Origin of the sequence: Microbacterium sp. zg-B96 (genome assembly GCF_030246865.1) — a bacterium.
In the GTDB taxonomy this organism is placed as follows: Bacteria; Actinomycetota; Actinomycetes; order Actinomycetales; family Microbacteriaceae; genus Microbacterium.
In genome coordinates, this window is record NZ_CP126738.1 from 170,813 (window position 1) to 228,483 (window position 57,671).

At 71.2% G+C, this 57,671-nt stretch carries 44 protein-coding genes and 1 pseudogene (2 of these 45 running past the window's edge); 21 read left to right on the top strand and 24 right to left on the bottom strand.

Annotated elements, in window-relative coordinates; translation table 11 throughout:
* The 7 genes from QNO11_RS00815 to QNO11_RS00845 all read left to right on the top strand — a co-directional run.
* Window positions 1-900: the final stretch of a carbon starvation CstA family protein gene (locus QNO11_RS00815; protein ID WP_257508832.1), read on the top strand. The gene continues 1,368 nt to the left of window position 1, outside the view; the window shows 900 of its 2,268 coding nt (coding positions 1,369-2,268); its start codon lies beyond the left edge, outside the window; it ends in the stop codon at window positions 898-900.
* A gap of 13 nt (window positions 901-913) precedes the next feature.
* Entirely contained in the window at window positions 914-1,150 is a 237-nt protein-coding gene (locus QNO11_RS00820; RefSeq protein WP_257508833.1) for a YbdD/YjiX family protein, read from the top strand.
* A gap of 93 nt (window positions 1,151-1,243) precedes the next feature.
* Window positions 1,244-3,775 (top strand): DEAD/DEAH box helicase, encoded by a 2,532-nt coding sequence (locus tag QNO11_RS00825; RefSeq protein ID WP_257508834.1) that lies wholly within the window; start codon window positions 1,244-1,246, stop codon window positions 3,773-3,775.
* Between the two features lie 133 nt (window positions 3,776-3,908).
* The gene (locus QNO11_RS00830; RefSeq protein WP_257508835.1) at window positions 3,909-4,445 is read left to right on the top strand and encodes a DUF1697 domain-containing protein; all 537 of its coding nucleotides are present in this window, start codon (window positions 3,909-3,911) and stop codon (window positions 4,443-4,445) included.
* 85 nt (window positions 4,446-4,530) lie between these two features.
* Window positions 4,531-5,163: a hypothetical protein gene (locus QNO11_RS00835; RefSeq protein ID WP_257508836.1), complete on the top strand. Its 633-nt coding sequence runs from the start codon at window positions 4,531-4,533 to the stop codon at window positions 5,161-5,163.
* Window positions 5,164-5,316: 153 nt separating this feature from the next.
* Window positions 5,317-7,236, top strand: coding sequence for a DNA helicase RecQ (gene recQ, locus QNO11_RS00840; RefSeq protein WP_257508893.1), 1,920 nt, complete (start codon window positions 5,317-5,319; stop codon window positions 7,234-7,236).
* A 113-nt stretch (window positions 7,237-7,349) separates the two neighbouring features.
* Window positions 7,350-8,375: an FHA domain-containing protein gene (locus tag QNO11_RS00845; RefSeq protein ID WP_257508837.1), complete on the top strand. Its 1,026-nt coding sequence runs from the start codon at window positions 7,350-7,352 to the stop codon at window positions 8,373-8,375.
* 9 nt (window positions 8,376-8,384) lie between these two features.
* On the opposite strand, the gene QNO11_RS00850 is transcribed toward QNO11_RS00845, so the two are convergent.
* From QNO11_RS00850 to QNO11_RS00920, 15 genes are all read right to left on the bottom strand, one after another.
* Window positions 8,385-9,692, bottom strand: a complete 1,308-nt coding sequence (locus QNO11_RS00850) for a S8 family serine peptidase (protein WP_257508838.1) — start codon at window positions 9,690-9,692, stop codon at window positions 8,385-8,387.
* On the bottom strand, window positions 9,689-11,041 hold the full coding sequence (eccB, locus tag QNO11_RS00855) for a type VII secretion protein EccB (RefSeq protein WP_257508839.1): 1,353 nt from the start codon (window positions 11,039-11,041) through the stop codon (window positions 9,689-9,691). The genes QNO11_RS00850 and eccB overlap by 4 nt, the downstream gene beginning before the upstream one ends.
* A 4-nt stretch (window positions 11,042-11,045) precedes the next feature.
* Window positions 11,046-12,380 carry a type VII secretion integral membrane protein EccD gene (gene eccD, locus QNO11_RS00860; RefSeq protein WP_257508840.1) on the bottom strand — a complete coding sequence of 445 codons (1,335 nt, stop codon included), beginning with the start codon at window positions 12,378-12,380 and terminating at the stop codon, window positions 11,046-11,048.
* Window positions 12,377-13,048 (bottom strand): hypothetical protein, encoded by a 672-nt coding sequence (locus tag QNO11_RS00865; protein ID WP_257508841.1) that lies wholly within the window; start codon window positions 13,046-13,048, stop codon window positions 12,377-12,379. Before QNO11_RS00865 ends, eccD begins: the two co-directional genes overlap by 4 nt.
* Window positions 13,038-13,820 carry a hypothetical protein gene (locus tag QNO11_RS00870; protein ID WP_257508842.1) on the bottom strand — a complete coding sequence of 261 codons (783 nt, stop codon included), beginning with the start codon at window positions 13,818-13,820 and terminating at the stop codon, window positions 13,038-13,040. Before QNO11_RS00870 ends, QNO11_RS00865 begins: the two co-directional genes overlap by 11 nt.
* The gene (locus QNO11_RS00875) at window positions 13,817-14,140 is read right to left on the bottom strand and encodes a hypothetical protein (RefSeq protein WP_257508843.1); all 324 of its coding nucleotides are present in this window, start codon (window positions 14,138-14,140) and stop codon (window positions 13,817-13,819) included. The genes QNO11_RS00870 and QNO11_RS00875 overlap by 4 nt, the downstream gene beginning before the upstream one ends.
* Window positions 14,133-14,711, bottom strand: a complete 579-nt coding sequence (locus QNO11_RS00880; RefSeq protein WP_257508844.1) for a hypothetical protein — start codon at window positions 14,709-14,711, stop codon at window positions 14,133-14,135. The genes QNO11_RS00875 and QNO11_RS00880 overlap by 8 nt, the downstream gene beginning before the upstream one ends.
* Window positions 14,708-14,998 carry a WXG100 family type VII secretion target gene (locus QNO11_RS00885; protein ID WP_257508845.1) on the bottom strand — a complete coding sequence of 97 codons (291 nt, stop codon included), beginning with the start codon at window positions 14,996-14,998 and terminating at the stop codon, window positions 14,708-14,710. The genes QNO11_RS00880 and QNO11_RS00885 overlap by 4 nt, the downstream gene beginning before the upstream one ends.
* 8 nt (window positions 14,999-15,006) lie before the next feature.
* On the bottom strand, window positions 15,007-15,294 hold the full coding sequence (locus tag QNO11_RS00890) for a WXG100 family type VII secretion target (RefSeq protein ID WP_257508846.1): 288 nt from the start codon (window positions 15,292-15,294) through the stop codon (window positions 15,007-15,009).
* A gap of 2 nt (window positions 15,295-15,296) precedes the next feature.
* Window positions 15,297-15,614, bottom strand: coding sequence for a WXG100 family type VII secretion target (locus QNO11_RS00895; RefSeq protein WP_257508847.1), 318 nt, complete (start codon window positions 15,612-15,614; stop codon window positions 15,297-15,299).
* A gap of 46 nt (window positions 15,615-15,660) precedes the next feature.
* The gene (locus tag QNO11_RS00900) at window positions 15,661-17,019 is read right to left on the bottom strand and encodes a hypothetical protein (protein ID WP_285169558.1); all 1,359 of its coding nucleotides are present in this window, start codon (window positions 17,017-17,019) and stop codon (window positions 15,661-15,663) included.
* Entirely contained in the window at window positions 17,016-18,308 is a 1,293-nt protein-coding gene (locus QNO11_RS00905; protein ID WP_257508848.1) for a S8 family peptidase, read from the bottom strand. The genes QNO11_RS00900 and QNO11_RS00905 overlap by 4 nt, the downstream gene beginning before the upstream one ends.
* A 50-nt stretch (window positions 18,309-18,358) precedes the next feature.
* Complete coding sequence (locus QNO11_RS00910) at window positions 18,359-18,790, bottom strand: hypothetical protein (RefSeq protein WP_257508849.1); 432 nt, start codon at window positions 18,788-18,790, stop codon at window positions 18,359-18,361.
* A gap of 114 nt (window positions 18,791-18,904) precedes the next feature.
* A complete protein-coding gene (locus tag QNO11_RS00915; protein WP_257508850.1) occupies window positions 18,905-19,192 on the bottom strand; it encodes a WXG100 family type VII secretion target in 288 nt (95 codons plus the stop codon).
* A gap of 28 nt (window positions 19,193-19,220) precedes the next feature.
* Window positions 19,221-19,532, bottom strand: a complete 312-nt coding sequence (locus tag QNO11_RS00920) for a WXG100 family type VII secretion target (protein WP_257508851.1) — start codon at window positions 19,530-19,532, stop codon at window positions 19,221-19,223.
* 354 nt (window positions 19,533-19,886) lie between these two features.
* Between QNO11_RS00920 and QNO11_RS00925 the strand changes: the two genes are divergently transcribed.
* From QNO11_RS00925 to eccCa, 3 genes are read left to right on the top strand one after another with little or no spacing between them, the layout of a single operon-like run.
* Window positions 19,887-21,263 (top strand): hypothetical protein, encoded by a 1,377-nt coding sequence (locus tag QNO11_RS00925; protein WP_257508852.1) that lies wholly within the window; start codon window positions 19,887-19,889, stop codon window positions 21,261-21,263.
* Complete coding sequence (locus tag QNO11_RS00930; protein WP_257508853.1) at window positions 21,260-22,255, top strand: RDD family protein; 996 nt, start codon at window positions 21,260-21,262, stop codon at window positions 22,253-22,255. The genes QNO11_RS00925 and QNO11_RS00930 overlap by 4 nt, the downstream gene beginning before the upstream one ends.
* The gene (eccCa, locus tag QNO11_RS00935) at window positions 22,252-26,265 is read left to right on the top strand and encodes a type VII secretion protein EccCa (RefSeq protein ID WP_257508854.1); all 4,014 of its coding nucleotides are present in this window, start codon (window positions 22,252-22,254) and stop codon (window positions 26,263-26,265) included. Before QNO11_RS00930 ends, eccCa begins: the two co-directional genes overlap by 4 nt.
* Before the next feature lie 116 nt (window positions 26,266-26,381).
* Here the strand turns inward: eccCa and QNO11_RS00940 are convergent.
* A pseudogene (locus QNO11_RS00940) lies at window positions 26,382-26,828 on the bottom strand (GNAT family N-acetyltransferase); the annotation flags it as partial.
* A gap of 315 nt (window positions 26,829-27,143) precedes the next feature.
* Between QNO11_RS00940 and QNO11_RS00945 the strand changes: the two are divergent.
* The 8 genes from QNO11_RS00945 to QNO11_RS00980 all read left to right on the top strand — a co-directional run bounded on the left by QNO11_RS00945 (window position 27,144) and on the right by QNO11_RS00980 (window position 43,828).
* Complete coding sequence (locus QNO11_RS00945) at window positions 27,144-29,249, top strand: acyl-CoA dehydrogenase family protein (RefSeq protein ID WP_257508855.1); 2,106 nt, start codon at window positions 27,144-27,146, stop codon at window positions 29,247-29,249.
* Between the two features lie 147 nt (window positions 29,250-29,396).
* Complete coding sequence (locus tag QNO11_RS00950) at window positions 29,397-29,960, top strand: DNA-3-methyladenine glycosylase I (RefSeq protein WP_285169939.1); 564 nt, start codon at window positions 29,397-29,399, stop codon at window positions 29,958-29,960.
* A gap of 212 nt (window positions 29,961-30,172) precedes the next feature.
* Complete coding sequence (locus tag QNO11_RS00955; RefSeq protein WP_257508856.1) at window positions 30,173-36,169, top strand: Ig-like domain-containing protein; 5,997 nt, start codon at window positions 30,173-30,175, stop codon at window positions 36,167-36,169.
* A 31-nt stretch (window positions 36,170-36,200) separates the two neighbouring features.
* The gene (locus QNO11_RS00960; protein ID WP_257508857.1) at window positions 36,201-37,169 is read left to right on the top strand and encodes an AAA family ATPase; all 969 of its coding nucleotides are present in this window, start codon (window positions 36,201-36,203) and stop codon (window positions 37,167-37,169) included.
* Window positions 37,166-38,461, top strand: a complete 1,296-nt coding sequence (locus tag QNO11_RS00965) for a DUF58 domain-containing protein (protein WP_257508858.1) — start codon at window positions 37,166-37,168, stop codon at window positions 38,459-38,461. Before QNO11_RS00960 ends, QNO11_RS00965 begins: the two co-directional genes overlap by 4 nt.
* On the top strand, window positions 38,458-40,782 hold the full coding sequence (locus tag QNO11_RS00970) for a transglutaminase TgpA family protein (protein WP_257508859.1): 2,325 nt from the start codon (window positions 38,458-38,460) through the stop codon (window positions 40,780-40,782). The genes QNO11_RS00965 and QNO11_RS00970 overlap by 4 nt, the downstream gene beginning before the upstream one ends.
* A complete protein-coding gene (locus QNO11_RS00975) occupies window positions 40,779-42,179 on the top strand; it encodes an FHA domain-containing protein (RefSeq protein WP_257508860.1) in 1,401 nt (466 codons plus the stop codon). Before QNO11_RS00970 ends, QNO11_RS00975 begins: the two co-directional genes overlap by 4 nt.
* A complete protein-coding gene (locus QNO11_RS00980; RefSeq protein WP_257508861.1) occupies window positions 42,179-43,828 on the top strand; it encodes a serine/threonine-protein kinase in 1,650 nt (549 codons plus the stop codon). Before QNO11_RS00975 ends, QNO11_RS00980 begins: the two co-directional genes overlap by 1 nt.
* 3 nt (window positions 43,829-43,831) lie before the next feature.
* Here the strand turns inward: QNO11_RS00980 and QNO11_RS00985 are convergent, their stop codons facing one another.
* Window positions 43,832-44,302 (bottom strand): recombinase family protein, encoded by a 471-nt coding sequence (locus QNO11_RS00985; RefSeq protein WP_257508862.1) that lies wholly within the window; start codon window positions 44,300-44,302, stop codon window positions 43,832-43,834.
* 47 nt (window positions 44,303-44,349) lie between these two features.
* On the bottom strand, window positions 44,350-46,074 hold the full coding sequence (locus QNO11_RS00990; protein WP_257508863.1) for a cation:proton antiporter: 1,725 nt from the start codon (window positions 46,072-46,074) through the stop codon (window positions 44,350-44,352).
* A 102-nt stretch (window positions 46,075-46,176) separates the two neighbouring features.
* Here QNO11_RS00990 and QNO11_RS00995 point away from each other — a divergent pair, with 102 nt between their 5' ends.
* Complete coding sequence (locus QNO11_RS00995; RefSeq protein WP_257508864.1) at window positions 46,177-48,528, top strand: ATP-binding cassette domain-containing protein; 2,352 nt, start codon at window positions 46,177-46,179, stop codon at window positions 48,526-48,528.
* Window positions 48,529-48,539: 11 nt separating this feature from the next.
* On the opposite strand, the gene QNO11_RS01000 is transcribed toward QNO11_RS00995, so the two are convergent.
* A complete protein-coding gene (locus QNO11_RS01000) occupies window positions 48,540-49,550 on the bottom strand; it encodes a malate dehydrogenase (protein ID WP_257508865.1) in 1,011 nt (336 codons plus the stop codon).
* A gap of 104 nt (window positions 49,551-49,654) precedes the next feature.
* Here QNO11_RS01000 and ypfJ point away from each other — a divergent pair, with 104 nt between their 5' ends.
* Together ypfJ and pip are read left to right on the top strand one after the other, a co-directional pair.
* Complete coding sequence (ypfJ, locus tag QNO11_RS01005; RefSeq protein WP_257508866.1) at window positions 49,655-50,524, top strand: KPN_02809 family neutral zinc metallopeptidase; 870 nt, start codon at window positions 49,655-49,657, stop codon at window positions 50,522-50,524.
* Complete coding sequence (gene pip, locus QNO11_RS01010) at window positions 50,521-51,561, top strand: prolyl aminopeptidase (protein WP_257508867.1); 1,041 nt, start codon at window positions 50,521-50,523, stop codon at window positions 51,559-51,561. The genes ypfJ and pip overlap by 4 nt, the downstream gene beginning before the upstream one ends.
* Before the next feature lie 187 nt (window positions 51,562-51,748).
* Here the strand turns inward: pip and QNO11_RS01015 are convergent, their stop codons facing one another.
* The 5 genes from QNO11_RS01015 to QNO11_RS01035 form a co-directional block, all read right to left on the bottom strand.
* Window positions 51,749-52,717 (bottom strand): endonuclease domain-containing protein, encoded by a 969-nt coding sequence (locus QNO11_RS01015; RefSeq protein WP_257508868.1) that lies wholly within the window; start codon window positions 52,715-52,717, stop codon window positions 51,749-51,751.
* Window positions 52,718-53,026: 309 nt separating this feature from the next.
* Window positions 53,027-54,781: an aldehyde dehydrogenase family protein gene (locus QNO11_RS01020; protein ID WP_257508869.1), complete on the bottom strand. Its 1,755-nt coding sequence runs from the start codon at window positions 54,779-54,781 to the stop codon at window positions 53,027-53,029.
* Between the two features lie 31 nt (window positions 54,782-54,812).
* Window positions 54,813-56,282, bottom strand: a complete 1,470-nt coding sequence (locus QNO11_RS01025; protein ID WP_257508870.1) for an MFS transporter — start codon at window positions 56,280-56,282, stop codon at window positions 54,813-54,815.
* A 16-nt stretch (window positions 56,283-56,298) separates the two neighbouring features.
* Window positions 56,299-56,559: a glutaredoxin family protein gene (locus tag QNO11_RS01030; protein ID WP_257508871.1), complete on the bottom strand. Its 261-nt coding sequence runs from the start codon at window positions 56,557-56,559 to the stop codon at window positions 56,299-56,301.
* 164 nt (window positions 56,560-56,723) lie between these two features.
* A protein-coding gene (locus QNO11_RS01035) for a polysaccharide deacetylase family protein (RefSeq protein WP_257508872.1) crosses the window boundary here: on the bottom strand, window positions 56,724-57,671 show its 3' portion. It continues 201 nt past the right edge of the window; 948 of the gene's 1,149 nt are visible here — the last part of the coding sequence; its start codon lies beyond the right edge, outside the window — the gene reads right to left on this strand; its stop codon occupies window positions 56,724-56,726.

A 57,671-nucleotide genomic window follows, 5' to 3' on the forward strand; every position in this document is an offset into this window, starting at 1 on the left:
ATGCTCACCGACACTGCGGCCGCCGTCGGCGAGGAGAGCATCATCTCCCGCACCGGCGGCGCGCCGACGCTGGCCCTGGGTCTGGCGAACATCATGCAGCAGGCCCTCGGTGGACAAGCGATGATGGCCTTCTGGTATCACTTCGCGATCATGTTCGAAGCGCTGTTCATCCTGACCGCGGTGGATGCCGGCACGCGCGTGGCCCGCTTCATGCTGCAGGACTCCATCGGCGTGGTGGTCCCGAAGTTCCGCGACCTGTCCTGGCGACCCGGAGTGTGGATCTGCACGGCGATCATGGTCGCCGGCTGGGGAGCGATCCTCATCCTGGGCGTGACGGACCCCCTCGGCGGCATCAACACGTTCTTCCCGCTGTTCGGCATCGCCAACCAGCTGCTGGCGGCGATCGCGCTGTCGGTCGTGCTGGCGATCGTCGCCAAGCGAGGCAAGAGTTACGTGAAGTGGCTGTGGATCATCGCGCTGCCGCTGGCCTTCACCGCGGTGGTGACCATCACGGCGTCGATGTACAAGATCTTCTCGCCGGTGCCGCAGGTGGGTTACTGGGCCAACAATGCCGCGTTCCGAAACGCGCTCGCCGCCGGCGAGACCTCGTTCGGCACGGCGCCGACGGTCGCGGCGATGGAGGCGGTCGTGCGCAACACCGCCGTGCAGGGGACGCTGTCGATCATCTTCGTGGTGCTGTCGATCATCGTCATCACCACGTCGGTGCTCGTGAGCATCCAGGCCATCCGCCGCGGCGGCGGGGATGAGCACGAAGTGCCGCCCGTGCCGTCGCGGCGCTTCGCCCCGGCGGGACTCATCGCCACGAAGGAGGAGCGCGAGATCGAGAAGCTGTGGGAGCAGCTTCCCGCCGACAAGCGCCCCACCACCGGTGGGCACTGAGCGAGGCCGGTTGATGGACCAGAGCAATGCGGTGGCCCGCACGTCGCGCGGGGGACTCGGATCCCTCGTGCGGCGGGCGGGCCGCGGCATCCGCTGGTATTTCCAGACCCTCATGGGCGACAGCGCGTATGCCACCTTCGTCGCCCACCAGCGCATCCACCACCCCGACCAGGAGCCGCCGACCGAGCGGGAGTTCTGGCGGCAGAAGATGGCCGAGCAGGACCGCAATCCCGGCGCGCGCTGCTGCTGACCGGGGCGCCTGCTCGCCCAGGCGCCTCCGATCGGGCGTGCCCGGCCTGGCCGGGGTGCCCCGCCGGCCCGGGGGTCGTGCAGACTCGACAGTGTGACCCTTCTTGACGCCGTCCGTGCCGCGCCCGATCCCGACGGCGTGTACGACGCGTTCGTGACGTGGGCCACCGAACAGGGATTCGCGCTGTACCCGGCGCAGGACGAGGCCGTCATGGAACTCGTCTCGGGCGCGAACGTGGTGCTGTCCACCCCCACCGGCACCGGCAAGTCGCTCGTCGCGATCGCCGCTCATGCGGCATCCCTCGCCGCGGGTGGCCGCACCTACTACACCGCCCCCATCAAAGCGCTCGTGAGCGAGAAGTTCTTCGCCCTCGTCGACATCTTCGGCGCCGACAACGTCGGGATGGTCACCGGCGACTCGTCGGTCAACCCCGAGGCGCCGATCGTCTGCTGCACCGCCGAGATCCTCGCGAACATCGCGCTGCGGCAGGGCGCGGATGCCGATGTGGACCAGGTCGTCATGGACGAGTTCCACTACTACGGCGACCTCGATCGTGGGTGGGCTTGGCAGGTGCCGTTGCTGCTGCTGCCGCGCGCGCAGTTCCTGCTCATGTCGGCGACCCTGGGAGATGTCACCGACATCGCCGACGACCTCACTCGGCGCACCGGTCGCCCGACCGCCATGGTCACCGGTGTCGAGCGACCCGTGCCGCTGCATTTCTCCTACGAGCGCCGGCCCGTGCACGAGGTGGTGGCCTCGCTCCTGGACGAGAAGGAGCGGCCGGTGTACATCGTGCACTTCTCGCAGGCCGCCGCGCTGGAGCGCGCGCAGGCGCTGGCCAGCGGCAAGGTGGCCTCGCGGGAGCAGCGGGATGCCATCGGCGAGGCGATCGGCGGGTTCCGGTTCAACACTGCGTTCGGCAAGACGCTGTCGCGGCTCGTGCGCGCCGGCATCGGCGTGCACCACGCCGGCATGCTGCCGCGGTACCGGCGCCTCGTGGAGACCCTCGCCCAGCGAGGCCTGCTGCAGGTCATCTGCGGCACCGACACGCTCGGGGTCGGCATCAACGTGCCCATCCGCACCGTCGTGATCACGGCGCTGTCCAAGTACGACGGCGTCAAGATGCGCCAGTTGTCGGCGCGGGAGTTCCATCAGGTCGCCGGCCGGGCGGGCCGGGCCGGCTACGACCCCTACGGCAACGTCGTGGTGATGGCCCCGGAGTGGGAGATCGAGAACGAGGCGGCACTGCGCCGCGCCGGCGACGACGCCGCCAAGCGCAAGAAGATCGTGCGCAAGAAGGCGCCCACCGGGGTCGTCAACTGGGGTCTCGGCTCGTACGAGCGGCTCATCCAGGCGCAGCCGGAACCGCTCATGCCGCACCTGCAGCTGACCGCGGCGATGCTCATCAACGTCATCGGGCGCGGCGGCGACGTGTTCGGCAACGTCCGCTCGCTCGTGTTCGACAACCACGAGCCCCGCGCCCGCCAGTACGACCTCGCCCGTCGGGCGATCGCGATCTTCCGCACGCTGGTGTCCGCCGGCATCGTGGAATCGGGCGCCGACGGCATCCGACTCACCATCGACCTGCAGCCGAACTTCGCGCTCAACCAGCCGCTGTCGCCGTTCGCGCTCGCCGCCATCGACCTGCTCGATCCCGAGGTGGAGCTGGGCCGGGGTGCGGATGCCACGCCCGGCGCGGCCGGCACGGTCGGCACCGGTCACTACGCCCTCGACGTCGTCAGCGTCATCGAGGCGACCCTCGACGACCCGCGGGCGATCCTCAACCAGCAGGAGTACAAGGCGCGGGGCGAAGCGGTCGCGGCGATGAAGCGCGACGGCGTGGAGTACGAGGAGCGCATGGCGCTGCTCGAGGACATCACCTATCCCAAGCCGCTGGCAGAGCTGCTGCTGCAGTCGTTCGAGGTGTTCGCCTCGAGCCAGCCCTGGGTGCGTGACTTCCACCTGTCGCCGAAGTCCATCGTGCGCGACATGTACGAGCGGGCCCTGTCGTTCGGCGAGTTCGTCGCGCTGTACCAGCTGGGCCGCAGCGAGGGCCTGGTGCTGCGCTACCTCAGCGACGCGTTCCGCGCGATCCGCCAGACCGTGCCGGCCGAGGCGCGCACCGACGACCTCATGGACGTCATCGAGTGGCTGGGCGAACTCGTGCGCCAGGTGGACTCGAGCCTCGTCGACGAGTGGGAGGCGCTGACCAACCCGACCGCCGACCCGGACGCCCCCGTCGTGCCGCCCGCGCCGCCGTCGGTGCTCACGAACCGCCGCGCCTTCACGGTGCTGGTGCGCAATGAGATGTTCCGCCGGGTGCGGCTGGCGGCCCTGCAGGACGACGACGCGCTCACCGCGCTGGACCCCGACGCGGACTGGTCGGGTGTGCTGGATTCCTACTACGACGAGCACGACGAGATCCTCACCGGCGGTCCGGCGCGCTCGCCGGGACTGTGCGTCATCGACGAGACCGATGCGGCATCCGGCAGCTGGCGCGTCGAGCAGATCATCGACGACCCGGCCGGCGACCACGACTGGCGCATCCGGGCCGAGGTCGACCTGGAGGCGTCCGACGAGGAGGGCGCCGCCGTGGTCCGCGTGACCGAGGTCGTGCGGCTGTAACGGCTCGGGCCCGACCATAACTCAGGATGACCTGCCCGATCCGGCCGCCAGCCGGCCCGAAACCCGGGGTTCTTCCTGAGTTATGGTCCGCTCGCCGGTCGCACCCGGTCGCACCGAGCGGCACAATGGCTGCGTGGCGACCTACCTGGCGTTTCTGCGGGCGATCAACCTCGGTGCGAAGCGCGTGTTTCCCCAGGGCGACATCCGCCGCGTCGTGACGGACGCCGGCTTCGCGGATGCCGCGACGCACATCAACACCGGCAATGTGCGGTTCACCACGGCGATGCGCTCTCGCGCACGCATCGAAGACCGCCTCGAGCGCGCCTTCGCGGCCGATCGGGGATTCGAGGTGCCGACGATCGTGTTCGCCGCGGGGGAGTTAGCCGCGATCGCGGACACCGCCCGGGAACTGAACGCGGCCCGGCCAGAGTTGGCGCGGCACTACGTGTACCTGCTGAAGGAGCAGCCCTCCGCTGCGGCGATCGAGCAGATCGAGTCGACCTCGTCGGACCTCGGCGAGATGATCGTGCGCGGCCGTGCGGCGCACGCGCTGCTGCAGCCCGGCTACGAGGCGGGCAGGGTCGACCCGCTGCGGGCGGCGAAGCTGCTGGGAGTGGCGACCAATCGCAACTTCACGGTCATCTCGGCGCTGGCCGAGCGGTGGTGCTGAGAGGCATCCATCTCGCACGAGAAGTCCATGGTGCGCGCATGTGCGGCGGCGTAGCCTTCAGGCACCTGAATGGGGAGGTGAAGCGATGGTCCTGTGGAGGCGCCGTCGCCGCCGCGTCCCGTACGCCGCGGTGTCGGACGAAGAGCGCATGTCGCGCTATGTGTACCTGTTGAACACCCTGCCGGCCAGCGTCATCGAACGCGCGCACGAGTCGGCTTTCAAGCAGCTGTCCAGACAACGCCGCGCCGAGATGTTCGAGAAGCTGCGGCCGTTCATGTCGGAGCAGGAACAGGCCCGCGATCCCGAGCCGACGCTGCTGGCGAGCGTGCTGCGCCGGACGTCGGCGTCCGGCGGCGGTGCGGGCACGGCGGTGCTCGAGGACGAGCGCCCCGAGGGCAGCAGTGGCCGGCGCCCCGATCGGACGTCGATCGTGTGGCCGTTCGACGATCCCGTGCTCGCCGCCCTCGTGGCGAGCCACTTCCTGACCTCGTCGGTCCTCATCTCGTACTACTCCGTCGGTGCGGGTTCGCTCGAGCTCGCCGGGGAGCCCGCGTGGGTGGGGGAGATGGGCGGCGTCCAGTCCGACGGGTACTCCGGCGGCGGGTTCGGTGGCGGCGGTTTCGACGGTGGCGGGGGCGGCTACGGCGGGTTCGACGGGGGCGGATTCGGCGGTGGCGGATTCGGCGGTGGCGGAGGCGGCGACGGCGGCGGGGGGTGACCTGCGCAGCCCGGTGTCAGCCGGGCTGGGTAGGGTGTTCGGGTGGGAGACGGGCGCAACACGACGGATGCCGGATGGGCGCCGTCCGACGCACCCTTCGACGCGTACGAACCGCCGCCTGAGGACTGGGACGTCCCGCCGGACGACGGCTGGATGCCGCCGCCGGAGCAGACCTGGACGCCCCCGCGCGCGACGCCGCCGCGCGCGGCATCGCCCGCCGCGGCATCCGCAGGTCTTGATCTGCCGCCTCGTCGGGAACTGACCGGTTCCGACCCGCGCGCCGTGCTCAAAGAGGTGTTCGGGTACGACGAGTTCCGCGGCGACCAGGGTGATGTCGTCGCGCACGTGGTGGGTGGTGGCGATGCCGTCGTGCTCATGCCCACCGGCGCGGGGAAGTCGATCACCTATCAGGTGCCTGCGCTCGTGCGCGAGGGCACTGGGCTCGTGATCTCGCCGCTGATCGCGCTGATGCACGACCAGGTGGACGCGCTGATCGCCAACGGCGTGCGCGCGGCCTATCTCAACTCCACGCAGTCGGCCGCCGAGCGGCAGGCCGTCGAGCGCGACTACCTCGCCGGTGACCTCGACCTCATCTATGTCGCCCCCGAGCGGCTCTCCAGCTCGCAGACGACGTCGCTGCTGCAGCGGGGAAAGCTCAGCGTCATCGCGATCGACGAGGCCCACTGTGTGTCGCAGTGGGGTCACGACTTCCGCCCCGACTACCTCGCCCTCGGTGACCTTGCCGAGCGCTTCCCCGGGGTGCCGCGGATGGCGCTCACCGCGACGGCCACCCGCGCCACGCACCAGGAGCTCACCGAGCGGCTGCACCTGCCGCAGGCGCGGCACTTCGTCGCGAGCTTCGACCGCCCCAACATCCAGTACCGCATTGTGCCGAAGGTCGATCCGCGGCGGCAGCTGGTGTCGTTCATCCGGTCGATGCCCGAGGGGTCCGCGGGCATCGTCTATGCGCTCAGCCGCAAATCCGTCGAGCAGACCGCCGAGTATCTGCGCACGCAGGGTCTTGACGCGCTGGCGTATCACGCGGGGTTGGATGCCGGCATTCGCGCGCGGCATCAGTCACGGTTCCTCCGTGAAGACGGTGTCGTGATGGTCGCCACGATCGCCTTCGGCATGGGCATCGACAAGCCCGATGTGCGTTTCGTCGCGCACATCGACCTGCCGAAGTCGGTCGAGGGGTACTACCAGGAGACCGGCCGCGCCGGTCGCGATGGCGAACCCGCGGTCGGCTGGATGGCGTATGGCCTGGGCGACGTCGTGCAGCAGCGGCGACTCATCGATCAGAGCCCCGGCGACCGCACGTTCAAGATGCGCATGGGGCAGCATCTGGACGCGATGCTGGCGCTGTGCGAGACGGTGCAATGCCGTCGGCAGAACCTGCTGGGCTACTTCGGCCAGGATTCGGGTCCCTGCGGCAACTGCGACACCTGCCTGGAGACGCCGGAGACGTACGACGGCCTGGTGCCGGCGCAGAAGCTGCTGTCGACGATCGTGCGGCTGCAGCGCGAGCGCAACCAGTCGTTCGGCGCGGGGCACCTCATCGACATCCTGCGCGGCGCCGATACCGAGCGGATCCGCCAGCAGGGACACGAGCGACTGTCGACGTACGGGCTGGGGGCGGACCTCACCGATCAGGATTGGCGTTCGATCGTGCGGCAGCTGCTGGCCCGCGGCATCCTCGTCGCGCGCGGCGACTACGGCACGCTCGCCCTCGGCGACCCCGCCGGTGCGGTGCTGCGCGGTGAGGCGGCGGTGCCGCTGCGGCGCGACACGATCGGCCGGCCGGCGACCGCCGCGCGGGTGCGGAAGGCCTCGGCGGCCGACAGTCTCGGCGAGGGGGACCGCGGCCTGTTCGAGGCGCTGCGCGCGTGGCGTGCCGAGACCGCGCGGGAGCAGGGGATGCCGGCCTACATCGTCTTCGGCGATGCGACGCTGCGGGCGCTCGCCGAGCATCGTCCCCGCACGCTCGCGGACCTGGACGGGATCACCGGCATCGGCGCCAAGAAGCGTGAGGCCTACGGCGAGGCCGTGCTCGCCGTGATCGCCGCCGCCTGACCCGCCCCGCTGCCGAGTGAGTATTCGTGCTGCCGAGTGAGTATTCGTGCTGCCGGGAGCGGAAGACGATAGCGTCGGGGCATCGATGTGCGATGCCCCGAAAGGACCCTTCCGTGCCCGATGCATCCGCTGCCGCGCCTGTCCTGATGGCGTCGGCCTGCGCGCTGATCGTCCTCGCCGCGTGGCACGTCTGGTACTCGTGGGGCCTCGCCCGCGTGTTCGCCGCGCACGGCGCTCCCACGTGGCGCGCCTGGGTGCCCGTGCTGCGCGAGGCGGAGCTGTTCCGCCTCGGAAGCGTGGACCCGGTGAAGGTCGTGCTGCTGCTGGTGCCGTTCGTCGCCGTATACGGGTTCGTCCTTCGGGTCATGGCGGTGCACCGCATCGGGGTGGGGTACGGCAGGGGTGCGGGGATGACGGCCCTCGGCGCGGTGCTTCCCCCGGTGTGGGCGACGTTGCTGGCCGACGCGCGCCCGGTCCCTGCGGGGGCGGATGCCGCAGCCGACGTGCCTGCTGCCCCCGTGCCTGCGCCGGCAGGGCATGCGGCCTCCTCCCGCGTACCCGCGGCGCCGTCGGCCCCGGCAGGCGCGGCGCCCGCGCCGGTCATGCACGTGCCCGCGCCACCCGCCCCGGCTTCGACCCCCACGCCGGCACCGATCATGCACATGCCCGCGCCTGCCCCCGCACCCGCGCCGCCGGCTCCCGCCGCATCCGCTCCGCCGGCTCTCGCCGCGCCGCCCGCTGCCCCCGCCTCTGCCCCCACCCCCGCCGCCCCCGACGATGTCGACGAGCACACACACGTGGTCAGCGGCGTGCGGGAGTGGGAGCTCCTGCTTCCCGACGGCACGGCCGTCGTCTTGGTGGCGGAGGACGTCGTGCTCGGTCGGCGTCCGTTCTCGCCGGATGAGTCGACGCAGGCCGTCGCCGTGCCCGACCACACCCGCACGGTGTCCAAACAGCACGCTCGCCTGGCCTGGTCGGGCGATGGGTGGACCATCACCGACCTCGGCTCCACGAACGGAGTGTCCCTGCTCACCGCGGACGGCGATGAGCAGGAGATCGAGTCCGGCACGCCCGTGCCCCTGGGTGAAGCGTTCCTTCTCGGCGAGTACCGGCTCGCGCTGCGGCGCGACGGCGTCTGACCGAACGCGTCAGGCTTCCGGCGCGTCGCCGAACAGGCCCCGGCCGGCGGGAGCCGCGCGCGCAGCGGTCGGTTCCACCCGTCGCGTGACGTACACCCCGAGCGCGCCGAGAGTCGCGAGCACGACAAGCCCGGCGATCCCCATGATCATGCCGATGTTGATGGCCGCGACGTCGGCGCCGGGGTCGCCCGTGACGCGCACCGCGGCACCGTCCGCCGCGGCGGGCGGAACGGGCTCACCGTCGACGAACGGGCTGGCCGGTCCGCGCAGACCAGAACCCGGGACGAGCATGATGGCGTCGTACGGCTGCACCACGCCCCAGCCGCTGACGTCGTCGCGCCGGTCCGGATCAGTGCGCACCGCGGTCGCCTCGAGCCGGTACGCCCACTGCGCGGGGGACTCGTCGGGGTGGGCGGCCGCCACGAGAGCAGCGGATGCCGACGCATATGCGGCGGCGTAGCTGGTGGCGGGAGCATCCGTCGCGTACACGCAGTCGCCGCCGACGGCGGACGAGGTGGCGACGAGCTGGCCGGGAGCGGCCAGCCGAACGTGCGGGCCGTGGATGCTGGCGTCGGTCACGACCCCCGACGTGTCGGTCGCCGTCACGCCCAGCACGCCGTCGAAACCGGCCGGGTAGCGCGCCCCGTCGTCCTCGGCATCCTCGACCGACAGCGTCGAGTCGCGATTTCCCGCCGTTGACACGACGAGACTGCCCTGCCCGCTGGCGTATGCGACGGCCTCGGCGAGACCCGGATGGGCGCCCACGGTGCTCATGGACACGTTGATGATCTGCGCCCCGTGGTCGGCGGCATAGCGGATGCCGGCTGCCAGGCGCCCCACGTCGGGGCCGAAGCCGGCATCCACGTCCTGGTCGGACGTGCCGGCGAACACGCGGACGGGCAGGATACGCGTTTCCGGCGCGAGACCTTCGACGCCCGATCCGGGGATCCCCCGGGCGGCGATCTGTCCTGCGATCGCGGTGCCGTGCCCGTACGCATCAGTGCTGCCGGTCGGATCGGTGCCGTCCGGCACGAGATTCACGCCGCCGACGATGGCGCCGGTGAGGTGCGGATTGGCGGCGACTCCCGAGTCGACGACCGCGACCACCACACCCGCGCCTCGGGTGAGCCCCCACGCCGCCTCGCTCTGCAACTCGCCCAGGGCCGTCACCGGTTCGGCGATGCGCGTGGATGCCGTGCATTCCCCGGTCGCCGCTGCCGACACCGGCGACGCGGCGAGGACGGGGCCGGGCGCGGCCGCGAGCACCGCGGTGAGGAGCGCCGCCACGGCCGCGACCGTGCGCAGCCGGCCGGTCACCGATCCTCCGCGTCGGCCGAGGCCGCCGGAGACCGACCCGCGGCCTCTTCGCTCAGGGCGGGGCCTGTGGGCAGGAGAGCGGTCCACTCATCGCCGATCTCGCCCACCTCGTCCGCGGCGTACCCCAGCCGAGCCAGGGTCTCCTCGGTCGCCCCCGGTACCGGGTACGCCGTGCCGGTGGCATCCACGAGGGTGAGCAGCCGGGTGCTCTGGTCACCGCGGCCGCCGGCACGAACCACCGCGCCCGCGCCCGGTTCGACGCTCACACCCTCGACGATGTCGGCGTCCGCGCGGTGCACGGCCAGCGCAGTGCGCGTGCGCCCGTCCCCGGCCGACTCGAGCTGCGCGCACGGGCGGTCATCGGCATCGATGGTGGGGAAGCCCACGGTGGGCCAGTCCTCGGCGCCCGCCGGTCGGGTTGCCGTCTCGAGCCCGGCGACGTCGGATGCCGACACCTCGCGCACTTCGCCACCCAGCGCCTTTCCGCTTCCCAGCTGGTACAACTGCCAGGCCAGCGGGGACAGGGCCGCCAGCGAACCCTCCGGCTGGACCAGCAGGCGCTCGTCGTCGGGCGTTCCCGCCACGTGGACGACGTCGCCGATCCGCAGATCCGTGCCCGCAAGCCGCTCTCCCACGTCCTCGACGACGAGAGGCGTCAGCGCCGAGGCCGGCGTGAACAGATTCAGCCATTCCGCCGGCACGATCGTCGGGTCCAGGGCGGTGATCCCGGCCGCTCGCAGGACTGCGTCGGAGTCGGTGGCCGTGATTGCGAAGCTGCGCTCGCCGGAGACGACATAGAGGATGTCGTCCGATTCGACGACCGCGCTGCGGTCATCGGCCGCCGCCACGCGCGCCTCGCCTCCGATGCGCACTTCCAGCGCCGCGTCCTCCGCGACGCACGCGGTCCAGCCGGCGTTGACCAGCCCGCCGGGGGAGGGGAGCTCGTCCGGGGCACCGACGATCCCGAGCGTCGCGCCGATCGGCGTGCCGGCGAGGCTGGCCTGGTCGGTGGAGATCACGTCGAATTCGCTCGAAGGAAGCAGCAGGCGCGCGCTGGCGGTGTTGATGACCGGATGCAGCACCCCGTCCACGGTCACGAAACGGGCTCCCGTATCGGACACGAGCACGAGCTTGCCGTTCTCCCAGCCCTGCGGCAGGCCCGGGCGGATGAAACCGTAGAACACTCCGATGAGCACGACCAGCGCGGTGAGGGCGATGGCGGCGATCACGGCGCGCAGCGGAGTTGCGGGTTCGAGTTCCTTTCCTCCCGGAGCACCGCTGACGAACGCGCTCAGCAGCCGACGACGCGAGAAGTTCTGCGCCTCGATCAGATCACCTTTGGTCGCCATCCGGTCAGGCCAGCCCGGAGGCGATGACGCCCAGCGGCAGCAGGGAGGCGAGCACGAGCAGTTCGACGGTGTCGGCCACGCGCAGCAGCCGCATCCGGGTCTTGGGTGCCAGCAGCGTCACGGTCACGACGCAGACCGTCGCCACAGTGAGGACGACCAGCAGCGCCACGCGCAGCTCCGGCTGGGTCAGCGCGGCGGTCAGCCCTGAGACGGCGAGTCCTACGGTGCCCATCGCCATGACGGCCAGCACACCGGAGCGGGCATAGGTCTGCCGAGACGGGAACATCATCCCCGCGAACGCGAGGGCGCACAGCGCCGCGCCCACGGCATCCTGCGCGGCCACCAGCGGCGTGGCGGCCAGGATGACGAGGCCGAGCGCGAGGCGGAGGGCGATGAGGATCCGCCGCCCCTGCGCCATGCGCCGGGCGACATCGTCGGCATCGATCGGGACGGGGTCGGCGAACATCTCCGCATCGCTCTGCGGTGAGATCACACGCACGCGAGTGCTGCTCAGTGCCAGCCAGGGCAGCACGCCCGACAGGGTGCCGAGGATGCCGACGGCCAGTGCGTAGACCGGCGCCGGCGGGAAGAACGCCGCGAGAGAGGCGATGATCGCGAGAGCGGCGCCGGCAGTCAGCGGGGCAAGCTGCACCTCGGCGCGGTCGGGCATGAGCGCCAGCGCGACGCCGGCGATGACGAAGGTGCCCGCCCCTGCCGCGGCGAGGGGCCAGCCCCACAGATCGAACGAGGACGGCACGGCGAGGTAGCCCGCCAGCCCCGCGAAGACCGCGGCGGCCACGCCCAACCCCTGACCGGCCTCGAGCTGACCGAGCCGTGCCACGACCGCAGCGACCGCAAGCAGGACGATCGCGCCGCCGCCGGCGATCAGGCCGCCGAACCCGAGGCTGGGCCCCGCGGCCAGAAGCAGGACGGCACAAACACCCAGGAGCGTCAGGCTCACCGTCAACGCGGTGCGGGCGTTGTCGCGCGGCGTCCACGGGCGGTTCTGCTGCGCGGTGGCATCGATCACCGCCTCGACGATGTCGTCGTAGACGCGGGGCTGCACGACGAGGCCGCCCCGCACCAGCGTCAGGACCTCACCGTCCTCGACGCCCTGCGCAGCGACGCCGGTGGCGGCGTCCAGCACCGTGCCATCCGCGCGATGCAGCGCGTATCCCGCGTACGTCATCGACGGGTCGAGGACCCCGAGGCTTCGGGCGAACCCGGGTAGGAACTCGATCACCGGAACCTGGGCCGGGATGCCGATGTCGAGGCGCCGCCCCTCGCTCTGCACCGAGAGGCGGATGAGGGCGCGCGTGGCGCTGGCTGTCTGGCTCACGGCAGCCGTGTCACGGGGAAGGTCGCGACCGGTTGCACGGCGCGGTCGACGGCGATCTCCTGCGTGACGCCGGCGCTCGGGTCCACGAGGGTTTCCGGGTCGAGGTCGGCCGTGACGGAGTACACCGCGGGGTAGACGAGGAAGCTCAGCGTCGCCGCCTCGGGGTCGTCGGGTTGGGTCACGCTCGCTCCCGGGACTTCGAACGACACCAGCTTCATCTCGATGCGACTCACTTCTGCGAAAACCATCAGGTCGGTGGTCAGCGAGTCGGCCAACTGCCACTCGCCGTCTTCGGTGTTCCAGGTGACGCTGAGGACGGACTGCTCCTGCCGTCCGGCCAGCTCGTACTGGAACGACACGTCGCGCGTATCCTCGTCGCCGGTGGTGGCGGCGGCAGCCTCGACCGTCACATTCTGGATGCGCTGGGCCCCGGCGAGCACGGCGTCGGTGCGCAGCGTGTCAGCGTCGACATTCGGCAACTGCGGATCGCCGATGGCTGCGGCATCAAGTTCTCGGGCCGTGGCCGCGTCGCCGTCGGCGATGGCGTCCAGATACTGCACGACGACCTCGGTGGGGTCGGGTCGGGGAGGCTCGGATGGGGTGCAGGCGGTGGTGGTGAGAGCGATGCCGGCGGCGATGGCCATCGAGAGCGGACGTTTACTGGACAAGCGCAAAACCGGGAGCCTCCCACTCGGTGATCGTGTTGGGCAGCGCGTCGAGCTTTCCCCGGTTGGCCTGCGTCGAGGACTGGAAAAGCTGCACGATCGCGATCGCGCTGGTGGCGATACCCGCGACTGCGGAGATGAGCCCGACGACGGAGACGGCCAGCGAGACGCCGGCCGTCGGCAGCGCTCCGACGAGCCCGAGAATGGCCGCGACCACACCGAGCATCGTGAGCACGGCACCGATGATGACCGCTGCCAGCTGCAGGTAGTAGTTCTCGATGTCGTCCGCATGCTGATCGATCGCGCCCGCGATCGTGGTCGCGGTGGATGACACGCGGCCGAGCGGCTTCGCCTGGTCGTCGACCGCGAACCCGTAGGTTTGGCTGGCCGGCGGGTCGACCCAGCTCAGCAGCCCCGGCATGGTGCTCTTGGTGATCTGGATCTCGTCGGCCTTCGATGCCAGCTCGTTCAGGCGGTCGGCCACCGCGCGGAGGGTGTCGGGGCTGCCGAGGTATCGGTTCGCCTCCCGCAGGATGGCGACGCTCTCGCGGCAATAGTCGAGCACCTCGTCCACGGCCGCAACGACGATATCGGCCGCTTCGTCCACCCACCCGTTAGGCACGAGCGAGCCGAGACCGAATGCCTGGCGATCGACCCACTCCTGCAACCCTTTTCGGATCAGCGGCGGAGCAGCGACGGCCGCCCCGTCGATCGCCTTGACCGCCGTGTCCAGCTGGTCCTCGTTGTTCTCGCGGATGTCATCGACGTAGCTCACAACGCCTCCAGCTCTCGTTCGACGGCGTCGATCTCGCTCTGTGCGTCGCCTTCGGCCTGCATGTACTCGATCGCGGTGTCCAGGAGCGCGCGGGCGAACCCCTCGAAGATCTCCTCGCCGGTCTCGATGTAGTCCCGCAGGGTGGTCGTTGCCGTTGTGAACGCCGCGTACACATCGCCGGACCCGGGGATCAGCGAGAAGTCCGGACGCGAGTACGTCAGGTCGTCGATCCGCCCCTTGGCGTCGGCGAGCTTTCCGCTCCAGACCTGCCACGAGTCGTGCGCGTCGGTGCGAAGCGCATCGGGATCCACTTCAGCCACGGCTGTCCTCCTCGGTAAACCGACCGAACATGTCGGATGCCGTCGCGGCTCGCTGCGCGAGGGCGAGTATCTCGGCGGCGATGGCGGCAGGGTGGTTGCGCTGGATCCAGTCTTCGCGCGCATGAACAGCGGTCACGTCGCCGAACACAGCGGTGACGCCCGCCTGTCCCAGGTCGTTCCACACTGTCTTGCCTGCCTCGGCGATGCGATCGTCGGCATGCTGCGGATCCGCCGCCGCCGACTGCAGCACCGACATCAACGGGTCCACCGCCTCAGCCGGCAGGCGCGGCCGCTCGGCGCGGGCGGCGAGGAATGCCGCAGTGAGGGCGGCGCGCACCTGATCAGGGGTTCCCGCGCCGGTGGCGTCGGTCAGCTCTGCGGCGATGGGGTAGCCGCGTTCATCGAGGGTCACATCGGCGTGGACGGGACTGGGCTCAACGGCATCCCCCAGGCGCGCCTGCACTGCGTCCAGTCGCGCGGTCAGGTCGCCCTGAAGGCGGATCCCGCGGGCACGGAACGCCTCGAGCCGCTCGACGATGTCGGGGCGCGGGGCCTCTTCGACCCCGCTCATCCCCAGCGCTCCGCAATCTTCGCGCGTGCCGTGGCGTAGCGCGCGGCGGATGCGTCGGTGGCGCGGGAGGATGAGCGCAGCACGGAATTCATGTTCCGAAGGCTCGCATCCCACTGCTGCTGCGCCGACCGATAGGCATCGGCGGCCTCGCCGCTCCACCGGTCGATGAGCGTTTCTGCCTCCGCCTCGAGGGCGTCCAGTTCCGCCTGAATGGCGGCGGTAGCCTCCGCGAGTCGACCGGCTGCCGCCTGCAGCGACGCGGGGTCGAATCTGAGTGTGTTTCCCATGGCTGCCTCTATCTGAACTGCTTCGCCGACCGGTGGTCGGTCTCCACGTAATCTTCCGCGATGCCATCGGTGGCCTTCGCGATGCTGTGCAGGGTGTCCTTCATCGATAGGAACGTCGCGCTCCACTGCAGTTGCGCCGTGTCGTAGGCGGCCTGTGCGGCTCCGTCCCAATTCGCCCGGAGTGCGCCTGCTTCGCTCTCGATGCCACGCAGGGCGGCATCGATGCGCGCGCTTTCGGCGCGGAGGCGGTCGGCCGCCGCGTGCAGCGCCGCGGGGGTGACCCGAAGATCGGCCATGATCAGTCGCCTCCCAGCAGGGCACCAAGGCCCCCGATGGTGGATCCGTGCTGCTGCTCGAGCGCCTGCTGATCCTGGTCGGTCGAACGCATCGCCTGTGTGAGCTGAACGAGAACGGCATTGAGCTTGGCCGCACCCGCCGACCACTCGCCGACGAGCTGGGTGTAGGCGCTCGCGGCATCGCCCGACCAGTGCCCACCGAGCTCGTCCAGCTCGTCGAGCACACGGCGGACGCTGTCCTGGATGTCGATGTGGGCACCGGAGACGACGCTCGCACCGCGGGCGAGGGCGCCCTCGGTGGCCGAGATGCGGTCGTTCATGCGTCTGCCTCCGCTGCGCGGGCGTGGCCGGTGCCGGGGTGCTGGCTCATTCGCGTCCGCCTGCCCCGGCGTTCTCGGAACGAGGGCCGAATTCCTCGTCGTCGTCCAGGTGTTCCGCGATCGGTCCGCCCAGCCCTCGGCCCGCCGATTCCTTCCGGTCGCCGCGCGCGCCGCCCATGCCGCCGCCCCCGACGCCGGCGCCCATGCCGCCGCGCCCGCCGGTCTGTCCGGCTGCGCCCGCGGTTCCCGGGGTGCCGGCGCGAGCGCCCGCCTGCGCGCCCGCGCCGCCCATACCACCGACGCCGCCACCGGCGAGGCCGGATCCGCTGCGGACACCGAGCCCGCCCGCAGGCGCGCCCGCACTTCCGCCGCGGCCGAGCAGACCGCCGGAAAGTCCCCCGCCCTGCCCGCCGGGCATGCCGCCCGATGAGCCGAGGCGCCCGAGCGCCGCGGCGCCCCCGCCGCCAACGGCCATCCCGACGCCGAGCCCGGGTCCCATCCCGCTCGCACCACCGCCGCCACCCGGGAGGGTCGCCCCTCCGCTGCTTCCACCGCCGGGGAGCGATCCCACGCCGCCGATCGGGCCGTCCGGAGTCGGCACGTAATCGGGGGGAATCTTCCCGAGATCGATGGGCGGTCCGGGAGGGTGCGGAGCGGGGTAATGGGGCGGATCGAACACCGGCGGGCCGCCGATGACCGGGGGGCTGCCGATGACCGGCGGGAGACCGTTCGGCCCAGGCTCGCCGATGACCGCGCCGGTCTCGAAGCCGGGAAGCGAAGGGCCCCCTCCACCCCGCCCGCCGCCAGGGCCACCGGGCCCACCGCCGACGGGGATAGGCGTGCCGCCGACCGGTTCCACCGGGTCAGGGGCGAATACGGCGTCGGAACCCGTGAGAGGTGGCGGCACGGCGATCTTCACCGCCGCGATCGCCTCGCTCACCTCCTTGTAGTGCTGTTCGGCTTCCTTCTCGCGCTGATCACCCAGGAAATCGTTCAGCAGCTGCACGGCCCCCTCGCCGGCGACCACCGACAGGGGCCCGAGCATGAGGGTGGTCCCGGCGACGGCGCCGCGTACGGCGCCTTCCTGCCCCGCGGTCAGGCGACCCGATCCGAGGCTCTCGAGTCGTTCACGCGCCCGGGCTCGCTGTGCGTTGGCATCCTTCAGCGCGGTCTGCAAGTCGTCCTGCAGGTAGGCGATCTGAGCCGCGATGTCCTTGCTGGCCGCTGCGAAGGTCTTCGTCGCGGCGGACCCGGACTCCCCGGTCAGTCCCGGCTCGCTGACCACCTTGTCCAGGACGAAGGCGAGCTGCTGCAGTCGCACGATGAGTTCGTTTCGCGCGGGCACATCCCATGGCTCGCCGCCCTCGGCGAGATTGCGCAGGCCCTGCTCCCATTGTCCGGTCACGGCGTTCCTCCTTGGTGAAGTCGCTTCCTGCGTGCGGTGAAGACGATGACGGCGATGACGCCGGCGGCCACGGCGACGGCCAGGACCACGGCGACGGTGAGCCCGATCGGCCCGAGGGGATCGGTGCCGCCCGGTGCGGCAACGCCTGCCTCGTCCGTCGGGACGGGTGCCGGATCCGCGCTGGGGGAGGAACCCGACTCACGCGCAACCGCCTCGGCGACTTGTTCCGCGCTGGGGATGCCGTTGGGGCGATCCATCAGCGGGTTCTCGTCGGGGTAGTCGGTGGGGTCGTCCTCGAGCAGCGATGCGGGCCACGCGGCGCCGTAGCCGTAGCCGGTTGCGGGGTCGTAGGTGGGCTCGTGGATGCTGCCGTTGGTCGAGTGGATGAGCGATTGGAGGAGCTGGTTTCCGGTGGCGTCGGGGTATCGCTGGGCTGCCAGGGCGAGCATCCCCGCGACGAGGGGGGCGGCGAAGGACGAGCCGGATGCGGTGCCGCCTTCATCCCAGGTCCCGCCGACGGAGCCGAGGGTGGGAAGCGACACGCCCGCCGCGACGACGTGGGTGTAGTCGAGGACGTAGGGCTGCCCGTTCTTGTCGGTCTGCAGCTCGCCCGTGCTGTCGACCGCACTGGCCGCGAGGACACCGTTGATCAGGGGGAGTGAGGCCGACGCGAGCATGGTCTGGTCGGGGTTCGGCGTGGCGTGAACGATCACCATGCCCTTCGCGATCGCCTCCGCGATCACCGCGCCGTCGCCTTCTTCGCTCTCCGTCGGCGAGCCCACCGAGGTTGTGAAGATCTGGGCGCCGTCGTCGATGGCATGCTGCAGCGCGACGCCGAACGGGCTGAGCACGTCGGGACGCTCCCGGCTGGTGCACGACCCGACTTCGTCCGTCCGACCCAGCCCGTAGAAGGTCACCTCGGCATCCGGGGCGATTCCGCGCACCCCGCCGGCGCCGGTGCCGATCAGGGACGCGGTGAGGGTCGTGCCGTGGTTCGCGCCGAAGGTCGCTTCAGCGCTGACGGCGGAATCGGTCTCCTCGCACAGCGTGCCGTCGGCGACAGTGAGGGAGCGCCCTTCGAATGCGGGCAGGTCGGGATTGATCTGGTCGTCCATGATCGCGATCCGCACACCTTCACCGGTCCACCCCTGCTCGTGGAAAGCCCCGATGCCGTAGGTGTCCCACCACCACAGCGTCGCCTGGGTGGTGGCGGCGGCCGTGCCTGATGGCCCTATCGCTACGAGCGCGGCGGTCAGGGCAACGGCGGCCAGGCGCGTCGTACGCCGCACAGCCCTACCTCTACGTATCCTCACCTCGGAGATCCTCACCCAGCCGGCGCTCAGCCGCCGAAGACGTCCTTGGCGCCCTGGGCAGCTCCCGCGGACGCAGCCGCTCCGGCCGCACCCCCCGCAGCGGCACCGGCGGCCGCCCCGCCCAGCGCCCGCCCCGCTGCCACGTCGTCGATGATCGCAGCGGTCTGGGCGGCGGCGGAGGCACTCAACTGGTCGGACTCCCGCAGTGCGGTGACCGCGTTGCTGAGGGCCTCGGCGTTCGCGGCGACGAACGCGCGGATCGCCTCCACCCGCCGTGAGATCGCCTCGGATCGGAGCTCGAGTCGGGCGGTGAAGCGGTTGGGGGCCTCTTCGGTGCGATTGCCGTCCACCTGGGTGATGACGGACGGCGAGGGAAGCTCCGCGCTCACCTCCTGCAGGGTGCTGGCGTTGTGCGCCGCGACCTCCCCGCCCGCGTCGAGATCGATCACCTTGGCCATAGAGATACCCCCTCGCAAGTCGCAGATGCGCGCCCGAATCGGCACGCGCGTGGAATCGGCACCGGTATGTGTGCCGAAGGGCCGGCGACCAGACGGTCGCCGGCCCGAGAAACGTCAGACGAAGCGCCCGGCAGCGGACTTATCGGTCGACACGTACCCCTGAGCGATCTCCTCGGTCTTGCCCGCGATCTGCTGCAGAAGGTCGTTCAGACGGGACACCGACTGGTTCCACTGGGCCTGTGCCTGGTCGTAGGCCGTCTGGGCCTCGCCGTCCCACTTGGCGCGGAGCGAACCGACCTCGGCTTCGAGTTCTTCAAGACGCGAGCGGATGCCGGAAGAGCCGTTGCGGATCTGGCCGGCGAGAGCGATGACCTGCTCGGGGCGAACGGAGATGGAAGACATGACTGTTTCCTTTCTGCGGAGCCCGGCGTCAGCCGAGGATCGATCCGAGGTTGCTGATGGTCTGCTGGTGGGATTCCTCGGAGGCCGCCTGGTCGCGCTCCGTGCCGCGCAGTGCGTCTTCGAGCGTGACGAGCACCTGGTTCAGCTTGGTGGTCTCGTCGTTCCAGCGGTTGAGCAACTGGGTGTATGAGCTGGCGGCGGCGCCGCTCCAGAAGCCGGCAACCTGGTCCAGCTCGGTACGGACCTTCTTGACCTGCTCGTCGATTCCGGACTTCGCGGTGTTGACGGCTTCGGCTCCACGCCGGAGTGCGCCTTCTTCTGCGGCGATGAGATCTGCCACGGCTTCCCCTCAATCTGTCGGTCCGGCCGAGGCCGGAACAGTGCGAACTGATGACGTCGGCAACGGGTACCGCGCCGGCGGCGGCGATCCCGTCCACGTCGGAGCGCCACCGAGCAATCTATGGGGGCGCGGGGCCGGAGCACCAGCATCAATTCAGTCATAAAGGGGAGATCGAATGGGCAATCGGCACCTGATCAAATACGTCATTGACAAATGAGGGCACTCTCATGTTCGATCGTCAGGTTGGGGCGGCTCGCCCGACGGTGAGGCGACGGTGACCCGGTGATGTGCCGGGTCCGTCTCGACGGGCGACTCGATCGCGACCGCCTGAGTGCCAGGGAAGGCAGGGTGCGGGTGACGCGGGAGACCGTCCGGCGCCGACGTATCGCGATCGTCGACGGCGCGCGCCGCCACGATCTGGTCGTGCCCGTCCACGCGCGTGTGGACGACGCTGTCCGCGCGGTCGGCGCGCATCCCGGGACGGGCGCGGGAGCCGTCGTAGAGATCGCCGGTCGACAGATCGCGCCGGACACCCTGTTGGGAGACCTCGAGGACGGCACCGTGCTGATGCTCGTCGACATCTCCCCCGCGCCGGGGCGGGGCCGTGGGCGACCGCGGGTGGGGTCGTTGCCGCCGGCGGATCTTCCGACGCCCACGTGGTGGGTGCTGGCCGGGGCGGGGGCCGTGCTCGCTGCGGTCGTGCTGTTCACACCGACCGGCGACTTCACCTCCGTGCGTAGGCTCGCCGGGGCGGCCGCGGCCGTTGCCGCGATGCTGGCGGGGACGGTGTTCGCCGTCCGTGCGCCGCGCGGGCGGCGCGCTCCGCTTGCCCCCACCATCGCGGTCCTCGTGCTCGGGTTCGCTGCCGGAGCCGCGCTGGTGCCCCCGGTGCCCGCCTCCGGGGGTGTGCTGGCCGTGTTCGTCGGAACGCTCTTCGCCGCGACGCTGGCGGGCATCATGGGTACCGCCACACCGTCCCCAACGCTGCGCGCCGAAAGCCGCACCGCCATGGCGGTGCTCCTCGTCATCGCCGTGGTGTGGGGCGCGGCACTGCTGTGGCGCATGGATGCGGCCGCTCCCGCCGCCGTGACGCTCGGTCTCATCCCCGCAGGTCACCGGCTGCTGCTTGCCACAGTCGTAGACGTTCCGCCGGGCACGTTCATCGACTACGCCCGTTTCCAGACGACCCGTTGGACCGTCCGGCAGCAGCTGCCGGAGGAGGTGCTGTTCGTCGACGACGACGAGGCGCGCCGCCTCGTGCAGCGATCCACCGCCCGCCTGCTCACCGGCGTCCTGCTCCTGGTCGTGGCGGGCGTGGCTGCCGCGCCCATCGCGCTGCCGTCCTTCCCCTCCGACGATCCGCTCGTGCTTGTCGGCCGGATCGCGCTGGGCGTGACCGTGGTGCTGTCCCTCCTGCTGGGCGCACGCCGTGCGACGGTCCCCGCGTTGCGCTGGATCTCGCGTCTGGGGGCCGCAGCCGTCCTGCTGGTGATGCTGATCGCCCTCATCCCCTCGGCGGACACGAGAATGCTGACGGTGGTGGCCGCCCTGGCGCTCGCCGCCGGTGCCGCGAGCGCCTTCCTCGTGATCCCCGCCGGTCGCGGCGTGCGGTCGCTCGCATGGTCGCGCGCCGGTGATGCGCTCGAGTGGATCGCGGTGGCCCTCTCACTGCCGGCGGCATTCCTCGCCGCCGACGTCGTCGACGCGCTGCGTGCAATGATGGCCGCATGAGCCTGCCATCGACCTTCGTCGGTGCGCCCGCGCCCCTCGGGGCCCGGCTCGGCGCCTTCTCGATCGACGTTGCGCTGGTCGCATTGCTGACCGCCGTGGGCGTCGTGCTGGGGTCCCCGGTGCTGGGGATCGCGCTCGGCGCCGAGGCGCTGCTGGGGCTGTGGATCCTGGAGGCCCGCACGGGCGCGACGCCCGGCGGGCTGATGCTGCGCATGCGCGTCGCACGAGAGGATGTTCCGTTTTCGCCCGGTGCCGGACGTGCCTTCGTGCGCGGTCTGCTGCTGTTGCTTTCGGCGGTGGTGCTTCTCGCCGGAGCATGGGTCGTCGTGGCCTCGGCGGCGTGGGACCGCGCCGGTCGTCGTCGGTCATGGCATGACAAGGCCTCCGAGACGGTGGTCATGGCGTTGCCCGAGCGGTCGGCGGCCGGCCCGGCGGCGAGCCTTGCCGCCCCCACCGTGCTCGGCCGTTCCGCCGGCGCTGCGGCGCGCCCGGTGCCGGCGGCCGGACCTCCCGCCACCGAGATCCTGTCGGCAGCGGGGTGGGAGCCGGTGGCCCCGGCGCCCGGCCGCGACGTGCCGCCACCGCCGACGGTGCCCGCTGCACCCTCGGTCCCGACGGCCCCGGCGTTGCCACCGTCGCTGCGCGGCGCTCAGCTGCTGCTCGTATTCGATACCGGGCAGCGGGCGCAGTTCCCCCTGCCTGCCGCCGTCAACCTCGGCCGCGCCCCCGTGGCCACCGAACCCGGCGACGCGGTGCTCGCCGTCGAGGATCCCGACCGGATGGTCTCCAAGATGCACCTGCGTCTCGAGCACGACGGCCGTTCGGCGTGGGTCATCGATGCCGGCTCGACGAACGGTTCGGAGCTCGTCGACGAGGACGGCACCGGGCGTCCCCTCGCCTCCGGCGTGCGAACGCCGCTGGACGAGGGTACCCGCGTCCGGGTGGGAGAGCGCGTTTTCACCGTCAGTCGACTGATCGGAAACCCCGCGTGAGCAAGGGACCCCGCCTGGCGCCGCCCAGCCTGCCCGACGGCCGCATCGTGCTGCAGCCGCCGCCCGAACTCGTGCCAAGCGAGGGCGGCAGCGGCATCCTCACCTCGCTGCTGCCGATGCTTGGCAGCGTCGGTGCGATCGTCATGGTGACGCTGACCAATGCCGGGCCCACCGGGTTCCTCATCGGCGGGATGTTCCTGCTGTCATCGCTGGGATTCGTCGCCGTCAACGGCTGGCGGCAGCGGTCGCAGCGCACGGCGCAGGTGCTCGGCAACCGCCGCGAGTACCTCGCGTACCTGGCCGATCTGCGCGAGACGGTGCGCGTGGCCGCACGCAAGCAGCGCCGACACGGCGGGTGGATCACCCCCGCACCTGCGGCGCTGCCCTTCATCGCCGAGGAGCGGTCGCGCGTGTGGGAACGGGAACCGGGGGACCCGGCCTTTCTCCTGGCCCGCATCGGGACGTCGGATCAGCCGCTGAGCATCGCGCTGGCGGCGCCGGAGCTGCCGCCGCTCGCCCAGCTGGACCCCGTCGCCGCATCCGCGGCGCACCGGTTCATGCTGACCCACGAGATCCAGCACGACGTCCCGCTCGGCATCGAGCTGGATGACTACGCGCGCCTGGAGATCGTCGGTCCTCAGGAAGAATCCATCCGATCGCTCGCGCGGGCGATCGTGACGGGCGCGGCGACCCTGCACGATCCGGAGGACCTGATCGTGGCGATCCTCGCCGGCGAGCAGCAGGCCGCCCACTGGGAGTGGGCGAAGTGGCTGCCGCACGTGATGTCGCCGCGCGTGGAGGACCGCCTGGGACCTGCCCGGATGATCGCCGCGTCGCTGGACGACCTCGAGGACATGCTGCCCGCGCAGCTGCGGGATCGTCCTCGGTTCGGGGCGGGCGAGGGGGTGACCCCGCACGTGCTGCTGGTGATCGACGGGGCCGAGCCGGGCACCGGCAGCCCGGTCGTGGCAAGCGAAGGCATGCAGGGCGTCACCGTGATCGACCTGCCGCAGCGCTGGGGGGAGCTCACGCACCCCGCCACCGCGCGCATCGCCCTGGCGGATGCTGCGCCGCCACGGATCACCGGATCCTTCCGCAGGGGCCGCGCCGTGGCATCCACCCCTCCCGCCCGCGCCGAGTTCATCGACCTCGCGCGCGCAGCGGAACCGTTCACCCCGGATGCGATGTCGATCGCAGAGGCCGAGGCCACCGCTCGCCGGCTGATGCCGCTGCGCTCGCGACCGATGCGCGTCGAGGACGCTCCTGTCGCGCAGGGCCAGCGCGAGCTCACCGAGTTGCTGGGACTGCCCGACGTCCGCTCGATCGATTTCGACCGAGTGTGGTCGGGCCGCCTCGAACGCGACCGGCTGCGCGTCCCGATCGGTCAGGACACGACCGGCGCACCGCTCGTGCTCGACATCAAGGAGGCGGCGCAGCAGGGATCCGGCCCGCACGGGATCATGGTGGGCGCCACCGGGTCGGGCAAATCGGAGGTGCTGCGCACGCTCGTGCTGGCCCTCGCGCTGACCCATTCACCCGAGCATCTCAACTTCGTCCTCGTCGACTTCAAGGGTGGAGCGACGTTCGCCGGGATGGCGAGTATGCCCCACGTGTCGGCGGTGATCACGAACCTCGGCAGCGAGCTGGCACTGGTCGACCGTTTCCAGGACGCATTGCAGGGCGAGATCACGCGCCGACAGGAGCTCCTGCGCGCCGCGGGCAACTTCGCCAACGTCGGCGAGTACGAGAAGGCGCGCCGCGGCGGGCGCACCGACCTGGCCCCGCTGCCGGCCCTGCTCGTGATCGTGGATGAGTTCTCCGAGCTGCTGTCTGCCAAGCCGGAGTTCGTGGAGAGCTTCCTGAACATCGGTCGGGTGGGCCGCTCCCTGCACGTGCATCTGCTGCTGGCTTCGCAGCGTCTCGAAGAGGGCAAGCTCCGGGGACTCGATACGTACCTGTCGTACCGGATCGGCCTGCGCACGTTCTCGGCATCCGAGTCACGCACGATCATCGGTACCCCCGACGCGTACACGTTGCCGCAGGAGCCGGGCGTCGGCTTCCTCAAGAGCGACACCGAGACGCTCGTACAGTTCCGCGCCGCGTACGTGTCGGGCAGGCCGAAGACCGACCCGGGCGATGTCGTCGATGAGACGACGTCCGGCGTCGACGGTCCAGCGCACATCGAGGTCTTCACCGCCGCCGCACAGCCGGTCGAAGCAGCGCAGGACGTCCCTGCCCGGGTGATCGCCCCGGCCGCCGCCGTGGAGGAGCGCGCGACGTTCCAGATCGCCGTGGAGCGGATGCAGGGTCACGGTCCGGCCGCGCATCAGGTGTGGCTGCCGCCGCTGTCCGATCCCGCCTCGCTGGACGAGCTCATGCCCGACCTCGTGGAGGACCCGCAGCTCGGTCTGATCTCTCCCGGATGGCGCGCGGCCGGTATCCTCACCGTGCCCCTCGGGCTCGTCGACGTGCCGCTCGAGCAGCGCCGCGACCGCCTCGTCGTCGGGCTGGGCGGCGCCGCCGGTCACGTCGCGATCGTGGGATCGCCGCTGAGCGGGAAGTCCACGCTCGCGCGCACGCTGGTCTCGGCGCTCGCGCTGATCGGCACGCCCCAGGAGCTGCAGTTCTACGTGCTCGACTTCGGTGGCGGTAGCTTCACGGCGATGCAGCAGCATCCCCACGTCGCCGGGGTGGCCACGCGCACCGAGCCCGAAGCCGTGCGTCGCACGGTCGCCGAGATCGAGTCGATCGTCGACGCGCGCGAACAGTATTTCCGCCGTCACGGCATCGACTCGATCGAGACCTACCGCGGTCGGCGGCGCAGGGGCGACGTGGACGATGGCTTCGGCGACGTCTTCCTCGTCGTGGACGGCTGGGCGACGGTGCGCGGCGAGTATGAGCCACTGGAGGCCCGCATCCAGACCATCGCCGCGCGGGGGCTGAGCTTCGGGGTGCACGTGATCATCACGGCCAACCGGTGGCTTGAGATTCGCGCCAGCCTCAAGGACCTCATCCAGACCAGGCTCGAGCTGCGCCAGGGCGATCCGACTGATTCCGACGTCGACCGCAAGCAGGCTGCGAACGTCCCCGTCGGTCAGCCCGGCCGCGGCCTCAGCCCCGCCAAGCTCCAGATGCTCGGTGCGATCCCGCGCATCGACGGCTCATCCGACCCGGCCACCCTCTCCGACGGCGTGCAGGATCTGATCGCGCGCGTGTCCGCGGCGTGGCGAGGGGCACCCGGGCCGAAACTGCGGCTGCTTCCTGACATGCTCCCGCTGGACGAACTGCGGGCGCTCGCCGCTCCCGAGGACCGCCGGCTGCTCCTGGGCATCGAGGAGGCGCAGCTGTCCGCGTTCGGGATCGACCCGCGTGTCGAGCCGCACCTGTTCCTCTACGGTGACTCGGGCATGGGTAAATCGGCCTTCCTGCGCGGCGTGGTCCAGGAGATCACACGCGTCTACCGTCCGGACGAGGCGAAGATCTTCGTGGTCGACTACCGGCGGGCGCTCCTCGGCGAGATCCCAGCCGACTACCTCGGCGCGTATCTCACGTCGCACGAGCTGGCCACCGGTGGCATGAACGATCTCGCGCAGTACTTCGGCAACCGCATCGCCGGCCCCGACGTCACCCCGGAGCAGTTGCGCGAGCGGAGTTGGTGGAAGGGCGCTGACGGGTTCATCATCGTCGACGACTATGACCTCGTCGCGACGAGCCAGGGCAACCCGCTCGCCGTGCTGCAGCCGCTGCTCGCGCAGGCCGGCGACGTGGGGCTGCACGTCATCCTCACTCGCCGCACCGGGGGAGCCAGCCGCGCCGCCTACGACCCGATCATCCAGCGGTTCACGGATCTGGGCGTGACCGGCATCCTGCTGGGCGGAAACCCCGAGGAGGGCGCGCTGATCGGACGGGTCAAGCCGGTGCGCGCCGCCCCGGGGCGCGCGCAGATCGTCAGTCGCGAGCACGGGCTGGTCTCGGCGCAACTGGCCTTCCCCCCGCCGACCGCCCACTGACCCCACCGCGCCGCCGAGTGAGTATTCGTGCCGCCGAGTGAGTATTCGTGCCGCCGAGTGAGTATTCGTGCTGTCGAGTGAGTATTCGTGCCCGAGACATGCAGGTGGACGCCACCTCACAGCGCGAGCGTCCAGATGCGGAAGGTGAGTTCGCCGCCACGCCAGGGCATGGTCTTCTCGCCCTGCGCGGCGAACCCGGCATGTCGGCAGAGGGTGTTGGATGCCGGGTTGTCCACACCGGGATATGCGACGAGAAGGTTGCGGCGACCGTCCGCCTGTGCGGAATCGATCAGCTGACGCAGCGCCTCGCCCGCGACGCCTCGACCCTGAAACTCCGGCAGTACGCTCCACCCCGTCTCGAGCGCCGGATGCCCGTCGTGCTCGACCTCCCAGTAGCCGATGCCGCCGGCCGGGTCCGCGTCGACGTCGATGCGGAACATGTGTCCCGAGCCGAGGCTCCACGCACGCAGGTAACGCTCCTGCCGGTCGACGAGTTGCGCCGGGGTCTCCGAGCCGCCGAGGAACACCGTCATCTCGGGCGTACTCATATGGACGAGCAGATCGAAGTCGTCCTCACTTCAGCGTGCAAGCGTCACCGGCATCCGGCGCCCCTCTCGACGCGTCCCATCCTGTCCGCCGCATTGAGCAGACGCCAAGCACCGGGTGCGATGAATACTCACTCGGTGCGATGAATACTCACTCGCGGGCACGAATACTCACTCGCGGGCACGAATACTCACTCGGCAGCGGGTGTGGGGTGCGCACAACGGGGGGTCGGGAGGTGGGCGGCGGTGCCTGTCGATACCAGCCAACCGGGTTGAGGTCGGGTTGTGGGACACCTACGGTCGTATGATTCCGTTTCCCACCGAAAGGTGACCATGACCGACGCCGCAGTCCGTCCCCGCAAGCCCGCCACGAGCAAGCGCACCCCCGCCGGTGGCGCCCCGACCGCGCCGCACACCGCCGAGCAGGCCCACGAGTCCCGCATCGACATCGACGCCGTCACCGACCTGCTGCTGGGAACCTGGGCCGCCACCCGCCGCGAAGCACGCGAGATGGTGAAGAACCCGGCGTTCTGGCGCATCGACGGGCAGCCGATGGCCGAACACCGGGAACGGGTCCTGGAGCAGCTGCACCTCCTCGTCGAGCACGGTGGCTCGCGGCGGGCCTACCCCGAGGAGTACGGCGGGCTCAACGACAACGGTGCCAACGTCGCCGCGTACCTGGAGCTGGTCCTCGCCGACCCGAGCCTGCAGGTCAAGGCGGGCGTGCAGTGGGGTCTGTTCGGCTCGGCGATCCACCACCTCGGCACGAAACCCCACCACGACAAGTGGCTGCGCGACGTGATGAACCTCAAGATCCCCGGGGCCTTCGCGATGACGGAGACCGGCCACGGATCGGATGTCGCCGCGGTCGGCACGACCGCCACCTACGACCTCGACACCGAGGAATTCGTCATCCACACCCCCTTCCGGGGCGCCTGGAAGGACTACCTCGGCAACGCGGCACTGCACGGGCGGGCCGCGACCGTCTTCGCGCAGCTGATCAGCGGCGGCGTCAACTATGGCGTGCACTGCTTCTTCGTGCCGCTGCGCGATGAGCAGGGCGACTTCCTCCCCGGCATCGGCGGCGAGGACGACGGCGTCAAGGGCGGGCTCAACGGCATCGACAACGGGCGCCTGCACTTCGACCAGGTGCGCATCCCGCGCGAGAACCTCCTCAACCGCTACGGCGACATCGCCCCCGACGGCACCTACTCCAGCGAGATCGCCAGCCCCGGGCGCCGCTTCTTCACGATGCTCGGCGCGCTCGTGCAGGGTCGGGTGTGCATCGAAGGCGCGGCCACCAACGCCACTGCGCTGGCGCTCAAGATCGCCGTCACCTACGCCAATCAGCGTCGCCAATTCGACAGCGGCAGCGGCAGCGACGAGGTCGTGCTGCTGGACTACGCCAAGCACCAGCGGCGCCTGCTGCCGCGCCTGGCGGAGGTGTACGCGCAGCATTTCGCCGGCGACGAGCTGATCCGAAAGTTCGACGGCGTCTTCAGCGGGCGCAAGGACACCCCGGACGAACGCGAGGACCTCGAGACCCTCGCCGCCGCGCTGAAGGCGATGTCCACCTGGAACGCGCTGGACACGATCCAGGAGTGCCGTGAAGCGTGCGGCGGCTCCGGCTTCCTCGCCGAGAACCGGCTCGTGGGGCTCCACCAGGATCTCGACGTGTACGCCACCTTCGAAGGCGACAACACCGTGCTGCTGCAGCTGGTGGGCAAGCGCCTGCTGAGCGACTTCGCCAAGCAGTTCAAGGGTGCGGATGCCGGGAAGCTCGCTCGTTTCGCCGTCGGCCAGACCGCAGGCAGGGTCTTCCACGGCGCAGGTCTCCGCCAGCTCGGCCAGGCGGTCACCGATTTCGGGTCCACGGCACGTTCGGTCGAACTGGGGCTGCGGGCCGATCAGCAGCACGACCTGCTGTCGGGCCGGGTGCAGCAGATGGTGTCGGATGTTGCCGGGCGCCTGCGCCCCGCTGCCAAACTGGCACCCGCGGCGGCCGCTGCCCTGTTCAACGAGAACCAGTCCGAGCTCATCGAAGCGGCCCGGGCACACGCCGAGCTGCTGCAGTGGGAGGCCCTCACCGACGGCGTGAACCGCGCCGGTGACGAGGGCACGCGTGAGGTGCTCACGTGGCTGCGCGACCTGTTCGGGCTGTCGGTGATCGAGAAGCACCTCGCCTGGCACCTGATCCACGGTCGCCTGTCGACCCAGCGCGCGGCGTCGGTGTCGCGTTACATCGACAGGTTGTGCGCGCGGCTGCGTCCGCACGCACAGGACCTCGTCGACGCGTTCGGCTTCGAGCCGGAGCACGTGCGCGCCCCCATCGCGTCGGGCGCCGAGCAGGATCGTCAGCAGGAGGCGCGCGAGTACTACGCCGCGCTGGCGGCATCCGGTACGGCGCCGGTGTCGGAGAAGTCACTCAAGAAGAAGTGACGCTGCCCGGCGCATAACTCAGGAAGAAGTCCCGACTCGGGCCCGTGCGATGATGCGCGGGCCCGTTCTTCCTGAATGGTGCGCCCGCCGTGCGACCACCCCGCGCCCGGCCCCGTCGGTATCCCGCCGTAGGGTGGCGGGGTGAGCATCGACACCCGCCTCGGACCCGACGACGTGCTCCGATGCGCGTGGGTGGGCGATGACCCCGAGTACATCCGCTACCACGACGAGGAGTGGGGCCGTCCGCTGCACGGCGACCGCGAACTGTTCGAGAAGATGAGCCTGGAGGGCTTCCAGGCCGGCCTGTCGTGGATCACGATCCTGCGTAAGCGCCCGCGGTTCCGGGAGGTCTTCGCCGGCTTCGACCCCGCCTCCGTCGCTGCGTTCGACGACGCCGACGTGGAACGGCTGATGACGGATGCCGGAATCGTGCGCAACCGCGCCAAGATCACCGCCGTGATCGCCAACGCCCGCATCGTCGAGGCGATGGCGCCGGGCGAACTGGACGCGCTGATGTGGTCCTTCGCCCCGCCGCCCCGCCCGCGGCCGCAGTCGTTCGCCGAGATCACGGCGACCACCCCCGAATCCGACGCGATGTCGAAGGAACTGCGCCGCCGCGGCTTCCGCTTCGTCGGGTCGACGACGATGTACGCGCTGATGCAGTCATCGGGCATGGTCGATGACCACGTGGCGGGCTGCTGGCGCGCATAGCGGCGCATGGGGACTTCTCCCCACGGCGGCACCCTCGCGCGCCCACTAGGGTGGACCAAGCGCCGACGATATGTCGGACCCGACGCCACGCAATCGCTGGACACGACAAAGGGGGACTGTTCCAGATGAGGTCCTTCGCGTGGCTTCGTGCGCGCCCGCGCAGCCTTGCCTCGGCGTCAGTCGTCACCATCTCCGCCATTTCGCTGACGACGATGGCCTTCCTTTACGAGGGGTTCCCGACCACCGATGTCGAGCTGAACGACGGCTCCGTCTGGGTCACCAAGCAGTCCAGCTACCTCGTCGGCCGCTTCAACGATGCCTCCCAGGTGCTCGACGCCGGGCTGCGCACCGTCTCGGACCAGTACGACATCGTGCAGGACGGGCGCACCGTGCTGGTCCTCGACCAGGCCAACTCCACGCTCGCTCCGGTGGATGTGGCCACCGTCGCCACCGTCGGCGACATCGACATCCCCACCGGCGCCACCGTGGGCGTCGGCGCTGCCACCGTCTCGCTGCTCGAGCCGCAGGACGGCGCGCTGTGGGTCACCCCGGCGTCGGGGCTGGCGGGCTTCACTCCCGCCGACGACCCGATCGCCTCGTTCGGCGAGGGCGCCGCGGCCGTCACCGGCCCCGACGGCACCGTCTACGTCGCCTCGCCCGAGCAGGGCACCGTGACCACGGTGCGCTTGGGGCCGGAAGACGTGGAATCCTCCAGCGAGGAGATCGACGGTCTCAACGAGGGCGACGAGCTGTCGATCACGGTGGCCGGCACCACGCCGGTGCTGCTGAACAAGACCGACTCCCGGCTGTGGGTCGCAGGCCTGGGCCTGCGGGACCTCAAGGGTGTGGCGGATGCCGTCATGCAGCATCCCTCCACCTTCACCGAGCACGTCAGCTACGCCACCCCGACCGCGCTGGTCACCGTGCCCCTGGGCGACGGCGACGTCACCGAGACCAAGGCCGGCGGCAACGGCGCCCCCGCGGCGCCGGTGTCGCTCAAGGGCTGCGTGTATGCCGCGTGGGGCGGCTCGGCCCGCTTCGTCCGCGACTGTCCGCAGGACCGCGACGACCTGGTCGACGAGATCCCCGGCATGGCGGCGGATGCCACCGTCGTCTTCCGCGTGAACCGCGACGTCGTCGTGCTCAACGACATCGTCGCGGGCTCGGCATGGACGGTCACCGAGTCGCTCGAGATGGTCGACAACTGGGACGACATCATCCCGCCCGAAGGCGGCGACGAGACCGAGCAGACCTCCACCGAGGTCTCCGAGGAGACGTCCCTGCCCGAGCGCACCGACGTCAACCACCCGCCGGTCGCCGAGGACGACGACTTCGGCGTGCGGCCGGGTCGCACCACGGTGCTGCCGGTGCTCGACAACGACAACGACCCCGACGGCGACGTGCTCACCGCCGAGGCGCAGGGCGGGGTGACCGTCGGCGACCTCGCCCCGATCTACGGCGGGCGCGCGCTGCAGGTGACGGTGCCCGAGGGGGCCACCGGCAACGAGCTGTTCACGTACGAGGTCAACGACGGCCGCCCCGGCGGCACGGATCAGGCCACCGTCTCGCTCGAAGTGCGCCCGTGGACGGTCAACTCCGCCCCGGTGCAGCGCACGATCCCGGTCGTCGTCGTCGAGCAGGGCGGACAGATCACCTACGACACGCTGCTGGACTGGATCGACCCCGACGGCGACGACATGTTCCTGCGCTCGGCGGCCACCGACGGCGGCGACGAGGTCGACTTCACCTCCGACGGCGAGATCACCTTCCGGGCGGTCGGGTCGGTGCAGGGTCGCCGCGAGGTCACCATCACCGTCTCCGACGGAAACGAGGACACCACCGGCACCGTGCAGGTGGACGTGCGCCCGGTCGGTTCGACCAAGCCCATCACGTCGCCCGACCACGTCGTGGTACGCACCGGCGAGAAGATCTCGATCTCTCCGCTGGACAACGACGTCTCTCCCAGCGGCGCCCCGCTGCGCCTGGCCCGGGTCACCGAGATCGCCGGCGCCGAGGTATCGCCGGATTACAACGCCGGGACGTTCTCGTTCGTCTCGCCCACCCCCGGCGTCTATTACGTGCAGTACCTCGCCACCGACGGACCGCAGACGGTGGTGGGTCTGGTGCGTGTGGACGTGCTGACGGCAGCCGACCCCGACGACCCGCCGATCGCGGTGCGCGACGTCGCGCTGTTGCCGACGGGCAAAGACGTGCGCATCGACGTGCTGGCCAACGACTCCGACCCGGCCGGCGGCATCCTCGTCGTGCAGTCGGTCACCGCACCGCCGAACTCCCGCGTTTCGGTGTCCGTCATCGACCACCGCTATCTGCTGGTGACCGACCAGTCCGGGCTCTCCCAGCAGGTGACGATCCAGTACCAGATCTCCAACGGCCGCCACTCGGCGCAGGGTGACGTCGTCGTGATCCCGATCCCGGCGCCCGCGCAGCTGCGGCCGCCGGTCGCCGCCGACGACACCGTCGTCGTGCGTGCCGGCGACGTCGTGAGCATCCCGGTGCTGGAGAACGATTACCACCCCAGCGGCGACGCGATCACGCTGCTGCCCGACCTCATCGATCCGCTGATCGACCCCGCCGACGGTGAGGCGTTCGTCTCGGAGGAAGCCCTGCGCTTCCGCGCGGGCCCGGAGGCCAAGACGGTCTACGCGACGTACGAGATCGCCGATTCGCTCGGGCAGAAGGATGCCGGGTACGTCACGATCCAGATCCTCGACGTCGACGCCGAGAACAACCAGGCGCCGCGCCCCCGGGACGTCACCGCCCGGGTGCTCAGCGGCTCCGAAGTGAAGATCCCGATTCCGCTGGACGGCATCGACCCCGACGGCGACTCGGTGCAGCTGGTCGGCGAGGCCTCCGCGCCGACGCTCGGGCGCATCGTGGACGTCGGGGACAACTTCCTGCTCTACGAGGCGTTCGGCGAGTCGTTCGGCACCGACGAATTCACCTACACGGTGCAGGACCGGCTCGGCCGCTCCGCCACCGCCTCGGTGCGGGTCGGCATCGCGCCGGCGACAGGCGTGAACCAGGCGCCGTTCGCGGTGAAGGACGTCGTGCTGATGCGGCCGAACCGTACCGTCGCCGTGCCCGTCACGGTGAACGACTCCGACCCCGAGGGCGACATCGTGCGGCTCGTCGACGGCGGCCTGGAGGTGCCCGAGGGCATCGAGGCATCCGTCAAGGGCGACCGCGTGGTCATCTCCAGCGCCGAAGAGACCGGCACCAAGACCATGACCTACACGATCCGCGATGAGCGCGGAGCGTCGGCCATCGGTTCACTCGTCGTCACGATCGACCCGGATGTGCCGCTGCAGACGCCCATCGCCCGCGACGACCGCGTGACGATCGCCGACGTCGGCGATCAGCCGCACGTCGACGTCGAGGTGCTGCTCAACGACGAGGACCCCGACGGGGTGCGCGACGAGCTGGCGATCAGCACGGCCGAGGAGGACGTCACGGTGCGCTCGGCCGGCGTCGTGCGCGTCCCGATCGCCGAGACGGCGCGCATCGTCCGCTACGACGTCACCGACGTCGACGGTCTCACCGCCTCCGCGTTCATCCACGTCCCCGGCTTCGCCGACCTGCGACCGTCGCTGCGCTCGACCGGTGCCATCGAGGTCATCAGCGGCGAGACGATCGAGATCGCCCTCGAAGACCACGTCGTCGTCGCCGGCGGCGGCCGGGCGATCATCACCGAGGCCGCGAAGGTCTCGGCGATCCACTCCAACGGTGCTTCGCTCGTGCAGGATGCCTCGACACTGGTCTACACCTCGGCGGACGGCTACAACGGCGCCGACGCGATCACGTTCGAGGTCACCGACGGCACCGGACCGGACGACCCGGAGGGCCGGATCGCGACGCTGAGCATCTCGATCACCGTGCTGCCGCCCGACAACGAGCCGCCGACCCTGTCGGGGGCCTCGATCACGGTCGCCCCGGGCGAAGAAGCGGCAACCCTGGACCTGCGCGGTCTCGCGTCCGACCCCAACGAGGAGGACGTGCCGAACCTGCAGTTCCGCACCGTCGACTCGGCCCCCGAAGGCTTCTCGGCGTCGGTGTCAGACGGGGTCCTCAGCGTTTCCGCCGACGCGGACACCCCCAAGGGCACCGTTGCGACGATCGACGTGGAGGTCACCGACGGCGAGACCGATCCGGTCACGGCGACGATGACCGCGACCGTCTCGGCATCCACTCGTCCGCTGGCCGTGGCCACCGACGACGTGCTGGCCGAGGCGCACCAGGGCGTCACGCAGACGATCGATGTGCTCGCCAACGACCAGAGCCCGTTCCCGAACGAGCCGCTGACCGTCATCGACGCGCAGGTGGAGTCCGGGCAGGTGCAGGGGCAGCCGCGGGTGCTGGAGAACGGCCGTGTCGAGGTCACCCCCGGCGCCGAGTTCACCGGCAGTCTCGTGGTGCGCTATCGCGTGCAGGATGCCACCGAAGACCCCGACCGTCTCGTGGACGGCCGCATCCGGCTGACGGTGCAGGGCCGCCCCGACGTACCAGGTACCCCGACGGTGTCCAGCGTGCAGGATCGCACCGTGGTGCTGTCGTGGTCGTCGCCGTCGAACAACGGCGCCGAGATCACGTCCTACACGGTCACCTCGACGGCGGGCAACTACACCAAGACCTGCGCCTCGACCACGTGCACCCTCGACGGGCTGACCAACAACGTCGAGTACAACTTCACCGTCACCGCGACCAACCGCGTCGGCACCTCGGACCCGTCCGCCCCGTCGGCCACTGCCCGGCCCGACGCCCGGCCCGACACCCCGCAGCCGCCGGCGCTGGGCTTCGGCGACCGCGCGCTGGACGTGTCGTGGACGACGCCGTCGACCCCGGGTTCGCCGGTGCAGTCGTTCGACCTGGAGATCTCGCCCGCCCCACCGTCGGGTGCGACGCAGAAGACCGGCGTGACCGGCAACGCGATGCGCTGGGAGGGCCTGGAGAACGGCACCGCCTACCAGGTGCGGGTGCGCGCGGTGAACCGCGCCCCCGAACCGTCGGCATGGAGCAGCTGGTCGCCCAACGAGATCCCCGCCGGGCCGCCGGCGGCCCCCGCGGCACCCACCACGCAGCGTCTGTCGCCGGTGGGCGGCCAGGCGCAGCTGCAGGTGTCGTGGACGCAGCCGTCGACGAACGGTGCGGCCATCGATGCCTATACGCTGCGCGTGCTGCGCGGCGGCAGCGTCGTCAACACGATCCCCGTCGGCGGCGGCCAGCTCACCCAGGCCGTGAACGTCGAGGCGTCGACGGCCGATTACACCTTCACCGTCGCTGCGACGAACAAGGCAGGGCAGGGTGCGTTCAGCGCGCCGTCGGCCCCGCGCCGGGCGTTCGTCGAGCCGGGCGCTCCCACCGGGGTGAGCGCGTCGCCGGGGAACGGACAGCTCTCCTTCACCGCGACGGCGGGCGCCGGCAACGGCGCCAACGCGAACGAGCTCGACTATGAGTACTCGATCAACGGCGGCGGCTGGAGCGGCTCCTTTGCGACCTTGACCAAGGGAGCGACCATCTCCGGTTCGGTCGGGGGGCTGGCCAATGGCACGACCTACTCGATCGCCATCCGAGCGGTCAACCGGATGGACGGGCAGTACTACGCCGGCCCCGGTTCGCCGGGATCCAACGGGGTCGTCCCGTTCGGCCCGCCGAACACTCCGGGCGCGGGCGCGTCGGCCAGCGGCACGTCGATCACCTTCTCGTGGTCTCCCCCCGCCCTCAACGGCCGCGACATCGCCCGCATCGAGATCAACATCGCCGGCGGCGGGTGGGAGAACGTCGGCGCGCAGAACGGCAGCCGGGCCGTCGACTACGGCCACGCCCAGCACCACACGATCCAGGTGCGGGTCGTCGACACCGAGGGTCAGGTCAGCGGCGTGGCATCCGCCAGCGCCCGCACCTCCGACCCGCCGCCACCCCCGAGCGCGCGTTCGGTGAAGGGGTCGCCTCGGCCCGAACAGGGCTGTGTGCACATGTGCTACAACCTGGCCGTCACTACCAGCGCCAACTTCCCCGCCGGCAGCTACCGCTACCAGTGCATCGCGGGCGGCCGGCAGTGGAACGACTATGAGGGCCCGGTGCACATCGGCGCCGGCACCACGACGGAGTTCCAGTGCTGGCGCGGCGACCCCGGCGCCGTCACCTACGTCAACATCGTCGGCTGGGGCGCCGCGGAATCGTTCGTCTGGTGACGCACCAAGACCATAGGAAAGCAGGAAACACATGACGATGACCGTGGAGCAGGCGACGTGGTTCCGTGACACGTTCACACGTCTGGCCGACAACGTCGGGCAGGCCGTGCTCGGCAAGGACGAGGTCGTGCGCCTCGTGCTGACGGCCATGCTCGCCGAGGGCCACGTGCTGCTCGAGGACGCGCCGGGGACGGGCAAGACGAGCCTGGCTCGTGCGCTGGCGGCCACCGTTCAGGGCACCAGCAGCCGCATCCAGTTCACGCCCGACCTGCTGCCCTCGGACGTGACGGGTGTGACGATCTACGACCAGGCGACGCACAAGTTCGACTTCCACAAGGGACCGGTGTTCGCGCAGGTGGTGCTGGCCGACGAGATCAACCGTGCCTCGCCGAAGACCCAGTCTGCGCTGCTGGAGGTCATGGAGGAGTCGCGCATCACCGTCGACGGTGTCGCGCACGAAGTGGGCCGCCCGTTCCTGGTGATCGCCACGCAGAACCCGATAGAGCAGGCCGGTACGTACAAGCTCCCCGAAGCGCAGCTGGACCGGTTCATGCTGAAGACCTCCATCGGCTACCCCGACCTGGCCGTGGCCGAACGCATCCTCGCCGGCTCCGCCGATCGCAACCCCACCGCCCGGCTGCAGCCGGTCGTCACGGCCCACGCCGTGGCCGAGATGGCCGATCTCGCCGCGACGGCTCACGTCGACTCCGCGCTGCTGCGCTACGCGGCGCAGATGGCCGAAGCCACCCGCGAGACCAAGGAGACCACCATCGGCGTCTCGGTGCGCGGCATGCTCGCAATCGTCCGCGCCGCGAAGGTCAAGGCCGCCAGTGAGGGCCGCCACTACGTGCTGCCCGACGACATCAAGGCACTCGCGCTGCCGGTGTGGAGCCACCGGCTCGTGCTGGACCCCGAGGCGGAGTTCTCCGGCGTCACCGCCCGCAGCGTCGTGCAGCGGGTCGTCGACGACATCCCGGCGCCGCAGGCCCGCGCGGCATGACCGCCTCTGCGCACCCCGCCGCCCCGACGCTTGCGCGCCGGGGCGCTCGGCGTGCGCCCTCGGCCGCGCGCCCGACCCTCCGCGCCCGCTACGAGGCATCCGTCGCCCCCGTCGCCGGGCCCGTGGCGCGTCGGCTCGGCCGCATCTTCGGCGTCGTCACGCCGCTGGGCTGGGGGGTCGCCGCGGTGACGGCGGTCGCCGGCATCGCCGGCATGATCCTTGGCTGGTGGGAGCTGACCACGCTCGCGCTGTGCGGCATCGCGCTGCTGGCCGTGTGCTCGGTGTTCCTCATCGGCCGCACGCAGTACGACGTGTCGCTGGATCTGACCCGAGAGCGGGTCGTGGTCGGCGAGCGTGCCGTGGGCAGCCTCACACTGCGCAACCCCGGCACGCGGGCCATCCTGCCCGCACGCGTCATCCTTCCCGTCGGCCACGCCCGCCCGGTGTTCGAAGTGCCGCGGCTGGCGGTGGGCGCCAGCCACGACGACCTCTTCGCGATCCCGACGACCCGCCGCGCGGTGCTGACGGTCGGCCCGGTCAGCGCCGTCCGCGGCGACCCGCTCGGCATCTTCCAGCGCACCCAGGCGTGGACGGATCCGCTCGAACTGTTCGTGCACCCGCACACGGTCGGGCTGGGCGGGATGTCCGCCGGATTCCTGCGGGACCTGGAAGGCCTTCCCACCCGCGATCTGTCCAGCGACGACGTGTCGTTCCACGCGCTGCGTCAGTACGCCCCGGGCGATGACCGCCGTCACGTGCACTGGCGGTCCACGGCACGCGTCGGCACGCTCATGGTGCGCCAGTTCGAAGACACCCGGCGCTCGCACATCGTCGTGACCCTCTCGCGCAACGCCGCCGAGTACGCCGACCCCGAGGAGTTCGAACTCGCCGTCTCGGCCGCCGGTTCCATCGCAGCGCAGGCCATCCGCGACGACCGTGAGGTGTCGGTGCTCAGCCAGGACGTCACCGTCCCCACCATGGCCGGCCGCCCCCTGCTCGACGCGCTGTCGGGCATCGAGACCGCCCATGCCGTCGCGTCGACCACGGAGCTTGCCGCGCGGGTCAAGGTCGAGGCGCTGCAGGCCAGCATCGTCGTCATGCTCACCGGGTCCCGCGTCTCCGCGCCGGCGCTGCGCGCGGCCGCCCGCACCCTGCCCGGCGGCGCCCGCGTGCTGGGCGTGTCCTGCACGGCCGGGGCCACCCCGGGCCTGCGCCGACTGGGGGATGCCACGGTACTCACCCTCGGCGCGCTCTCGGACCTTCCCGTGGGTCTGCGGCGGGTGCTCTCGTGAGCGTCACTGGTACCGAGCGGATGCCGCTGACGCGCCGCACCGCGATCGACCTCGCCGCGGTCGCCGCGCTCATCGCCGTGTCGATCGTCGGGTTCGGTCCCACCTTCGACAGCCCGTACTTCCTCATCACCGGCTTCGGCGCCCTCGTGATCGGCCTGGGCCTGGCGGTGCTCGGCACCGTGCTGCGGTGGGGGGTGCTTCCCCTCGCGGCGGCGACGATCGCGGCCTACTTCGTCTTCGGCGCGCCGCTGGCGGTGCCCACGACGACGCTCGGCGGTGTCGTGCCGACGCTGGAGAGCCTGCTTACCCTCGCCGGCGGCGTCGTGTTCGCGTGGAAGCAGTTCCTCACCGCCGTCGCGCCGTTCGCGGCATCCGATTCGTTCCTGATCGTCCCCTACCTCTCGGTGCTGTTGGTCTCGGTGCTGTCGGGCTCGATCGCGCTGCGCGCCAGGCAGTACGGCTGGACGCTGCTGCCCGCCGGCGTGCTGCTGGTGCTGGCGATCGCGTTCGGCATGTCCCAGCCGGCGGTGCCGATCATCCAGGGCGCCGTCTTCGCCGTCGTGGCGATCGCGTGGGCGTCGTACCGCCGCTCGATCTCGGCGCACCGGTACGCGGCCGAATCCGGTTCCACCACAGTGCACGGCACCGGGCGGCGCGTGCTGGCCGCGGCCGGCGTACTGGCGCTGGCGATCGGTCTCGGTGCCGGCGCGAGCGCCGTGGTGGCCCCGGCTGGTCCCCGCTATGTCGTGCGCGACGCGATCCTGCCTCCCATCGATCTGCGCAACTACGTCAGCCCGCTGCAGTCCTTCCGCGCCTACGTGCGCGACAAGGCCGACGAGACGCTGTTCACCGTCGAGGGGCTGCCAGAGGGTGGCCGGGTGCGGCTGGCGACGCTGGATGCCTACGACGGCGTCGTCTACAACGTCGCGAGCGAGGGCGCCGGGTCGTCGGCGAGCTTCCTGCGCATGGGCGACAAGATCCCCGCCACCGTCGAGGGGGAATCGGCCACGCTCGAGGTCGAGATCGGGTCGCTCCGCGGCGTGTGGCTGCCCGATGCCGGGTATCTCACCGGCATCAGCTACCGCGGCGACCGTGCCGACGACCTGCAACGGTCCACGTTCTACAACCGCGCGACCGGCGTCGGCGTCGTCACGGCGGGGCTACGCGAAGGCGACAGCTACACCCTCGAGGTCGTGCTGCCCCGCACGCCCACACGGGCGCAGTTGGAAGAGGCCGCGATCGCCCCGCTCGCGCTGCCGCCGCAGCAGGACGTGCCCGAGGGCACTGCGTCGATGGCGTCGAAGCTCGTCGGCTCGGCCGACACCCCGTTCGAGCAGGTCGATGCCCTCGCGACCGCGCTGTCGGCGAAGGGGTTCTTCAGTCACGGACTCGAGGGCGAGGCGATCTCGCGCGCCGGGCACGGCTCGGAGCGCATCCAGGCGCTGCTGGCGACGCCGGAGCGCATGATCGGCGACGACGAGCAGTACGCCGTCACGATGGCGCTGCTGGCCGGTCAGCTGGGACTGCCGGCACGCGTGGTGATGGGCTTCTACCCCGAGGAGGAGGCCACCGGCGGGGCTTTCGCCGCCACCGGCGAGGACCTGCACGCGTGGGTGGAGGTCGCGTTCGACGAGTACGGCTGGGTGCCCTTTGACCCCACGCCGCCGGAGGACCAGGTCCCGACCGACCAGCAGACGGTGCCGCAGACCGAACTGCAGCCGCAGACGCTGCAGCCGCCGCCGCCCGCGCAGGATCCGGTCAACCTGCCGCCGGACGTCCCGGAGGACGAGGGCAACGAAGACGACGACGATGGCGGCCCGTTCGCGTGGCTCGCGATCCTCGCGTGGATCGCGGCGGGCATCGGCATCCTGCTGGTGCTGGCGGCTCCCTTCCTGGCGGTGCTGCTGCTGAAGCTGCGTCGCCGCCGTCGGCGCCGCGAGACCGGCGCCCCGTCGGAGCGCACCAGCGGCGCGTGGGACGAAGTGCTCGACACCGCCCGCGACTTCGGCGCGAAGACGCCCACCGGCGGGACGCGCCGGGAGGACGGGGCGGTGCTGGCCGAGGCCCTCGCGACACCCGGCGTCGTCGCGGTGGCACAGCGCGCGGATGCCGGCGTGTTCGGTCCCGGCGAACCGGCCGAGCAGGACGTCGAGGAGCTGTGGCGTGAGGTCGACGAGATCATCGTCGGCCTGCAAGGCTCGGTCGGCTTCTGGCGTCGGCTACGATCGCGGCTGAGCCTGCGGTCGCTGATCCGCCCCGCCGGCAAGCCCGCTCGCAGTCCCCGAGGCCGCACCGCGCCCGCTACGAAGGACCGGTCATGACCACATCACGCCCCACCCCCGCGCGCTACACCGCCGGCGATGCCTACGCGATCGCATCGCCGCGCGGCGTCGCGCTGGTCTCCCCCGAGGTGGACCCGGAGATCGTCGAGGGGGTCTGGCAGGCGCTGGCCTCCGGTGGCGGGCTCGCCGGAGTGCTGGATGCCGCGACCGGATCCAGTGGCCGCTTCGCCGATGTGCCGCCGTTCGGGATGGTCGTCACCGGCGAGCCTGCCCGCGTGCTCGTGCGCGGAGCGGTGGAAGCCCACGTGACCGACGCGGCCGGGCGCACCTGCGTGCTCAGCGGCACCGGGGTCGCCACCTGGGCCGAACACGTCGTCGCCGACGCGCGCGCGGTGGCGTTGCGCATCGGCCCCGCTGCCGGGGTCGCCCTTCCGATCGTGGACGGCATCGTCCGCGCCGGCGGGGTGACGGTCGTGCTGACGCAGGATGCCGTTGACGTACCGCTGGCACCCATCGCCCCGCCGGTGCTGGCGCCGATCGCCCCGCCGGTGCTGGCGCCGATCGCCCCGCCGGTGCTGGCGCCGATCGCCCCGCCGGTGCTGGCACCGACCGCCCCGCCGGTCCCGGCGCTCATCGACACCGACGGCGAGCCGGCTCCTGCCGAGGGCGAGCCCGCAGACGCCGAGCCGGTCGAGGCCGAACCCGCAGATGCCGAGGAACCGTCGCCGGAGCCGCTCATCGACGTACCGGCCTGGGTCAGCGGCGACGCCGCTGCGGCCCGCTCCGCCGCCGCCGCCGACGACCCGCTGGAGACCGTGCAGTCCGACCGCCGTGGCCGCTTCGCCCACCTGTGGGGCGAGACGGTGATGGCCTCGGTGGCCGCCGCAGCCGTCGCCGATGCGCAGCAGCCTGCGGCCGCAGGCGATGCTCCCCGCCCCGACTCCGGCGGCGAATCCCTGGTGCGCGCGGGCGACCATGACGGCGCCACCGTGTCGCTGGCCGCCGCGCGCGCCATGCGGGCGAGAGGCCGCGCCGAGGCCGACCTGCCGCCCGTGCCCGCTCCGCCCGTGCCCGCCCCGCCCGCCCCGGTGCCGCCGCCGGCGCTGGGCCGCCTCGAGCTGTCGACGGGGCGGACGCTGGTGCTCGACCGTGGTGTCGTCATCGGCCGGCGGCCCCGTGCCACACGCGTGGGCGACGACGTGCCGCAGCTGGTCACGGTCGAAAGTCCCAGCCAGGACATCTCCCGCAGTCACATCGAGGTGCGCCGTGAAGGCGAATCGGCCGTCGTGGTCGACCTCGACACCACCAACGGCACCGTGCTGCACCGGGACGGCTCCAGTCCCATGCGATTGCACCCCGGGGAGGCGACCATCCTGCTCGACGGCGATGCGCTTGACCTCGGTGACGAAGTGACCGTGACCTACCGGGAGGGTTGATGAACGCGTCACGTCCGCCCACCGCTCCTCCGGACATCCCCGGCTTCATCTATCGGGAACTGCTCGGCTCGGGCGGGTTCGCCGACGTGTTCCTCTACGACCAGGCGCTGCCGCAGCGTCGCGTCGCGGTGAAGGTGCTGTTGGCCGATCGGCTCAGCCAGACCTCCATCGAGGATTTCGCCGCCGAGGCCAACATCATGGCCCAGCTGTCGACGCATCCCGCGATCGTCACGATCTACCAGGCCGGTGTCTCCGACGACGGCCGGCCATATCTGGTGATGGAGTACTGCTCCCGCCCCAACCTGCAGGCGCGGTACCGACGTGAGCCGTTCTCGGTGGCCGAGTCGCTGCGGGTGGGCGTGCAGGTCGCTGCCGCCGTCGAGACCGCGCACCGCGCCGGTATCCTGCACCGCGACATCAAACCGGCGAACATCCTCGTCACGGAATACAACCGGCCGGCACTGACCGACTTCGGCATTTCGACCGCCGGTGACTCCGTGCAGGAACTGGCGGGCATGTCGATCCCGTGGTCCCCGCCGGAGGCATTCGCCGAGGCAGGGTCGCCGGGACGCAGCGGAGACGTCTACGCGCTCGGCGCCACGGTCTACACGCTGCTGGCAGGGCGGTCGCCCTTCGAGATCCCGGGGCAGCGCAACGGCAGTTCGGAACTCATTCAGCGGGTACTGACGATGCCGGTGCCCCCGCTGGGCCGCGCCGACGCGCCGGCCTCGCTGCAGCGGGCGCTGGAGCGGGCCATGGCCACCGCCCCCGGCGACCGCTACGCCAGCGCGCTGGACTTCGCCCGCGCGCTGCAGCGGGTGCAACTCGAGCTGAACATGGCCGCCACCCCGATCGACGTCATCGACGAGAGCGTCGACGACTCCCCGATGGAAGACGAGGACGGCGGGCTGACCCGCATCCGGGGCATCGTCAGCATCGACCCCTCGCTCCCGCCGCCGATCGTGCGGGCACCCGGCTCGACGACCCCGCTGGCGGGCATCACGTCGCCGCCGGCGGGGACGACGGTCGGCGCCACCATGCTGCGCCCCGCCGCAGGTCACCTGCCCATGTGGGACAGCGCGCCCCCGGATGCCACCGTGCAGCGTTCCGCGCCGCTGGGTGCGTCCACGGCCGCTCCCGCGCCGGCGTTCGCGGCCGCGCCCCCGGTGGCGGACTCGCCCGTCCAGGGCGAGGAGGAGGCCCCGGCTGCGGCACCCGCCCGCCCCCGGCGGACCGGCGCGCTCATCGGGGGCATCGTGGCTGCCGTCGTCGTGCTCGGTGGCGGCGGCATCGCCCTCGCGGCGGCGACCGGGCTGCTGGCACCGGCGGCAGAGCCCTCGTCGGCGCCCGAGGACGAGGAAGAGGGCCCGGCCGACATCCTCCCCGACGGCGGCGTGCCCACCGTGGCGGACTTGGAAGGGGCCGTGCAGGGCGAGAACGTGACGTTCACGTGGCGCAACGCCGAACCCGAGGAGGGCGACACCTACCTGTGGGCCGTCCAGCGCCTCGGCGAGGAGTCCCGGATGGAATCCACCGATCAGACCACGCTGACGGTGCCGGTCGAGCCGGGTGGGCGCACGTGTGTCGAGATCACCCTCGTGCGCGCCGACCGGCAGAGTTCGCCGGTGGCGGAGGCGTGCGCGCCCTGACCGTCAGGGCAGAGGCACCGCCCCGGTGTCGGCGGTGTGCGACAGCACCTTGACGATGACGCCGCGACGGCGCAGCTCCGCGATCGTGCGGGCCTCCTCGTCGACGTTGCGACCGAGCGCGTGCACGGTGGCGACGACCACCACGTCGCCGCCGGAGAGCCGGCCGAACAGCCGGGTGAGGCGCTCCTGCCAGGTCTCCATCGTCTCGGGTGCGGGGTGGCGGAAACCTTCGATCGGCACGCCGAAGCGGGAGAGCTCATCGCGCTGACGCACGATGGAGGGCATGTCGTCGCGAGCGACCACGAGCCCCACCAGGCGGGAACCGGCGGGCCGGGCCAGCCACCAATCGCGCGACTGCTCCAGGTCGCGGAAGGCAGGGGGCACCTCGCCCGGCTCGGTCGGCAGCGCGATCGACTCCGCATAGTCTGCGGGGGCGCGGTACCCGGCGGCATCCTGTGGCGTGGCATCGGTCATGGCGGCTCCTTGTTCCCCACTATTGTCCCGCAGCCGGCGGGCGGACCCTAGTCGTCGTCGTCCAGCCGCAGTCGCAGACTCAGTTCGTCGGCGTCGAGTTCGGCCAGCGAGTGGCGCAGCGCCGCGGAGCTGAGCCCGCTGTTCGACAGCGACACCAGTCGCACGCGCATCGCCCGGATGAGAGCCAGCCGCAGCTCCAGCGCCTCCCGGTGCGCGACGGTCTCCTCCTCGTCGGGGGGATCGGCAAGGCTCCCGCCCACCCGCTCGACCAGGTCGGCGGGAAACGGCGTGCCGTCGCGGCGCCGCAGGTCGGGGTGCGAGAGCGCGATCATCGCCGCTTCGCGCAGCTCACCGTCGATGCGGTCCTGTTCGTCCCTCGTCAGCTCGTCGCTTTCCGGCGGGATCCGCAGCAGGCGGGCGAAGGCGGGGAGAGTGAAGCCCTGCACGAGCAGGCTGATCACCGCCACGAGGAACGCGGTGAGGATGAGCAGTTCCCGGGCGGGGGTGTCGCGGGGGAGGGTCTGCGCCGCCGCGAGGGTCACGACGCCGCGCATGCCTGCCCAGACGATGATCGCGCCGTGCTTCCAGCCCAGCGGCGAGGACTGGTAGTAGTCCAGGTCGGCGAACGCGCGCCGCAGCCGCCGACGCAGCGCCGCGATGCGCCGCTCGGTGAAGGCCGCGCGGTGGGGCGGCGTGCCGGTGTCGCCCTGCTGCGGGTCGATGGCTTCGATCCGGGCGCCGAACCGGTCGAGCCGCTCCCGCTGCTTGTGGCGCGCGCGGCGCCCCTGCAGCTGCACCAGCAGCGCGACGTAGCCGGTTCGCACGACCAGCACGATGCCGAGCGCCGCGAGTGCCAGCCAAGCGGCGCGCAGCGGACCATCGTGCAGAGCGACATTCTCGCGCCAGATGTCCTTGAGCTCCAGACCCATGATGAGGAACACCGCACCCTCGAGGACGAGTTCGATCGTGCGCCAGTTGAGCGTGGCCGACAGTCGCTGCTCGGCGGTGAGCCACCGCGCCGAGCCCTGCCCCGTGACGATCCCCGCGACGACCGCCGCGACCAGGCCCGACCCGCCCAGGTGCTCGGTGGGAAGGTAGGCGGCGAAGGGCACGGCGAAACCGACGGCGGTGTTGGCGGCGGAGTGGCCGACCCAGGTGCGAAAGCGCAGGCTCAGCAGACCCACCAGCGCCCCCACGGCCAGCGCGACCAGCACGCCCCACGCGAAGGCGCCGGCGAACTCGCCCGCCGCAACCGCGCCGCCGGTGGCGACGGCGGCGACGGCGGTGCGCAGCAGCACGAGCGAGGTCGCATCGTTGAGCAGGCTCTCGCCCTCGAGCATCGTCACCACGCGGGGTGAGAGCCCAAGACGCTTGACGATGGAGGTGGCCACGGCATCCGTCGGGCTGAGGATCGCCCCCAGCGCGATCGCCTGCAGCAGCCCCAGGTCCGGGATCGCCCACGTGAAGAACAGCCCGAGCACGACCGAGCTGATCACCACGAGCACGACCGACAGCCCCGCGATGGGCCCGAAGTCGCGGCGGAATTCGATCGCCGGCAGCGACACCGCCGCGGAGTACAGCAGCGGCGGCAGGATGCCGACGAGGATGATCTCCGGATCCACCTCCACCGCGGGCACGAACGGCAGCAGGCTCACCCCGAGTCCTGCGATCACGAGCAGCAGGGGACCGGCGATGTTCAGCCGCGGGGCCAGGCCGGTCGCCACGGCGATGACGACGACCCCCAGGATGGCCAGCACGATGACGGCATCCATGCGCACCTCCCCTCGCGTGCGGTTGCGATGCCTGCACGATATCGAGGACTGCGGATGTCCGCAGAAGGGGGCATGCTGAGATGCGCAACGGAAGGGATCGCCATGACCGCCAACGCCGTCGAGTCCGCCAGCGACCCCGACACCCACGACATCATCCGCGTCATCGGCGCGCGCGAGAACAACCTGCAGGACGTCACCATCGACCTGCCCAAGCGCCGGCTGACCGTCTTCACCGGCGTCAGCGGGTCGGGCAAGTCGTCGCTGGTGTTCGGCACGATCGCCGCCGAGTCGCAGCGGCTCATCAACGAGACCTACAGCACGTTCGTGCAGGGCTTCATGCCCACCCTCCCGCGGCCCGACGTGGATTTCCTGGAGGGGCTGACCACCGCGATCCTGGTGGACCAGGAGCGGATGGGCGGCAACTCCCGCTCCACGGTGGGCACCGCCACCGACGCTCATGCGATGCTGCGGATCCTCTACAGCCGGCTCGCCCTCCCGCACATCGGCTCATCGCAGGCCTACTCCTTCAACGTGCCGTCGGTCACGGGGGCGGGCGCCATCAAGGTGGGCGACAAGAAGGCGGTGAAGCGCGAGTACACCGTCACCGGCGGTATGTGCCCCCGCTGCGAGGGCACCGGCGAGGTCAGCGACATCGATCTGGACGAGCTGTTCGACCGCACCAAGTCGCTGGCCGAGGGGGCGATGACCGTCCCCGGCTACAGCGTCGACGGCTGGATGGTGCGCGCTTTCACCGAGTCGGGCTTCATCGACGCCGACAAGAAGATCCAGGACTACACCGAGGCGGAACGGCACGACTTCCTCTACAAAGAGCCCACCAAGGTCAAGATCCAGGGGATCAACATGACCTACGAGGGGCTCATCCCGAAGATGACCAAGAGCTTCCTGCAGAAGGATCGTGACGCGCTGCAGCCGCACATCCGGGCGTTCGTGGACCGAGCAGTGAAGTTCACGCCGTGCCCCGAGTGCGGGGGCACCCGGCTGAGCGAGGCGGCGCGGTCGTCCACGATCGACGGGGTGAGCATCGCGGATGCCGCGGCGATGCAGATCACCGATCTCGCCGAGTGGCTGCGCACCATCGACGACCCGAGTGTGGCGCCGCTCATCGCGGGACTGCGCCACACGATCGATTCGTTCGTCGAGATCGGGCTCGGCTACCTCTCGCTCGATCGCGCCTCGGGCACGCTGTCCGGCGGCGAAGCGCAGCGCACGCGGATGATCCGCCACCTCGGCTCGGCGCTCACCGACGTGACCTACGTCTTCGACGAGCCGACGGCGGGGCTGCACCCCCACGACATCCAGCGCATGAACGCTCTGCTGCTGCGCCTGCGCGACAAGGGAAACACCGTGCTGGTCGTCGAACACAAACCCGAGGTCATCGACATCGCCGACTACGTCGTGGATCTCGGCCCGGGGGCCGGGCGCAACGGCGGCGCGATCATGTATCGCGGCGACGTCGCAGGACTGCGAGCCTCGGACACCGTGACCGGGCGGCACCTGGATCACCGCGCCCAACTGAAGGACTCCGTCCGCCCCCACCGCGGCACGATGCCGATCCGCGGCGCGACGCAGCACAATCTGCGCGGCGTCGATGTCGACATCCCCACCGGAGTGCTCACCGTCGTCACCGGCGTCGCCGGGTCGGGCAAGTCATCGCTCATCCATGGGAACCTCCCTGCGTTCGACGACGTGGTCGTGGTCGACCAATCGGCCATCCGCGGGTCGCGCCGCAGCAACCCGGCCACCTACACCGGCGTACTCGATGTCATCCGCACCGCCTTCGCGAAGGCCAACGGCGTGAAGCCGGCGCTGTTCAGCGCGAACTCCGAGGGCGCCTGCCCGGTGTGCAAGGGCCTCGGGGTCATCATCACCGAGCTGGGCTTCATGTCCACCGTCGAGACGGTCTGCGAGGTGTGCGAGGGGCGCCGGTTCACCGACGAGGTGCTGGAGTATCGCCTGGACGGCAAGAACATCGACGAGGTGCTGTCGATGCCGGTGGCCGAGGCGGCATCCTTCTTCGCCACAGGGCCCGCTCACACCACGCTGGCCCGCATGGTCGATGTGGGACTGTCGTACCTGACCCTCGGGCAGCGGCTGAACACCCTCTCCGGGGGCGAGCGGCAGCGGCTGAAGCTCGCGATCAGCATGGCCAAGAAGGGCGCGGTCTACGTGCTCGACGAGCCGACCACCGGGCTGCACCTGGCCGACGTCGACAATCTGCTGGGCATGCTCGACCGGCTGGTGGATGCCGGCAACTCCGTCGTCGTGATCGAGCACCACCAGGCGGTGATGGCGCACGCCGACTGGATCATCGACCTCGGTCCCGGTGCCGGCCACGACGGCGGGACGATCGTGTTCGAAGGCACCCCGACCGAGCTGGTGCAACGTGGCGACAGCCTCACCGCCCAGCACCTGCGGGCGTACGTCGCCGCCTGACCCGCGACCGGTCAGATCGCGCCGAGCTCCCGCACCGCGTCGCGCTCCGCCGCGAGTTCGGCCACCGATGCCGCCAGTCGTGCTCTGGCCCGGTCGTCGAGCTCGAGTCCCTCGACGACGCGGTAACCAGACCCGTCGCTGGTCACCGGGAACGAGCAGACCAGTCCCTCGGGCACCCCGTACTCCCCGCGCGACACGAGTGCCGCCGACGTCCAACCCGAGTGCGTGCCGAGCGCCTCGTCGCGCACGTGCGAGATCGCGGCGTTGGCCGCCGACGCGACCGACGACGACCCTCGTACTTCGATGATCTCCGCCCCGCGCCGCGCCACCCGCGGAATGAACACGTCGTCGAGCCACGATGCCGCGGCATCCGTCCCGCCCAGCTGCTCCGCCAGCGCGTCGAACACCGGGCGTCCGGCGACGGTGGCGTGCGAGACGTCGGGGAACTGGGTACTGGAGTGGTTGCCCCAGATGGTCACGCCGTGGAGGGTCGTCGGCGTGACCTGGAGCGCAGCGGACAGCTGGCCGACCGCTCGGTCGTGATCGAGCCGGGTCAGCGCACTGAAGCGCTCGGCCGGGACGCCGGCGGCGGCGGCGGCCGCGACCATGGCATTGGTATTGGCGGGGTTGCCCACCGTCAGCACGCGCACATCGGCGGCGGCGTGCTGCGCGATCGCCGCACCTTGCGGCGCGAAGATGCCGGCGTTGGCGGCCAGCAGGTCGGCGCGCTCCATGCCCGCCGCCCGGGGCCGGGACCCCACGAGCAGCACGCGGTCGGCGCCGGCGAAGGCGACGGCCGGGTCGTCGGTCACCTCGACGTCCTGCAGCAGGGCGAAGGCGCAGTCCTGCAGTTCGAGCGCGGCGCCTTCGGCGGCGCGCACCCCCTGCGGGATCTCCAGCAGCCGCAGCCGCACCGGCTGATCCGGACCGAGCATGTCGCCCGCGGCGATGCGGAACAGCAGTGCGTAGCCGATCTGCCCTCCGGCGCCGGTGATGGTCACGGTGACGGGGGTGGCATCCATTCCTTGAGCCTAGAGGTGCACGGAGGGGCGGTGAGTGTACCGGACCCGGGCGATCGCGGTCCGGCACCCCGGTTTCCCGGGCGCGGAACGGTACCTTGTGAGGCGTGACGTTCAACGACAACGCCCGAGTCGGCGGCAACACGGCCAAGCGCCGTGGCCGCGGCGGCGCCATCGTCGGAGGGGGCATCGCCGGCATCGGCGGCATCGCGGTGCTGCTGCTGAGCATCTTCACCGGCCAGGACTTCACCAGCCTGCTGGGCGGGGCCGGCGCCGGCGGGGCGGCGGAGGAGTCCGCGATCGAGAACTGCGACAGCGGCGCCGACGCGAACGCGAGAGACGACTGCCGCCTGGCCGCCGCATCGCTGAACCTCGACCAGTTCTGGGCGGCGGAGCTGGACGGCTACCGCCAGCCGCAGCTGATCGTGGTGGACGGGTCGACGCCGACTGCGTGCGGCACGGCATCCAACGCCACCGGCCCCTTCTACTGCCCGTCGGAGGAGACCGTCTACGTCGACCCGACGTTCTTCGGCATCCTGCGCGAACAGTTCGGCACGACCGCAGGGCCCCTCGCGCAGCTGTACGTGCTCGCCCACGAGTACGGGCACCACGTGCAGCAGATCACCGGCATCTTCGACCGCTACCCGCCGGGCGACAGCGGCCCCGACAGCAACGGCGTGCGCATCGAACTGCAGGCGGACTGCCTCGCCGGCGCGTGGGTGGCCGACCTTCCCCGGCAGGTCGATGAGAACGGCGTGCCGTTCATGCAGGCACCGACCGAGACCGAGATCCGCGATGCCCTGGGGGCAGCGGCAGCCGTCGGCGACGACAACATCCAGCGGCAATCCGGCGGCACGGTGAATCCCGAGAGCTGGACCCACGGCTCCAGCGAGCAACGTCAACGCTGGTTCGACACCGGCTACCAGCACGGCGCCCAGTCGTGCGACACCTTCTCTGCATCAGGATCGGAATTGTGAGCGACATCGCGCACCTCGACGGCATCCTCTACCCACCCATCGAGCCGTATGAAACCGGCGAGTTGCTGGTGGGCGAAGGCAATCGCATGTACTGGGAGCAGTCGGGCAACCCCGATGGCAAGCCGGTCGTGTTCCTCCACGGTGGACCCGGTGGCGGCACGTCGCCCTGGCAGCGGCGGTTCTTCGACCCCGAGGTCTACCGCATCATCCTGTTCGATCAGCGCGGCTGCGGACGCAGCACGCCGCACGCGAGCAGCCCGGATGCCGACCTTCGTCACAACACCACGTGGCATTTGGTCGCCGACATCGACCTGCTGCGACGCAGCCTCGGCATCGCCCGGTGGATGGTGTTCGGCGGATCGTGGGGCAGCACGCTCGCGCTGGCCTACGCCCAGGCGCATCCGGCCGCGGTGAGCGAACTGGTGCTGCGGGGCATCTTCACGCTGCGCGCCTGCGAGCTGGAGTGGTTCTACGAGGGCGGCGCGTCCTCGATCTTCCCGGATCTGTGGGAGGAGTTCATCGCGCCGATCCCGGTGCTCGAGCGGGCGCACCTCATCGAGGCGTACCACCGGCGACTGAGTGACCCCGATCCGGCCGTGCACGTGCCGGCGGGGGTCGCGTGGTCGCGCTGGGAGGCATCGACGGTGACGCTGCGACCCGACGAGGAGCTCGTCGCGTCGATGTCCGACCCTGCCGATGCCACCGCTTTCGCGCGCATCGAGAACCACTACTTCCTCAACCGCGGCTGGCTGCGCGAGGGGCAGCTGATTGCGGATGCCGGGGCGATCCGCCACATTCCGGGCGTCATCGTGCAGGGCCGGTACGACGTCTGCACGCCGATGATGACGGCGTGGGATCTGCACCGGGCGTGGCCGGAGGCCGAGTTCGTCGTAGTTCCGGACGCCGGGCATTCCGCCTCCGAACCCGGGATCGCCGCCGCGCTGCGCGCCGCGACCGACCGGTTCGCAGGGGTCGCGGATGCGGTGGCGTCGGGCGGGGCTGGATTCCCGGCGTATGCGGAGGCGTCACAGTCGTGAGCGCCGGGCAGCGCTTCGACTGAGTCTCGCGCCACCGCCGGGGTGGTTCGGTCGTCGCATCCGTCCCGTGCCGGGCGGCGTTGGGTCCGTTCGTGACGACCGAGCGAGGTCGCGGGCCGTCGGGTCGTCGCATCCGCCCCCGTTCGCGGCGCCTGCGGGGACGTTCGTGACGACCGGATGCCGTCGGTCAGCCGCGCCAACCCGCGGCTCGCAGTGCGGCAGCCACCTGGCGCACCACCTCACGTGGATGGCGGTCGACCATTTCGTGCGTCAGCCGGACCACGCGCCACCCCGCCTCGGCGTAGGCCTGGTACTTCTCGATGTCCCGGTTCCACTGCTCGCGCGACGTGCGGTGGTGGTCGCCCTCGTACTCAACGGCGACGCGGTACGCCGGGTACGCGATTTCGCTGCATCCGAGCCATCGCCCGTGTGCGTCGTACACGTCGACGTCGAGTTGCGGCTCGGGCAGCCCGCCGTTCACCAGCATGAGCCGCGTCTTCGTCTCCGCAGGCGAAGAACTCCCGGTGCGCACCAGCGGAAGCGCCTGGCGCAGCCGATCCACGCCGACACGACGCCCCGCCACGGATGCTGCGGCGAGCTGCTCGATCGTCGCCAGCGGTGGCCCGCTGGGTGGACGGAACCCACCGGGATGGCGCGGCACTCGGACCATCGCGTCGCCGAAGGCCACGAGCTCGGCGAGGTCGAGACGAGCGCCCAGCATGGCCCAGGTCGTCGCGGGGGACGTGACGCGGATGCCGTCGACCGCGGTCACATGCGCGAGCGATGGCCGCACGGCGTGACCATTGACGCCACGGCCGCGGGGTGCGCGCCCGGGATGATGCACCGCCACCTCGATGGGGGCGTATGCCGGCAGGCGTAGGGGATACCCGTGGAGCACCGCGGCCGTGCCCAGACAGAGGAACGCCTCCTCCGGCATGACGAGCGCGTACGCCCTGACCCGGGCGCACAGCTCGGCGCGCCGGGAGGCGAACAAGCCGGCATCCGGGACGCCTGCAGCCGGCCGCATCCGGACGCCGTGGAACGGATGGGCGAGGTCCGGCCGAGTCAGTCGCTTGCGGGTAACGCCGAGGGCCGCGGCCTGGGCAACGGTGAAGGCGTCGCCGAGTTCGGAGGGGAGGGGTGTGCGTTGTGGCATCCATCCACCGTGCCCATGGTCGCGGGCCGGCGTGCGCGTCAGTGGCCGATCGGGGGATGACTCCGCGCGATCGGGGCCTGTGGAGGAGGCGCACCAGCTTGCGTGTGTGCTGGTGCGCGGCCGTTCGGTCGACGCGAATGCCCCAGTGCGGGCACCCGACGGGTGCGGATGCGACGACCGAGCGACGGCGCACGTGGTTCGGTCGTCACGATAGAGCCCGCAGCGGCGATAGGAAGGGTCGAATGGGACGACCGAACAGCAGGCAGCGGGGGCGTTGGGGGCGGGGGAGCGAGGGGAGCGGGGGCGGGGCTACGCGCCGAAGGCCTGCAGCAGCGTCACCGACAGGCGCGCGGGGTTGCCGTCCATGCGGAACCGCGTCAGGCCCTCGCTCACGGCAGCACCGGTACGGGCGGTGACGAACCACGGCGGCTTCGGCAGCACCGACGGCCGGCCGCCCGCGGCAAGGTTGCCGGCCGACAGCGACGCCGGGAACGGGCGGAATGGCCCGCGCACGACGCTGCGCTCGACCCGATCCAGCAGTCGCGCGTTGTGCACGACGCCGATGCCGCTGGGGGCGTCGGCGAGCGTGCCGCCGGGGAACGCGCCCCACGTGCAGGTCGGGGTGAGAAAGCCCAGCGCCGTCCACGCGTTGATCGCGATGGTCCCGTAGCGCAGCTGCGCCATGGCGCGCTCGAACCCGTCGCCCAGCGCCGTCTGCACGACCGGGTCTACGAGGACATTCGCCCCGAGCGTGCCGGTGAGCCGGTCGTTCGCATGCGCGACGGCGGCGTCGACGAACTCCTGCCCGACACCGGGCAGCTCGACGACCCCGAGCACGGGGGCGAAGTACTCCGTGGTCTCGATCGCCGCGGCATCCTCCCCCTGCGCGTGCACCAGCAGGCGGGTGCCGTCATCGCTGAGTTCGGCGCCGGGATACGCGGATGCCGCGGCAGCCACGCTTGCCTGGCCGTTCGGGTACCAGACCGAGCGCCGGGGCGCCGCGTCGTATGCGGTGCGCAGCGCCGCGAGGAACGCCTCGCGCTGCGGCCAGTCGGAGCTGAGCAGCACCAGCTGGCCGGCGATGCAGTTGTGGCCGCTGTTGTACAGGCGCATCGTCACGACGTGCTCGGCATGGAAGCGCAGGTCGGCGTCGGACCACTCGCCCGGCACGACGATGATGGGGGACACCCCGCCCAGCTCCGCCGTGATGGGTGTGGTCAGCTGCGGTTCACCCGTCGCCCGGCGCTCCGCGGCATCCGCACCCCGTCCCCACACGATCGCGTCGAACGTCGTGACCGACCCGGTGATGTGCACGTGGTCGATGTCTGGGTGCGTCGTCAGGTACCCGCCCACGTCACCACCGCCTCGGACGATGCGCAGCATCCCGGGCCCGATCAGCGGCGCGAGGGCTCGCTCGAACACCGGCACGAGGACATCCTGGGTCGGGTTGACCTTCAGCAGCGAGACCCGGTTGAACGCGAGCAGCTCGTACAGCACGTCCAGGAACGGGATCGCCGTGACGTTGCCGGCCCCGAGCACCAGTCCCACGCCGCCCGATTCCCCGCGCGCGAGCTGCCCCAGCCCCGCCGTGCGCACCGCGTCGGCGGCCGAGACCCCCGGCTGCAGCCACACCTCGCCGGTGTACCCCGACAGCAGCAGCCGGTCGATCGGCGCGATCGGCAGCACGTGCACGCGCACCCGGCCGCCCGGTGCCTCGTCGATCTTCAGCCCGTCGAGCGGACTCGCGCCGCGGGCGAGCGCGCCGAGCGTGTCGGCGTAGGCGTCGAGCGCGACGAGTGCGGCATACGGTCCGGAGAGCCACTCCTCGCCCCGCAGCGGATGTCCCGGCTCCAGGCCCTTGGACGTCGCGGCGACGTCGGCCCATTCCTCCGCGACGGCCACGACGGCGGCGCGGATGCGGCGCAGCAGCGTGCGGCGCTGCCCGATCGTGAGGCCCGTCCACACCCGGGTGCCGGTGCGGAGGTCCTCGATCGCGGCATCCAGCTTCGCCCGTTCGGCGTCGGCGAGTGCGGAGGCAGCGGCGGGGGAGGCGATGGATGCCACGGGAGCACTCCTTCGGATCGGGAGGTCCAGTTTAGGCGGGGACCGCAGGCGTGCCGGCGGACTCGATGTCGCTGCGGCGCAGCCGGTACCGGGTGAGGGTGACCAGGCTCAGCGCCACCAGCGCGGCGGGAATCACGCTGAAGCTCAGCACGATGCCGTCGACGGCGGCATCCGGCTGGGTGACGCTCTGCCCGGCGGTGCGCTCGACGTAGCCCGTGACGGCCAGCACGATCGACAGGGTCGTCGCGCCCAGCGCGAAGCCGGCGGTCTCGCCCGCCGTCCACACGCCGCCGAACGCTCCGGCCCGGCCGGGTCCGTGGCGGCTCGCGTCGTGCGCGATGACGTCGGGGAGCATCGCCATCGGCAGCGACTGCATGCCCGCGTAGGCGATGCCGGCGACGCCGACCGGGGCGTAGATCCAGGCGCCCGGCGCCCACATCGCGCCGATCGTGGTCAGCGCCGCGGCGGCGAACAGCACGCTCGCGAACACGAACGCGCGCTCCTTGCCGATGCGGCGCGCGATGCGTCCCCACCCGGGGGCGGCGAGCGGCGCGGGGGCGATCAGTGCGACGAACAGCAGCGTGACGGCATCCTCGGATCGCAGCACCCAGGTCGCCAGGTACTGCGCGCCGGCGAGCATCATGCCGGTGGCCAGCGCCTGCAGGCAGAACGTCGCCAGCAGCGCCCGGAACGGCGCGCTGCGGCGCAGCGCCTCGTAGGCGGAGCGGAAATTGTCGCGGATGCCGCCGGCGGGCGTGGTGGCGTCCTTGCCGATCGCCTGCTCGGCGTGCCCGCTGAAGGTGGGGGAGGTCAGTGCGGCCTGCTCCGCCGCCGACGTTCCGCCGGCAGCCATCGCAGAGCGGCGGGTGCGGGTGCGGCCGGCGACTCCGGTTGCCACGAGCATGCCGGCACCGATGACGACCCCCGCGACGATCCCCATTAGGAGGTAGCCGGTGGTCGGGTCGCCGGTCACGCCGCGCAGCAGCGGGCCGCCGGCACCGAACAGCAGGATCGCGAAGGTCAGCACCACCACGCGCCAGGTCAGCAGGGTGGTGCGGGCGTCGTAGTCGCCGGTGAGCTCGGCCGGCAGGGCGATGTAGGGCACCTGGAACAGGCTGAACGCCGTGGCCGTCGCGACGAACGCGACCAGCACCCACAACGCGCCGAGGGTCGGGCCCAGCTGCGGCGGTGCGGCGAAGGTCAGCGCGAACAGCACCGGCAGCGCGAGCGCACCGACGGCCATCAGCCGGCGGCGCGAGCCGTGGCGGGCGAGGTCACGGTCGGTGAGCGCGCCGATGACGGGGTCGATGAGCACGTCCCAGATCTTCGCGGCAGCGACGATCACGCCGGCGAGCACCGCGGTGACCCCGAGGCTGTCGGTGAGGTAGTACGTCAGCACCAGCCCCGGCAGCGTGGCGAAGCCGCCCGTGCCGATCGAGCCCACCGCGTAGCGGGCGATCGTGCTCCGGGTCAGATCGGCGGATGCCGCGACAGAGCCCATGGGGGCAGTGTAGGGGTCAGATCAGCGAGAGTTCGCGCAGCTTGGCTTCGACGTCGTCGTTGCTGGGCTCGACGTGGTGAGTGGCGTCGGGGTACACCACGACGGGGATGTTGGTGCGTCCCGAGATCTCGCGCGCGACGTCGGCGGCGGCCGGGTCGGTCTCGAGGTCGATGTACTCGTAGCCGACGCCGAGGGCGTCCAGCTGCGACTTGGTGCGGCGGCAGTCGCGGCACCAGTCGGCGCCGAACACGGTGAGGGTGGAGGGCTGAGCAGTCATCCCGCCAGCCTAGGGCCGGACGGCTGGGCGTCCGCTCGGTGCCCTAGGGCTCGGCGCGGACGCCCACGGGCTGCCGGTCGCGCGCCGGCGCGGTGGCCGCAGTGCGCTTGGGGGCGTAGACGGCCAGCGCGTGGAACACGAAGCGCACCACGAACGCGGCGACGTCAGCCGATGAGCTGCCTGAGGTCGTCCACGGTCATCCCGTAGTTGATGCGGATGCAGGGGAGGGCCAGCTTGTCGGTGCCGGGGCGGACGTATCCCTGCTCGATCGTGCGGGCCAGGTCGAATCCCGCCTGGCGCAGCCCCTCTTTCGCGGTGTCGTTGTGGTGGCCGAACGGGTAGGCCACCACTTCTTTCGCCCCCAGGATCTGTGCGGAGGTTTCCAGGTCGGCGGCGATCTCGGCCGCCGACCAGTTGACGATGCGGCCCTGACCGTTGCCGCCGGCCTCGTGCATGTCGTGCGTGTGGGAGCGCTGGAGCACGTAGGGGTTGGGTGCCGGCTCGGAGCGGAACTTCGTGATGACGAAGGACGTCGTCAGCAACCCCTTCGACTCGATGATCGGGGCTGCCAGTTCGAGCCAGGTGTGGTGGGCATCGTCGTCGGTGATGATCACCGACCGGGCGGGCAGGTACAGGGCCCCGTCGATGAAGGCACTGAGCTCATCCCAGGTGGGCAGGTAGAAGCCGCCCGCCGCGATGTAGTCCATGTGCGCCTGGAAGTCGCCGATGTACGCGTAGTTCAGTCGCAGCCAGTCGTCTTCGCCCTCGGGGTTCGTCGTGAACTGGTGGTACATCAGGATCGGGATCGCCGCATCCTCGGCGGCGACCGCGTCGGGCGCCATCCACGCGCCGAACAGTTCCCGCTGGCGGTCGGTGCAGGCGGCGAGCTTCGATCCGTTGATGCGTGCGGATGTCGTGTGCCCCGCGGCATCCGCTGCCGTCGGGTACCAGCCGGCGAACACGGCACCATCGCGCCGTGGAATGGGCAGCGCGCCGTACAGCTGGCCCTGGGTGACCAGCAGCGGATCGGGCGGGTTGATGTCGAGCTGGAAGGTGACGACGCAGGCATTCGGATCCTCGGTCGCAGCCAGCAACTGCTCGGCGGGAGTCAG

Excerpts from the sequence above, each read along its gene's own strand:
- QNO11_RS00885 (WP_257508845.1), bottom strand. The coding sequence starts at position 14,998 with ATGGGAAACACACTCAGATTCGACCCCGCGTCGCTGCAGGCGGCAGCC.
- QNO11_RS00880 (WP_257508844.1), bottom strand. The coding sequence starts at position 14,711 with ATGAGCGGGGTCGAAGAGGCCCCGCGCCCCGACATCGTCGAGCGGCTC.
- QNO11_RS00990 (WP_257508863.1), bottom strand. The coding sequence starts at position 46,074 with ATGGATGCCGTCATCGTGCTGGCCATCCTGGGGGTCGTCGTCATCGCC.
- QNO11_RS00995 (WP_257508864.1), top strand. The coding sequence starts at position 46,177 with ATGACCGCCAACGCCGTCGAGTCCGCCAGCGACCCCGACACCCACGAC.
- recQ (WP_257508893.1), top strand. The coding sequence starts at position 5,317 with ATGCCGCCGCCGGAGCAGACCTGGACGCCCCCGCGCGCGACGCCGCCG.
- QNO11_RS01015 (WP_257508868.1), bottom strand. The coding sequence starts at position 52,717 with ATGCCACAACGCACACCCCTCCCCTCCGAACTCGGCGACGCCTTCACC.
- QNO11_RS00985 (WP_257508862.1), bottom strand. The coding sequence starts at position 44,302 with ATGACCGATGCCACGCCACAGGATGCCGCCGGGTACCGCGCCCCCGCA.
- QNO11_RS00835 (WP_257508836.1), top strand. The coding sequence starts at position 4,531 with ATGGTCCTGTGGAGGCGCCGTCGCCGCCGCGTCCCGTACGCCGCGGTG.
- QNO11_RS00960 (WP_257508857.1), top strand. The coding sequence starts at position 36,201 with ATGACGATGACCGTGGAGCAGGCGACGTGGTTCCGTGACACGTTCACA.
- QNO11_RS00820 (WP_257508833.1), top strand. The coding sequence starts at position 914 with ATGGACCAGAGCAATGCGGTGGCCCGCACGTCGCGCGGGGGACTCGGA.
- QNO11_RS01030 (WP_257508871.1), bottom strand. The coding sequence starts at position 56,559 with ATGACTGCTCAGCCCTCCACCCTCACCGTGTTCGGCGCCGACTGGTGC.
- eccB (WP_257508839.1), bottom strand. The coding sequence starts at position 11,041 with ATGGCGACCAAAGGTGATCTGATCGAGGCGCAGAACTTCTCGCGTCGT.
- QNO11_RS00895 (WP_257508847.1), bottom strand. The coding sequence starts at position 15,614 with ATGAACGACCGCATCTCGGCCACCGAGGGCGCCCTCGCCCGCGGTGCG.
- QNO11_RS00955 (WP_257508856.1), top strand. The coding sequence starts at position 30,173 with ATGGCCTTCCTTTACGAGGGGTTCCCGACCACCGATGTCGAGCTGAAC.
- QNO11_RS00890 (WP_257508846.1), bottom strand. The coding sequence starts at position 15,294 with ATGGCCGATCTTCGGGTCACCCCCGCGGCGCTGCACGCGGCGGCCGAC.
- QNO11_RS01025 (WP_257508870.1), bottom strand. The coding sequence starts at position 56,282 with ATGGGCTCTGTCGCGGCATCCGCCGATCTGACCCGGAGCACGATCGCC.
- QNO11_RS00975 (WP_257508860.1), top strand. The coding sequence starts at position 40,779 with ATGACCACATCACGCCCCACCCCCGCGCGCTACACCGCCGGCGATGCC.
- QNO11_RS01000 (WP_257508865.1), bottom strand. The coding sequence starts at position 49,550 with ATGGATGCCACCCCCGTCACCGTGACCATCACCGGCGCCGGAGGGCAG.
- QNO11_RS00945 (WP_257508855.1), top strand. The coding sequence starts at position 27,144 with ATGACCGACGCCGCAGTCCGTCCCCGCAAGCCCGCCACGAGCAAGCGC.
- QNO11_RS00930 (WP_257508853.1), top strand. The coding sequence starts at position 21,260 with ATGAGCCTGCCATCGACCTTCGTCGGTGCGCCCGCGCCCCTCGGGGCC.
- QNO11_RS00910 (WP_257508849.1), bottom strand. The coding sequence starts at position 18,790 with ATGGCCAAGGTGATCGATCTCGACGCGGGCGGGGAGGTCGCGGCGCAC.
- QNO11_RS00980 (WP_257508861.1), top strand. The coding sequence starts at position 42,179 with ATGAACGCGTCACGTCCGCCCACCGCTCCTCCGGACATCCCCGGCTTC.
- QNO11_RS00965 (WP_257508858.1), top strand. The coding sequence starts at position 37,166 with ATGACCGCCTCTGCGCACCCCGCCGCCCCGACGCTTGCGCGCCGGGGC.
- QNO11_RS00915 (WP_257508850.1), bottom strand. The coding sequence starts at position 19,192 with ATGTCTTCCATCTCCGTTCGCCCCGAGCAGGTCATCGCTCTCGCCGGC.